At 70.3% G+C, this 57,671-nt stretch carries 43 protein-coding genes (2 of these 43 only partly in view); 18 read left to right on the forward strand and 25 right to left on the reverse strand.

The genetic code is table 11. The annotated features are described in order from the left end of the window. A protein-coding gene (locus ACX114_RS23655; protein WP_459288047.1) for a hypothetical protein crosses the window boundary here: on the forward strand, window positions 1–236 show its 3' portion. It extends 262 nt beyond the left edge of the window; only the last 236 of its 498 coding nucleotides appear in the window; the start codon falls outside the window, past its left edge; its stop codon occupies window positions 234–236. A 3-nt stretch (window positions 237–239) separates the two neighbouring features. Here ACX114_RS23655 and ACX114_RS23660 read toward each other — a convergent pair whose 3' ends face one another. Next, entirely contained in the window at window positions 240–1,391 is a 1,152-nt protein-coding gene (locus tag ACX114_RS23660) for a fatty acid desaturase family protein (RefSeq protein WP_459288049.1), read from the reverse strand. Between the two features lie 94 nt (window positions 1,392–1,485). Next, window positions 1,486–1,962 carry a MaoC family dehydratase gene (locus ACX114_RS23665; protein WP_459288051.1) on the reverse strand — a complete coding sequence of 159 codons (477 nt, stop codon included), beginning with the start codon at window positions 1,960–1,962 and terminating at the stop codon, window positions 1,486–1,488. A 231-nt stretch (window positions 1,963–2,193) separates the two neighbouring features. Here ACX114_RS23665 and ACX114_RS23670 point away from each other — a divergent pair, with 231 nt between their 5' ends. Next, entirely contained in the window at window positions 2,194–3,501 is a 1,308-nt protein-coding gene (locus ACX114_RS23670; RefSeq protein WP_459300256.1) for a BamA/TamA family outer membrane protein, read from the forward strand. A 12-nt stretch (window positions 3,502–3,513) separates the two neighbouring features. On the opposite strand, the gene ACX114_RS23675 is transcribed toward ACX114_RS23670, so the two are convergent. From ACX114_RS23675 to menA, 6 genes are all read right to left on the reverse strand, one after another. Beyond that, window positions 3,514–4,359, reverse strand: coding sequence for a DUF5995 family protein (locus tag ACX114_RS23675; protein WP_459288052.1), 846 nt, complete (start codon window positions 4,357–4,359; stop codon window positions 3,514–3,516). A 271-nt stretch (window positions 4,360–4,630) separates the two neighbouring features. Beyond that, on the reverse strand, window positions 4,631–5,884 hold the full coding sequence (locus ACX114_RS23680) for a c-type cytochrome (protein ID WP_459288054.1): 1,254 nt from the start codon (window positions 5,882–5,884) through the stop codon (window positions 4,631–4,633). A gap of 102 nt (window positions 5,885–5,986) precedes the next feature. After that, entirely contained in the window at window positions 5,987–7,114 is a 1,128-nt protein-coding gene (locus tag ACX114_RS23685) for a hypothetical protein (protein ID WP_459288056.1), read from the reverse strand. Between the two features lie 15 nt (window positions 7,115–7,129). Beyond that, a complete protein-coding gene (locus ACX114_RS23690; RefSeq protein ID WP_459288058.1) occupies window positions 7,130–9,061 on the reverse strand; it encodes a hypothetical protein in 1,932 nt (643 codons plus the stop codon). Window positions 9,062–9,297: 236 nt separating this feature from the next. After that, window positions 9,298–9,753 (reverse strand): hypothetical protein, encoded by a 456-nt coding sequence (locus ACX114_RS23695; protein ID WP_459288060.1) that lies wholly within the window; start codon window positions 9,751–9,753, stop codon window positions 9,298–9,300. Window positions 9,754–9,823: 70 nt separating this feature from the next. Then, entirely contained in the window at window positions 9,824–10,753 is a 930-nt protein-coding gene (menA, locus tag ACX114_RS23700) for a 1,4-dihydroxy-2-naphthoate octaprenyltransferase (RefSeq protein WP_459288062.1), read from the reverse strand. Between the two features lie 218 nt (window positions 10,754–10,971). On the opposite strand from menA, the gene ACX114_RS23705 reads away from it, so the two are divergent. Both ACX114_RS23705 and ACX114_RS23710 read left to right on the forward strand, forming a co-directional pair. Further along, window positions 10,972–11,661 carry a DNA-binding protein gene (locus ACX114_RS23705; protein WP_459288064.1) on the forward strand — a complete coding sequence of 230 codons (690 nt, stop codon included), beginning with the start codon at window positions 10,972–10,974 and terminating at the stop codon, window positions 11,659–11,661. Between the two features lie 209 nt (window positions 11,662–11,870). After that, on the forward strand, window positions 11,871–14,321 hold the full coding sequence (locus ACX114_RS23710) for a lytic transglycosylase domain-containing protein (RefSeq protein ID WP_459288066.1): 2,451 nt from the start codon (window positions 11,871–11,873) through the stop codon (window positions 14,319–14,321). A gap of 49 nt (window positions 14,322–14,370) precedes the next feature. Here the strand turns inward: ACX114_RS23710 and ACX114_RS23715 are convergent, their stop codons facing one another. Then, window positions 14,371–15,186: a hypothetical protein gene (locus ACX114_RS23715; protein ID WP_459288068.1), complete on the reverse strand. Its 816-nt coding sequence runs from the start codon at window positions 15,184–15,186 to the stop codon at window positions 14,371–14,373. A gap of 282 nt (window positions 15,187–15,468) precedes the next feature. Here ACX114_RS23715 and ACX114_RS23720 point away from each other — a divergent pair, with 282 nt between their 5' ends. Then, window positions 15,469–16,899 (forward strand): M28 family metallopeptidase, encoded by a 1,431-nt coding sequence (locus ACX114_RS23720; protein ID WP_459288070.1) that lies wholly within the window; start codon window positions 15,469–15,471, stop codon window positions 16,897–16,899. 55 nt (window positions 16,900–16,954) lie between these two features. Here ACX114_RS23720 and ACX114_RS23725 read toward each other — a convergent pair whose 3' ends face one another. Next, window positions 16,955–17,839, reverse strand: a complete 885-nt coding sequence (locus ACX114_RS23725; protein ID WP_459288071.1) for a fatty acid desaturase family protein — start codon at window positions 17,837–17,839, stop codon at window positions 16,955–16,957. A gap of 219 nt (window positions 17,840–18,058) precedes the next feature. Here ACX114_RS23725 and ACX114_RS23730 point away from each other — a divergent pair, with 219 nt between their 5' ends. From ACX114_RS23730 to ACX114_RS23740, 3 genes are all read left to right on the forward strand, one after another. Further along, the gene (locus ACX114_RS23730) at window positions 18,059–18,721 is read left to right on the forward strand and encodes a TenA family transcriptional regulator (RefSeq protein ID WP_459288073.1); all 663 of its coding nucleotides are present in this window, start codon (window positions 18,059–18,061) and stop codon (window positions 18,719–18,721) included. A gap of 176 nt (window positions 18,722–18,897) precedes the next feature. Beyond that, complete coding sequence (locus ACX114_RS23735) at window positions 18,898–19,524, forward strand: DUF47 domain-containing protein (RefSeq protein ID WP_459288075.1); 627 nt, start codon at window positions 18,898–18,900, stop codon at window positions 19,522–19,524. A 1-nt stretch (window position 19,525) separates the two neighbouring features. After that, window positions 19,526–20,551 (forward strand): inorganic phosphate transporter, encoded by a 1,026-nt coding sequence (locus ACX114_RS23740; RefSeq protein WP_459288077.1) that lies wholly within the window; start codon window positions 19,526–19,528, stop codon window positions 20,549–20,551. A gap of 47 nt (window positions 20,552–20,598) precedes the next feature. On the opposite strand, the gene ACX114_RS23745 is transcribed toward ACX114_RS23740, so the two are convergent. Continuing rightward, window positions 20,599–22,296: a hypothetical protein gene (locus ACX114_RS23745; RefSeq protein ID WP_459288079.1), complete on the reverse strand. Its 1,698-nt coding sequence runs from the start codon at window positions 22,294–22,296 to the stop codon at window positions 20,599–20,601. Between the two features lie 314 nt (window positions 22,297–22,610). Between ACX114_RS23745 and ACX114_RS23750 the strand changes: the two genes are divergently transcribed. Continuing rightward, window positions 22,611–24,026: a B12-binding domain-containing radical SAM protein gene (locus ACX114_RS23750; protein WP_459288081.1), complete on the forward strand. Its 1,416-nt coding sequence runs from the start codon at window positions 22,611–22,613 to the stop codon at window positions 24,024–24,026. On the opposite strand, the gene ACX114_RS23755 is transcribed toward ACX114_RS23750, so the two are convergent. The 4 genes from ACX114_RS23755 to ACX114_RS23770 form a co-directional block, all read right to left on the reverse strand. Next, a complete protein-coding gene (locus ACX114_RS23755; RefSeq protein WP_459288082.1) occupies window positions 24,004–24,834 on the reverse strand; it encodes an acyl-CoA desaturase in 831 nt (276 codons plus the stop codon). The two genes, ACX114_RS23750 and ACX114_RS23755, sit on opposite strands and share 23 nt — an antisense overlap. A gap of 71 nt (window positions 24,835–24,905) precedes the next feature. Continuing rightward, window positions 24,906–29,207 (reverse strand): AAA family ATPase, encoded by a 4,302-nt coding sequence (locus ACX114_RS23760; RefSeq protein ID WP_459288084.1) that lies wholly within the window; start codon window positions 29,205–29,207, stop codon window positions 24,906–24,908. Between the two features lie 18 nt (window positions 29,208–29,225). Then, window positions 29,226–29,627, reverse strand: a complete 402-nt coding sequence (locus ACX114_RS23765) for a hypothetical protein (RefSeq protein ID WP_459288086.1) — start codon at window positions 29,625–29,627, stop codon at window positions 29,226–29,228. Between the two features lie 134 nt (window positions 29,628–29,761). Beyond that, entirely contained in the window at window positions 29,762–30,292 is a 531-nt protein-coding gene (locus ACX114_RS23770; RefSeq protein ID WP_459288088.1) for an SLOG cluster 4 domain-containing protein, read from the reverse strand. Window positions 30,293–30,534: 242 nt separating this feature from the next. Between ACX114_RS23770 and ACX114_RS23775 the strand changes: the two genes are divergently transcribed. Both ACX114_RS23775 and ACX114_RS23780 read left to right on the forward strand, forming a co-directional pair. Then, on the forward strand, window positions 30,535–30,840 hold the full coding sequence (locus tag ACX114_RS23775) for a hypothetical protein (RefSeq protein ID WP_120620516.1): 306 nt from the start codon (window positions 30,535–30,537) through the stop codon (window positions 30,838–30,840). Between the two features lie 86 nt (window positions 30,841–30,926). Next, window positions 30,927–31,319 (forward strand): hypothetical protein, encoded by a 393-nt coding sequence (locus tag ACX114_RS23780; RefSeq protein WP_459288090.1) that lies wholly within the window; start codon window positions 30,927–30,929, stop codon window positions 31,317–31,319. Between the two features lie 73 nt (window positions 31,320–31,392). On the opposite strand, the gene ACX114_RS23785 is transcribed toward ACX114_RS23780, so the two are convergent. The 6 genes from ACX114_RS23785 to ACX114_RS23810 all read right to left on the reverse strand — a co-directional run bounded on the left by ACX114_RS23785 (window position 31,393) and on the right by ACX114_RS23810 (window position 43,671). Beyond that, on the reverse strand, window positions 31,393–34,743 hold the full coding sequence (locus ACX114_RS23785; protein WP_459288092.1) for a serine/threonine-protein kinase: 3,351 nt from the start codon (window positions 34,741–34,743) through the stop codon (window positions 31,393–31,395). A gap of 4 nt (window positions 34,744–34,747) precedes the next feature. Beyond that, window positions 34,748–35,572, reverse strand: coding sequence for a hypothetical protein (locus ACX114_RS23790; RefSeq protein ID WP_459288094.1), 825 nt, complete (start codon window positions 35,570–35,572; stop codon window positions 34,748–34,750). Between the two features lie 26 nt (window positions 35,573–35,598). Then, entirely contained in the window at window positions 35,599–38,190 is a 2,592-nt protein-coding gene (locus tag ACX114_RS23795) for a TonB-dependent receptor plug domain-containing protein (RefSeq protein WP_459288096.1), read from the reverse strand. 236 nt (window positions 38,191–38,426) lie between these two features. After that, a complete protein-coding gene (locus ACX114_RS23800; RefSeq protein ID WP_459288098.1) occupies window positions 38,427–39,353 on the reverse strand; it encodes a PhnD/SsuA/transferrin family substrate-binding protein in 927 nt (308 codons plus the stop codon). Then, on the reverse strand, window positions 39,350–41,863 hold the full coding sequence (locus ACX114_RS23805; protein WP_459288099.1) for a tetratricopeptide repeat protein: 2,514 nt from the start codon (window positions 41,861–41,863) through the stop codon (window positions 39,350–39,352). The genes ACX114_RS23800 and ACX114_RS23805 overlap by 4 nt, the downstream gene beginning before the upstream one ends. An 8-nt stretch (window positions 41,864–41,871) precedes the next feature. Next, window positions 41,872–43,671, reverse strand: coding sequence for a PP2C family protein-serine/threonine phosphatase (locus ACX114_RS23810; RefSeq protein WP_459288100.1), 1,800 nt, complete (start codon window positions 43,669–43,671; stop codon window positions 41,872–41,874). Window positions 43,672–44,016: 345 nt separating this feature from the next. On the opposite strand from ACX114_RS23810, the gene ACX114_RS23815 reads away from it, so the two are divergent. From ACX114_RS23815 to ACX114_RS23825, 3 genes are all read left to right on the forward strand, one after another. Further along, window positions 44,017–45,024, forward strand: a complete 1,008-nt coding sequence (locus tag ACX114_RS23815; RefSeq protein ID WP_459288101.1) for a thiamine pyrophosphate-dependent dehydrogenase E1 component subunit alpha — start codon at window positions 44,017–44,019, stop codon at window positions 45,022–45,024. Window positions 45,025–45,026: 2 nt separating this feature from the next. After that, entirely contained in the window at window positions 45,027–46,082 is a 1,056-nt protein-coding gene (locus tag ACX114_RS23820) for an alpha-ketoacid dehydrogenase subunit beta (RefSeq protein WP_459288102.1), read from the forward strand. A 94-nt stretch (window positions 46,083–46,176) separates the two neighbouring features. Beyond that, window positions 46,177–46,668: a GNAT family N-acetyltransferase gene (locus ACX114_RS23825; RefSeq protein WP_120620523.1), complete on the forward strand. Its 492-nt coding sequence runs from the start codon at window positions 46,177–46,179 to the stop codon at window positions 46,666–46,668. Between the two features lie 58 nt (window positions 46,669–46,726). On the opposite strand, the gene ACX114_RS23830 is transcribed toward ACX114_RS23825, so the two are convergent. After that, window positions 46,727–47,083, reverse strand: coding sequence for a TIGR02266 family protein (locus ACX114_RS23830; protein ID WP_014397565.1), 357 nt, complete (start codon window positions 47,081–47,083; stop codon window positions 46,727–46,729). Between the two features lie 127 nt (window positions 47,084–47,210). Here ACX114_RS23830 and ACX114_RS23835 point away from each other — a divergent pair, with 127 nt between their 5' ends. The 3 genes from ACX114_RS23835 to ACX114_RS23845 all read left to right on the forward strand — a co-directional run bounded on the left by ACX114_RS23835 (window position 47,211) and on the right by ACX114_RS23845 (window position 50,038). Continuing rightward, entirely contained in the window at window positions 47,211–48,098 is an 888-nt protein-coding gene (locus tag ACX114_RS23835; protein WP_459288103.1) for a hypothetical protein, read from the forward strand. A gap of 216 nt (window positions 48,099–48,314) precedes the next feature. Beyond that, window positions 48,315–49,592 carry an SGNH/GDSL hydrolase family protein gene (locus tag ACX114_RS23840; RefSeq protein WP_459288104.1) on the forward strand — a complete coding sequence of 426 codons (1,278 nt, stop codon included), beginning with the start codon at window positions 48,315–48,317 and terminating at the stop codon, window positions 49,590–49,592. 101 nt (window positions 49,593–49,693) lie between these two features. Further along, a complete protein-coding gene (locus tag ACX114_RS23845) occupies window positions 49,694–50,038 on the forward strand; it encodes a DUF2845 domain-containing protein (protein WP_459288105.1) in 345 nt (114 codons plus the stop codon). Here the strand turns inward: ACX114_RS23845 and ACX114_RS23850 are convergent. From ACX114_RS23850 to ACX114_RS23860, 3 genes are all read right to left on the reverse strand, one after another. Continuing rightward, the gene (locus ACX114_RS23850; RefSeq protein WP_459288106.1) at window positions 50,032–51,942 is read right to left on the reverse strand and encodes a CotH kinase family protein; all 1,911 of its coding nucleotides are present in this window, start codon (window positions 51,940–51,942) and stop codon (window positions 50,032–50,034) included. The two genes, ACX114_RS23845 and ACX114_RS23850, sit on opposite strands and share 7 nt — an antisense overlap. A 78-nt stretch (window positions 51,943–52,020) precedes the next feature. Continuing rightward, a complete protein-coding gene (locus ACX114_RS23855; protein WP_459288107.1) occupies window positions 52,021–52,743 on the reverse strand; it encodes a hypothetical protein in 723 nt (240 codons plus the stop codon). Window positions 52,744–52,753: 10 nt separating this feature from the next. Continuing rightward, window positions 52,754–55,423: a phosphoenolpyruvate carboxylase gene (locus ACX114_RS23860; RefSeq protein ID WP_459288109.1), complete on the reverse strand. Its 2,670-nt coding sequence runs from the start codon at window positions 55,421–55,423 to the stop codon at window positions 52,754–52,756. 202 nt (window positions 55,424–55,625) lie between these two features. Between ACX114_RS23860 and ACX114_RS23865 the strand changes: the two genes are divergently transcribed. Further along, window positions 55,626–57,671, forward strand: the 5' portion of a protein-coding gene (locus tag ACX114_RS23865; RefSeq protein WP_459288110.1) for an immune inhibitor A domain-containing protein. 309 nt of this gene lie beyond the right edge of the window; 2,046 of the gene's 2,355 nt are visible here — the first part of the coding sequence; it begins with the start codon at window positions 55,626–55,628; its stop codon lies off the right edge, out of view.

A 57,671-nucleotide genomic window follows, 5' to 3' on the forward strand; every position in this document is an offset into this window, starting at 1 on the left:
GGTACTTCACCTATACCGAGGACATGCCCGGCACCGCGCACCAGACCTTCAGCGCGCTGCACCGCCGCCTGGAGGAGAGCTACCGCCTCTTCGTGGAGACCCTGGGGCTGCCCGTCCAACCCGACGGCGTGCGCGTGGTGAACGCGGAGGCCGTGCGCCAGGAGGACGCGGCAACGGAGGCCACGCCCGTGGCGCTCGCCCCGCTGCCCCGCCGCCGCCGCGCGCCGCCCGCCTGACGCTCAGGCCGCGGAGGCTTCCGCGCGGGCGTCCGCGGCGGACATCCCGGGCGCCGCGGGCTTCACCAGCCGCTTCATGGACGCCTTGCCCACGACGATGTCCACCATCTTCCGCGCGCGCGTCCAGACGCTCTCCTGCACGTAGGGGATGCCGTACTTCTCGCAAAGCGCTTTCACGTGCGGCTGCGCCTCGCGGTACTTGAGCATCGGCAGGTCCGGCCAGAGGTGGTGCTCAATCTGGTAGTTCAGCCACAGGTGGGCGTAGTCGTTGACGTCGCCGCCCGTGCGGTAGTTCGCGCTGCCCACCACCTGCTGCACCATGCGCTCCGCCTTGTTCGCGGGCGCGGAGTCGAAGCGGTACAGGTCCTCGCCGGTGTGGTTGGGGCCCACCACGAAGAACGTGTGCAGGTTGGTGACGACGTCCGCCATCACGGAGTTGCAGAACACGCTGAACGCCGCCCACGGTGACACCAGCAGGAACGCCGCCGGGTACAGCCCGAAGAAGACGGTCGCGTACGGCAGATAGCAGCGCGTGAAGAGCTCCCACAGCTCCGCGCGCGTCAGCGCCCCACCCTCGCGCCGGCCCTTGCGGCGAAGCGAGCCCAGCGTCTCAGGCGCGTAGTAGCTGGCGCGCCAGGTGACGGCCAGCAGCGCCAGTTGCACGTAGCGCAGGCCCAGCGACCGGCCGGTGTCGCGCAGCGAGCCCTCCGCGTTGCGCTCCAAGAGGTCCGGATCCGCCTCCTCGCCGGTGTGCGAGTGGTGCAGCACGTTGTGCTCGAAGACCCACGCCTCCGGCAGCATCCAGTCCAGCCAGTCCACGAACCGGCGGTGGCCCTTCGCGAAGCCCTTGCTGGTGCGCGACGCGGGCATGCCCGGCACGCGGTCATAGCCCCGGTGCCCCACGTGGTGCATGAGCAGCCAGCGCGTGGAGCGGCCCAGGCCCAGCGCCACCGCGGAGAGCGGGTTGGGGGCGATCCACGCCGTGGCCACGCCCAGCACCGACGCGACCTTCCCCCAGCGCTCCATCTTCCGCAGGTGCGCGGCGTCCGCTTCCCCCAGGTTCGCGTCCAGCCGGGCGCGCAGCTCCTTCAGCTCCCGGTAGAAGCCCTCCACGTCCACGGAGGCCAGGTCGAAGTCGGGGGCAGCGCGGGACATGCGAAGGAACTCCTCGGGAGCGGGACGGGGACCACGGCCGATGCGGGCCGCACGGTAGCCTCCACCCGCCCTGACGCAAAGCGTGCCGTCCCGCTCACCCGCCCGCCGGGCGACGGGGCAACACCAGCTTCGCGACCAGCACCTGCAGCACGTCGCCCTTCTGGTTGCGCGTCTCGCTGCGCACGGTGGCGATGCCCCGGTCCGGCCGCGTGCGGGAAGGCGTCACCTCCAGGACCTCGCTCTCCACCTGGAGGATGTCCCCCGGGCGCGTGGGCCTGGGCCAGCGGATGTCCCCGCCCGCCCCCACGATGCCGCCCTTGAAGGGCAGACCGCTCTGGACGTTGAGCTTCATGGTGAGGGCCGCTGTGTGCCAGCCGCTCGCCGCCAGCCCCTCGAACAGCGTGTCCTTCGCCGTGGCGTCGTCCAGATGGAAGCCCTGCGGGTCGAACTCCCGCGCGAAGGCGATGATCTGCGCCGCGTCCAGCGTGTGCGTGTCACTGAAGAACTTCTGCCCCACGGACAGGTCGTCCAGGAACAGCTCCCGGCGCCCACCCTCTCCCGTCGATGCCATGCCCGCGTCCCTCCAGTCAGTTTGGATTACGACCATAATACGTCCAGGCACGGGCCGCTCGTCCAGAGACCATTGTTCTCCAGGGCGCACGGGAGGCCTCGAAACAACCAGCGCCCACGGCTCGTGGAGTATGAGCAGTGCGTGCTTCTCTCCTGCTTGCGCCGTCACCTGTCCGTCCTCGCCGTGGCCCTGACAGGCCTGGGCGCCCCCCGGGTCCACGCCGACGAGGACATGCCCGTGTCCACCGCCCAACGCTCCGAGGTCGGAGACGTGACGGTGGAGGGCGCGAACAAGACGCAGTCCTCGACGGTGCGCTCCTTCGGCCAGGTGGACGTGGGCGACGAGGTGGACAGCGACGAACTGGAGAAGGTGGAGCGGCGCCTCCTGGCCACCGGCCTCTTCCAGGATGTCCGCGTCAGCACCGAGCCGATGGCCGACGGGCGCGTGCGGCTGGTGCTGCGCGTGAAGGACAAGGCCTCATGGGTGGTGGCGCCCACGGTGGCCCTGTCCTCCGCGAACACCGGCGGCGGGTTGCTCTACGCGGAGAACAACCTGGGGGGCCGCGCGAAGAAGTTCGCCGTCGCGGCGCAGGTGAGCACCGGCGAGAGCGGCCTGTACGTGGGCTTCCTGGATCCGGTCCTCTTCGGCCTGCCGCAGCTCAAGTTCAGCCTGGAGGGGCAGCTCAAGAGCGACCGCGTGGACGAGTACAGCATGGACGCCAGCGAGGACGACCCGGAGGTCCTGCGGCGCACGCGCTTCAACTCCGCGTCCATCAGCTCCGAGCTGGGCTTCATCCTCTTCGAGCGCGTGCGCGCGGCGGCGAAGTACCGCCTGTCCAGCATCGACGCGAAGACGCCGGACCCGGAGAAGCCGGTGACGGTGCCGCCGTTCTCCACCGGCCCCGCCATGCGGGACACGTCCCTGCGCCTCATGGTGGGCCTGGACTCGCGCCAGACGCTGCACGCGGTGACGGAGGGGCTCAACCTGGAGGCCTCCTACGAGGTGTCCAGCCCGGGCGTGTGGAGCGAGTTCGACTACCGCAAGTTCGGCCTCCTCTACCGCCACGGCATCCGCTTCTTCGAGGAGAACAACCTGGTGCTGCGCGGCGAGCTGGTGCTGGGCAAGGACCTGCCCTTCCACCAGGAGTTCGTGATGGGCGGCAACACGCTGCGCGGCTTCCAGTACCGGCAGTTCCGCGGCGACAGCCGGCTCACCTTCACGGCCGAGTACCACTTCCCCCTCTTCAAGGTGAAGTCGCTGGCCTTCCGGGGCGTGGCCTTCTCCGACACGGGCGCCGTCGCGTGGCAGGACGTGGCCGAGGATGGGCTCCTGCTCGACGCCAACGGACGCGTCATCCGCGACTACCTGCGGGTGACGATCACCGGCCAGAACCCCGTCACCGTGGCCCAGGGCGTGGGCGGGGGCCTGCGGCTGTACCTCAACAACGTCGTGCTGCCTCTCTTGGGCGTGGACGTCGCCTACGCCGTCAACTCCGGCCAGGTGCGCTTCTACCTCGTGGCCGGAGTCACGCCCTCCTGAAGGCGGCTTTTGCTAGCCGGCGCGGGCAGCGCTCGCGCCCACTTCCGGCTCCGCGGGCGGCACCACGCCGGGCCACGCCTCCGGCGGCAGGTCCAGGCTGAACGGCGGAGACTCGCCGCGCACCGTCCACCAGAGCGCCTTGTCCGCGCACAGCGCCTGCGCGATGCGGCCAGACGTCGTGCGCACGCGCTCCACGACGGCCTGGTGCTCCTCTGGCGTCTGCGCCTCCAGCATCGCGACGACGTTGTCCCAGACGCGCTGCCGCCAGACGATGAGCATCCGCATCACCGTGCGCTCCACCACGGGGCGGCTGAAGGGCACGCGCAGGAGCAGCCGCGTGGACGCGCACCGGTAGCGCTCCGCGAGCAGGTCCACGCACTCGGGGATGCACGAGCGGAGGATCTCGTTCACGTGGAAGTAGTCGTGCCGGTAGCGCGCCAGGCGGCGTGCATCCACCGGCGGGGACTGGTGCGCGATGTTGTCGTAGACGACCATTCCCAGGTCGTGGTTGATGTGGGCGCTCACGCCCAGCAGCGCGTCCTGGTACGGCTGCGTGAGGCCCTGCGCCGGGTAATGCGTCGCGAAGCGCCACGCCGCGGTGGGCAGCGGCAGGTTCTTCAGCGAGTCCCGGACCGCGATGAGCGCCTCTTCCGCGAAGCGGCCCGTCAGGTGGGACAGCCACTCGGGTTCGAGGAAGCCGCCCGCGTCCTCGCGGCTCAAGAGGTGGACGACCTTCCGCGTGACGATGGCGTAGATGTCCAGGAAGATGGCGCGTGAGTCATTCCGCGCGTTCAGCCGGGCGAGGATCTTCTCCAGCCCCTCCAGCGCCTCCTCCGCGTTGACCGGATTCCAGAGCACGTCATCCAACCGGATGGGCCCCTGCGCATCCGGGGCTTTCGTCTCATGGAGGTGGAGTGGCTGGGAACGCTGCGACCGGTGAGCCGAGGGGGAGGCCGGTGAAACATTCATGGAATGACGCTCCGCGGGGTGGGGGAACGACTTCACATGAAAGCTTATCTGAACAGGTACTTCCTGTGACGCCCCACCCCCCCCGAAACAAACCGGATGTTTCACCGGACCCCCGCGTGTGGACACTCACGCGGGGGTCAATGTCACACCGCTGTCAAACTCAGGGCGCGGTGCCTTCACTCACGGTGCCGCCCGTCTTGCCCAGCACGTACTTCGCCAGCGCGAGGGCGTTGTTCTCGTCGACGAGGGACTCGTAGGTGGGCATCTGCGTGCCGGGCTTGAAGGACTCCGGGTTGCGGATCCACCTGGCCACTTCCTCCGGAGCCTTGCCCTTGGCGCCCTGGAGCTTGGCCTCGTAGGTCTTGCCGGGGGCGTGGCAGGTCGCGCAGCCCAGGGAGCTGAACATCTTCTCCGGGTCGTTGGAGGGCTCCGCCTTGGGGCGGCCACCGGCGGGCGGCGGCACCACGGTGTCGTTGGGCTTCATGGAGCGCAGGAAGGTGTAGATGGCGGTGAGCTCCACGTCGTCCGCGTAGCGGTACTTGGGCATGGGCGCGCGCAGGATGTGGCCCGCGGGCGTCACGCCCGTGCGCATGGCGTGCTTGAACTCATCCAGCGTCCACTTGCCGATGCCGGCCGTCTCGCTGACGGTGATGTTGGGCGACAGCAGCTTGCCCTCGCCGCCCAGCGGCGTCAGGTCGAACTCGAAGCCGCCGCTCAGCACGGTCTCCGGCTTCAGCATCTTCGCGGCGCTGCCCTCGAAGCCCGGCGAGTGGCAGAAGACGCAGTCATAGACGCTGGCGGACACGTAGCGGCCGTACTCCACGGAGTCCGCCGCCTTCGCGGGCACGGGCACCACTTCCGTGCGGCCCTTGTCGTTGATGCCCATGGCGAAGGAGAACACCATCCGGCCCATGGGGGTCAGCGTGGAGCGCGGCGGCTGGAACTTCTCCGGCGCGAAGTCCGGGTGCCCCGAGCGCATGAACCCGATGACCGCCGCCAGGTCCTTGTCACCCATGTTGGGGAACGCGGGCATGGGGCGCACGTGGTGGCTCTTGTCGATGGAGTTGATCACCATGCGGGCGATCTCCTGGTCCGTCCAGGCGCCCACGCCCTTCTCGGGGTCGGAGGTGATGTTCGCGGAGTAGAACGTGCCCAGCTCCGGCGGGAAGTCGTGCATCTGCACGCCCGTGGGCTTGGTGTTGCCACCGCCCGCGTGACACTCCGCGCACACCGCGCGGAACACCTGCTCACCTCGGGCAATGCCCTCCGGCGAGCTGTCTCGCGTGATGTTGGGCAGAGCGACGTGCTCATACGTCTTGTTGATCTTGTGGGTGGCCACGCCCATGGCGGTGCCCGCGCCAATCAGGACCAGGGCGACCAACGCACCAATGGCGATCAGGATCTTCTTCATCATGGGGAACGCTTCTCCGGATGAACGGGGACGGCACACGGCGCCGCTGTCTGCCCCACGGGGGAGGAGTGGACAGCAGCGCCGGCGTTGGGACGGGTGAGGCGGCTACTGGCCCGGCAGGCAGGTGCTGGGCGGGGGAATCTGGGGCGTCGTCGAGGGCGTCTTGCTGGACATCTGGAGGCCGGCGAACGTCACGCTGCCCGGGGCCACGGGAAGGTCCAGCGGCTGGAGCACCCACGGGCGCCCTTCCGGGTCGCTAATGGTGGTGTCCTTCGCGGTGTAGTGGACCACCGGCGGCGGGCCCATTGGCGGCTGCGGCAGCGGCGGGTGGACGACCGCGACGACGCCCAGGGAGCTGGTGGGCGCGGGCGGCCCCGGCGGGATGAAGAAGCCGCGCGTGGACTGGAACGCCGCCAGCGCGGGCGGCAGCGCGCCCGGGGGCGCCCATTCGATGTTCAGCACGCGGCCCGCGCTGGCCTCCACGGTGGTGTTCGCCGCCGGCACGCGGAAGACGGGGAAGCCCGGCCGGTACAGCCAGAACACCGTCACGCCGCCGAAGCGGCCCGGGTTGAGCAGGTCCGCCACCGTGGTGGGCGTGCCCTCGGTGGTCAGGTACTTCGCGACCGCCTCCAGGATGCCCTTGTCGCTCATCTGCAGGGCCTCCAGGCCCACGCAGGCGCTGTGCGCGGGCACCACCGGCCGCACCGTCAGCGTGGGCACGTAGGTGCCCGCCGGCACGGGCTGCAGCGTCAACATCGGCGGCGGCAGCGGCAGGATTCCGTTGTTGGCCAGCGCGGCCTGCGGTCCCCCCAGCGACAGCACGAAGAACGGCGCGCCCCGGCGCGTGGGCACCTTGTCCAGGGTCCAGACGCCATTGGCGTCCGACGGCGCGACCACGCCGCCTTCCGCGAGCACCTGGCCCGTGGCGCTGTCCAGCAGGGAGATGGGCGCGTTCTGCACCGCCGCGCGCTGCAACAGCGGGCTGAACTCCGCGTACAGCGGCGGCAGCTGGCACTGCTCGGGCGTTGGCGCGCAGCCGGCCAGGTTGAAGAAGTAGGCCTCCGGGTCCACGGTGAAGCCGTTCAGCCGGGAGGTCAGGCCCTCCGGCTCGCGGGTCTCATACGTGGGGCGCGGCGTGAAGGTCGACACCGCGGGGTTGTTGGAGGATTCCTGGCAGCCGGCGTTCAGCAGGGCCGCGCCGAGGAGCGTTCCGACGAAGAGAGCTCTTTGCATGGCGGGTGGCTTCCCCTACTTCGCGGGGAGGATGTGGCTGGCGGGAAGCTGATCGCCGCCGTGGCAGGTCTGCGCGCAGTTGCCGAACCGGCTGGGCGTGCCGCGCTGGTTGAAGGCGATCTGGAAGAACTCATCCCCGTGCTGGGAGATGTGGCACGAGCCGCACAGCGACAGGCTGGGCCGCTCCGTGCTCTTGCGCGTCAGGTGGCACACGGTGCAGTCCGCGCGGTTCGCCGGGTAGCTGGGCGAGTTCATGTGGATGCGGTGCACCATCTCCTGCGTGCGGCCCACCGTGTCCGTGTCGTAGTGGTGGCAGACCTTGCAGCTCTCGATGTGGTCCACCGACAGGCCGTGGCGCAGGTTGTCCAGGGACAGCACGCCGCGGTGGCAGATCTGGCAGTTGCCCACGTTGCCCGGGTACGTCGTCGGCTCGTCCTGGCCCACCTGGAAGAAGAAGGGGTTCAGCTTGGCGACGCGCTCGCCCATGGACGCGCGGTTGAACTTCACCAGCGCCACGTAGGTGCCCGGCTTCGCGTCCGGGGGCAGCGTGAACGTCTGGCGCGTGGGCCACTTGTAGTCGATGAGGCCCGGCGTCAGCCCGGTGAGCGTGGCGTCATCCAGCATCGCGAACGGGAACGGCCGCGCGAGGAACTGGGGCTTGTCGCTGGGATTGCCCAGGACCTGGAAGTCCTGGATGGGGCCGGCGATGGCCACGTTGGAGATGGAGTCGTTCTCCGTGACGGTCGCGATGACGTTGGGGACGAACGTCTGGATGCCGTTGGACTGGCCGCCGATGATCTCCCGCGCGCTGGGCAAGAGGTCGCGCGAGTGCAGGTGCGCGCCCGCGCTGTCGCGCAGGTCCACGTAGACGCTCACGTCCTCGCCGGGCTTGTAGAAGCTGCCCTCCTTCGGGGGCGAGAACACCAGCCGCGAGTCCAGGCCCGGGCTGCACTGCACCGGGTTGCCGGCGTCGTCCGTGCAGGTGGACGGGCGGTCATCCGGGATGACGTACGTGACGGGGAAGAAGAACGGCTTGTTCGGCAGCTGGCTCCAGGTGGCCTTGAGCGCGCCGGGACCCGACAGGCGCGGCACGCGCAGCACCTTGAAGGGGTTGGTGCTGCCCACCCAGTCCACGCGCGCGATGGTGCGCGTGATGGCGCTCTGGTCCAGGCCGCCGGTGAAACCCGTCACCGTGCCGGGATCCTTGTCACCGGGGAAGCGCGGCGGCTTCAGGTTCTCCGACCGCCAGGAGAAGCGGCTGTGGCCGGCGTAGGGCGAGGAGGCCAGCAGCTCCGAGCGCAGGTACGTCTGGCTCGCGCGCGAGGTGCCCGTCTCGTCCAGCACCTCCACGGTGATGGTGTCGTCCTTCACCTTCTGCCAGTTCGCGTTGCCGAACTGCACCTCGCGGGTCCAGCAGTCCTCCACCGCGCCCGCGAGGCTGTAGAAGCTCCACTCGTCCGGGCCCTGGTTGACGTTGGTCCAGTCCAGCCCTGAGAAGACGGACTGGTTCTTGATCCACGCCAGCGCGGCCGTCTGGTCGTTGGGGTTGTTGTGCTGGTTGACCACGGTCTCCGACACGGAGAACTGGTTCAGGAAGTACTGGGTGTCCGACAGGATCTGCAGCGTCCCCGTGGGAGGCGACAGCGTCAGCGGGTTCTGCGCCAGCGGCGTGATGCACGTGTCCGGGTAGCTCACCGGGGCGTCGTTGTGCATCAACGGCACGCCGTTCTTCGCCACCATCTGCCCATTGGGCAGGAAGGCGCAGCCGTTGATGTACTGGAGGCTCAGGCGGATCGCGCCGGAGTTGAGGCCCTGGTACGGGTCGAACCGCTTGGCACCGCGGCCCGTGGTGGACCCCTCGTCATCAGTGACCTTGAGGAGGTTGCAGGACAGCAGGGGCACCAGCAGGGCGCACCACGCGCTCTTCAGCAGGATTGAGCGGTTCATGGAAGACGAGGCCGGAGGGATTCGGGGGGAGGAAAGGGAGCAGGTATCCTCACGCGCGGGCCCACGCGACCCACCATTCCCGACGCCGCCATCGCTCCGACCTGCGGAGACGGTGAGGCCCGGGAAGGGTTGGGAGGAGAACACCTCATCGGTTCAAACTGACCACATTATGAGAGTCCGCGCAATTCGTGGACTTCAGATCGCGCGAGGGGCTTGAGCCCCGGTGGGCGGGTGACTCAGGGCGTCGGATGGGCCAGGGCGGGCTGGGCGCCGCGAGCGGCCTCGGCGGCGTCGCGCTTGAGGCCCACGAAGGTCCACATGCCGCCCCCGAAGTCGATGCAGGCGAAGAAGGCCATGATGGGCGGGCACTGCCCCAGCGCCGTGCAGATGAGCACCACGCCGGTGATGAACGTGCGGCCAATGACGGCCCAGTGGAAGAAGGGGCGGATCTCCCGCACCGCGGCCTGGTGGGACATGAAGGACAGCGACGTGAGCAGCGACCCGAACATGCGCACGGCGAAGTGGTGCGGATCCGCCGGGTCCGGCTGCATGCCCGCCACGGTGAGGAAGGTGGCGGGGCTGAAGAGCGTCAGGAGCGCCAGCGGCACCGTGTAGAAGGTCCAACCGTAGAGGGACCGGGCGGCATGGCTGAGCGAACCCCAGGCGGGGAAGACCTTCGGCGCGAAGAACACGGGAGACTCCGGAGCGGGCGAAAACGGGGGATGGAACGGGAACGGGCGGGGGCTTGCGAGTCTAGACCCATCAGAGGCTGAGGCCGGCGGACAGGAGCACGGCGAACACCAGCCCCAGCCCCGCGGTGCGCCCCAGGTGCGGGTTGAGCGCGCCGCCGTCCTCGCGCCAGATGGCGCGGATCTGCACCGCCGCGAGCGGCAGGCCCGCCAGCGTGAAGAGCCACGCGCGCGGATGCGCGGGCGACAGCGCCCAGGCCATCACCGGCAGCGCGAACGCCCCGGCCACCGCGAGCGTGTACTCCCACTGGCCGAAGCGGCGGCCGAAGCGCACCACCAGCGTGCGCTTGCCGGCGAGCACGTCCGTCTCGCGGTCGCGCAGGTTGTTCACCGCGAGGATGCCCGCGGCGATGAGCCCCATGGACAGGCCCGCGAGCATCACGTCGCCGGAGAGGTGGTGGGTGAGCACCCCGTAGCTGCCGGTGACGCCCAGCAGGCCGGAGATGAGCAGCACCAGCAGGTCCCCCAGGCCCATGTAGCCCAGCGGCACGGGGCCCGCCGAATAGAGGACGGCGCCCGCCAGACAGACGGCGCCCCCCACGAGCACGGGCCAGCCCCCCGCCTGCGTCAGCAGCAGCACCGCGAGCGCGGCGCCGGTGAAGGCCAGGGCCGCGGCGGCCGCCACTTCACGTGAGGTGAGCCACCCCTTCTGCGTGACGCGCGCGGGCCCCAGCCGGGCCGCGGTGTCCGCGCCGCGCTCGAAGTCCGAGTAGTCGTTCACCAGGTTGCTGACGATCTGCGCCAGCATGAAGCCCACCAGGAAGGTCAGCGCCGGCACCGGCTGCCAGCCCCCCTCCACGTTGGCGAAGGCCCACCCCACCAGCGTGGGCGCGATGGAGGCGGTGAGCGTCTTGGGACGCAGCGCGACCCACCAGATGCGGGCGAGCGAGGGCTTGGCTTCTTCGACCGCGACACTCGACGACGGGAGACTCGGCGTGGCCATGGATGTCCGGGGGAGGGCTGCAGGCGCACGGTAAAGCTACAGACCCGAGGACCGCAAGAGCATCCAATGATTCACATCGGTTTCCCTCATGTATCACCTGTCGACAGCCCACCCGCCCTCGGCTCGACACAAAGGCAGACGCCAGTCTCATCTCGGGTGAATTCCAGAACAATCAGAAATACGAGCCATCCCTGGCTGCCGGATGATAGAAGGCGGCCATGAACCCGACCTCCCTACCTTCCTCCCCTTCCCTTTCGCGCCGCGGTGCCCTGACGCTGGTGGGCGCGTTCGTGCTCGCGCTCGCCGGCTGTCATCCGGTGCTCTCCATCGAGGATGCGCGCTCGCGCTCCAACGGCTCGGAGGTGACGGTGGAGGGCTCGGTCACCGTGGCTCCCGGCACGTTCTCCTCCGCCATGGGCGATGAGGGCTTCGCCATCCAGGACGACACCGGCGGCATCTACGTGAAGCTGGAGGAGAAGCTGTCCTTCGGGCTGGGCGCCCGTGTGCGCGTCACCGGCACGCTGGACGAGCAGAACATGCTGCGCATCCTCAAGAGCGTGCCCGAGGACGTGGACCTGAAGTCGGGCACGGAGCAGGTGTCGCCCCAAGAGGTCACCACCGGCGGCGTGAACGAGTCCGTGGAGGGCGAGCTCATCCGCGTGAGCGGCGCCATCACCCAGGCGTTCCAGGACGACTCGCCCTACGGCTACAAGCTCTACATCGACGACGGCAGCGGCGAGGTGCAGGTGTTCGTGCACGTCTCCGCCGGCTTCGACAAGGCCGCGCTCCAGGCCCTCACCGTGGGACAGCACATCACCGTGGTGGGCTTTGGCGCGCAGTATGAGACGACCTACGAGGTGGCCCCCCGCATGCCGGGCGACCTCTCGGTCCACAATGCCGCGCCCTGACAGCAGGCAGGCGCCCCTGGGTATGTAGCACCCCAGACGCCAGACGCAGGGTCCGCGGGCCGTTGGCTTTCGTGCAGCGCTCCGGATGTGTGCCCGGGCGCGGATGCACGAAAGCCAACGCGAGCCTGGCAAGCGGACAGGCGGGCAGGTTCCAAGCTCACGGGCAGTGCCAATCCATCCGGGTCCCTGGCGGACGAACGAGGGCTGGCATGGACGGACTTCGAGGAACAGCAGCGGTCTTGCTCGCGTGCGCGGGCCTGTGGGCCCCGGGCACCGTGTGGGCACAGGCACCGGACGAGGACGACTCCGGCGACGTGATGTCGGAGGAGAAGCTGGAGGCCCTGCTCGACACGCCCACGGCGCAGCCCTCCCAGGACGAGGTGACGGCGGAGGCCTTCGGGCCGGAGCGGCTTGCGTCCTACTTCGCGGAAGGCCTGCTGGCGAAGGCGAAGGCGGAGTTCGACCGAGGCCGGTACAAGTCCGCGCGGGCGCTGCTCGCGACGGAGTCTCCCCCTTCCCTCCCCGGCCGCTTCCTCCAGGCGCAGAGCGCGTTCCTCGCGCGCGACTTCACGACCGCCGCCGCGGAGTTCACCGCGCTCGCGGAGGACTACCTCCCCTTGCGCGACCACTGCCTGATGAAGGCCGCGCAGTCGCATGAACGGCTGCGCAAGCCGCTGCGCGCGGCGGAGCAGTACGGCCAGGTCAGCCCCAGCTCCCCGCTCTACCCGGAGGCCCGCTTCACCATGGCGCGCGTGCTCAAGCGCCAGTTGAAGATCCCCGAGGCGCTCGCGGCGCTCCAGGAGTTCATCGACAACCGGCAGGCCCGCGGACCGGACGCGCTGCGGATGAAGGCGCTGCTCGCGTACTGCGACCTGGCGCGCGCGGCGGGGCAGTACAACGCCGAGCACCGTGCGCTGCTGGAGGTCTGGGCCACCGCGCCCCTGTCGCCGGAGGCCGACCGCGCGAAGGCCCTCCTGCGCGACCTGCCCCTGCCCATGAAGTGGCGCGTGCGCCGCGCGGAGGCGCTGGTGGAGCTGCACCAGAACGTCCCGGCCATGAACATGCTGGCCCGCTCGGGGCCCCGCACGGAGCTCCCGGACGAGCTGGCCTGCCGCGCCCAGCTCACCCTGGGCCGCGCGCTGCGCAAGGAGCGTCAGCACCGCCGCGCCATCCAGGTGCTGGAGCCGGTGGCGCGCGAGTGCCAGTCGCCCGAGCAGCGGCCGCAGGCGCTCTACCTGCTGGCCTATTCACAGTCCGTGGTGCAGCCGGAAGCGGCGGTGGAGACGTACGCCACGCTGGCGAAGGACTACCCGGAGCACGGCTACGCGGACGACGCGCTGTTCTTCGAGGCCTGGACGCAGCAGCGCCTGGGCCGCGCGGACGAAGCGCTGGAGAACTACGAGGCGCTGGCGAAGCGCTACCCCGCCGGCAACTTCGCCGCCGAGGCCCTCTTCCGCGCCTACTGGCTGCACCTGCGCAAGGGCGAGACGCAGCAGGGCCTGGCGTCGCTCATGTCGGTGGAGCAGCTGCCGGAGGCCGCGCGCACCGATGACGCCCTCTGGCGTGCGCGCTACTGGCAGGCCCGGACCCAGGAGAACGCGGGCGCGGTGGACGTGGCGCTCGCGCGCTACGAGCTCATCGCCACCGAGCGGCCCACGGCCTGGTACGGGCTGCTGTCCCGCACGCGGCTGGCGCAGCACGCGCCGGAGCGGCTGGCGCGCCTGACGGAGAGCGCCGCGCAGCCGGCCGTGGCGAAGAGCGTGAACACCGCCGCGCCGGCCAACGACGAGGTCTGGCCCCTGCCCCCGGGCCCGCTCCAGAAGGATGCGCGCTTCGCGGCGGGCGTGGAGCTCTTGCGCCTGGGACAGCCGGGCGTGGTGGAGGAGCTGCTCGCGGTGGACACGCGCGGCCTGGCGGAAGCGCCCGCGCGGCTGCTGTACCAGACCATGCGCCGCACCGGCCGGGGCCGGGCCACGCGGCAGGTGGCTCGCGTGACGCTGCGCCAGGAGGCCGCGGGCCCCTTGAGCCCCGCGTCCCGTCCGGTGTGGGAGGCGACGTGGCCGCTCGCGTTCCGGCCGCTCATCCAGAGCTACTCGAAGGCCGCGCGCGTGGACCCGGACCTGCTGCAGGGCCTCATCCGCGAGGAGAGCCGGTTCAACCCGCGCGCCCGTTCGTCCACCGGCGCGCTGGGGCTCGCGCAGCTCATGCCCACCACGGCGCAGGCGGTGGCGGACTCGCTCAAGCTGGCGTCCTTCGAGATGTCGTCGCTGCTCCAGCCCGCGCCGAACATCCGGCTGGGGGCGGCGTACCTGGGCTCGCTGCTCAAGCACTTCAACGGCAACCCCGCCTACGCGGTGGCCGCCTACAACGCGGGCCCCAACGCGGTGGAGCGCTGGCGCAAGGCCCTGCCCGACGCGGAGCTGGACGAGTGGGTGGAGCACATCGCCTTCGATGAGACCCGCGACTACGTGAAGCGCGTGCTCAGCAGCTACAGCGCCTACAAGCTGCTCTACGCCAACGAGGTCCCCGCCTCCTTCGCGCCGGCCCGCAAGGCCCCGCTGGAGGCCGTGCGCACGCCCACGATGAGCCCCGCCGCGGGCATGGGCGGCAGCGGCAAGAACGTGGCGACGCCCACGTCCTCCGTCTCCGGAAGACGCTGACAGCGCACGCCAGACGGGAGGTGCGCCCTCCCGTCCGGCGCGGTCCTGACTACTTCACGCCCGTGGGCTGGGTGATGGACTCGGAGCGGATGGTGTACTCGCCAGCGATGGCGTTCGTGTCGATGCCCGTGAAGTGACGGTACGGGTACGCGCCATCCGCGACGGTCTCGATGAACTCCACCGAGTCACCGGTGATGGCCTTGCCGTCGATGTTCACGGTGAAGGTGTTCTTCTCCGAATCCAGGCGCCACACGCACGCGCCCACGTTCGTCTCCGCGGAGCCGGTGGACAGCCCGTCGATGTCGAAGTCGTTCAGGAAGTGGTGGTGCATCTCCGCCCAGCGGAGGAAGTCCCGCCAGTTGGTGAAGGTGATCATCAGCCCGGCCGGCTGGGGGCTGGAGCCCTGGAGCACGCCGCCCCGGTAGATGTTCATCCGGTACGCGGAGCCGCCCGGCGAGCCCGTGAACGTGGGCAGCATGTTGACCGTGTTCGCCTCGCGGCCCGGCGTCACCCTCAGCGTGCTGACGACCTGGTCGCCATCACGCGCGGCCAGCTGGTAGCCGCCCTGCGCGCCCAGGCTCACCGCCACGCGCTGCTCCCACTTCACCGCCTGCGTGAAGCTGCTGGAGACGCCGTCCTTCTGGGTCGTGAGGTTGGACACCGCCAGCCCGTCCGCGACGGCATCCACCTTCGCGCGGCCCAGCGCGCAGCTCGTGATGCCCTCGAACTTCTTCACGCACTGGGACGCCGCGGCCTCCTGCGCACCCAGGGACCCGGAGGCCTGGCCGTCGTCGGCACCGCCCGCGCAACCCGTGATGCTCAGCAGCATGGAAGCCAGCAGGGAACCCGTGATCTTCAGATGCATCCGCTACCTCATCGTGTGGGGTGGACTGCAACTGCACACGGCCCCACTGCACCCCTCGCGCCAACACCTGGAGTCCGTCTGTTTCACTCGTGCCATTCATTGATTGAGAAAACGGAGTAGCGCTGGGAGTCACATGAAACACGCGATTTGTAGCAAGTCCGGTCTCACGTGGAGCGTCAGGCCCCCCGCACTCCCGGGCGGAACTTTGCCGTGACGCACAACTCCTCAGGGGGTTCGACGGATAATCTGGGGAGCGCGGTTCCTCCCCCCGGACACCCCACCATGGCCTCGAAGATCAACGACAGCTCGCGTCCCCTCACCTCCGTCTCGCGGCTGTCCTCGCAGGACGCCCGGACGACGGAGACGAAGTCCCGGAACCGCCCCCTCGCCTTCAAGGACGGCTTCGAGTCCTCCAGCACGAAGCCCGCGCCCGGCCAGCTGCCGCGGCTGCCCGCGCCGCCGCCGATCCTGGGGCTGCCCGCGCCCACCACCCCGACTCCGGCGCCCACGACGCCCGTACCGCCGGAGGCGCCCACCGAGCCGCCCGCGTTGGCCGACTCGGATCCGATGACGCACATCGAGTACCTGGCCTCGGACGCGCTGCAGGGGCGTGACAGCCCCTCCGCGGGCCTGGACGCCGCCTCCGTCTACGTGCAGGCCCACGCGGAGAAGTACGGGCTGGTGGGGCCCAACATCAACAACCCGGAAAACCCCTTCCAGCAGAAGTTCAACGTCTACTCGTGGCTGGGCGCGGACAAGGCGGGCGAGACGGCCGGCGCGGCCCATGCCGGGCACGCCGAGCACAAGCAGTTCGGCCACACGATGTTCCAGGAGGGCTTCTACCTGGACGAGAAGATGCCCAAGGACACGCTGAAGAAGCTCAACCAGCAGTACGAAGAGACGATGAAGGCGGCGGGCCAGTCGGTGGTGCCGGCGCGTTCGGGCAAGCAGCGCAGCGTGGAGGAGCTCAAGCAGGTGGCCACGGCCACGGGCCAGGCGGTGAACACCATGGCCATGCTGCCCGGCACCGGGCCTCACAAGGACGAGGTCATCGTGGTGATGGCCCACCTGGACCACGTGGGCGTGGACCGCAAGGGCAACGCGTACAACGGCGCGGACGACAACGCGTCCGGCAGCGCGGTGCTGATGGCGGCGGTGCCGGAGTTGGCGGAGGCGGCGAAGAACGGCAAGCTGGACCGCTCCGTGCTCTTCATCTGGACGGGCGCGGAGGAGAAGGGCCTGGTGGGCTCGCAGTACTTCGTGGACCACCCCATCCCCGGCCTGGAGCTGAAGAACATCGCCGGCGTCATCAACACGGACATGGTGGGCCGCTGGGATGATCAGCGCCTGTCCGTGGTGGACACCAACACCAAGGGCCAGCCCAACTACTTCCGCGACGTGGTGGACCAGGCGAACCAGCAGCTGGCAGATCCGTTCGACCGCATCAACCGCGACATCAACGTCTACCGCGACCGGCAGGACGGCGCGTCCTTCGGACGCAAGGGCGAGGACGTGCTCTTCCTCTTCGAGGGCCTGTCCAACCCCGAGGGCGGCGGCGATCTCATCCCCGAGTACCACCGGCAGGATGACGACATCGAGAAGATCATCGAGGACAACGGCGGCAACAAGCCCCGCCGCGTGAAGGACCTGCTCCTCAACGTCATCAACCTGGCGGCGAACCGCACGACGGAGACGCCGGAGCCGAAGAAGTAGCGCCGCGTCTCTGTTCCGCCGGAAGGAGCGCTTCCGGCGGAAGAAGGCCTTTGACTCAGGCGGCCAGCTTCTCGCTGCCCGGGGCCACGGTCGCGCCGGAGAGCGCGGCGACCTCGTGCTCGCTCAGCACGAGCTTCTCCTCGGAGCCGCGCCAGACGAACGGGATGCCCGGCTGACGGTACAGGTTCGCGGGGATCTCCTGCGCCAGCTGCGCGTGCAGCTCCGGCAGCTTGGACCAGTGCAGACCGTGCCGCGTGTGATGCGCGGTGTGGTAGCCCAGGTTGCCCGTCATCAGGTTGTAGCCCTTGTGGAGGATGTTGTACGAGGCCTCCGAGTGGTTGGCCGTCTCCAGGCCCACGTGGTGGAAGTACGTGGCCCAGGTCGTCACGTAGAGCGACGCCATCATGGGCAAGAGGAACACGAAGAGCGCGTTGTAGGGGTTCACCCAGAACAGGCCCGCCAGCAGCACCACCTGGAGCGCGGCCATCCAGACGAACGTGCGCAGCGCCTTGGGGTGGTGCTTCCTGCCCACCTGGAACGCGCGCGGGTACGCGGTCAGCGCCGTGCTCAGCGAGTACTCCACCTCGCCCATCGTGGAGCCGTCATCCCGCTTCCAGCGCGACTCGTCCTGCGACTGGTCCAGGTAGTTCTTGTGGTGGCCCAGCACGTGGTGGAGGAACCACGCCTGCGACGTCACGCCCGTCTGGAAGCCGAAGACGATCTCCAACAGGCGGTTGGGCAGCGCGTGCTTGAAGAAGGACAGGTGCTGGTGGTGGTGGTTCCACGAGCAGATCCATCCCTTGGGGATGATGCCCAGCCCGAACCACAGCACCGGCACCCACCAGCTGCGCGCCGTGAGGAACACCGTCATGTCGAGCGCGAAGACGCCAAGGAACATCAGGACCGGGATGCGATCTTCAGGGTGCCGGAACAGGGTCATGCGCCTTCCGTACAAGGGGGCCAGGGGAAAAATGCCTATTTTCCAACTGTAGGCTGTCAGCCCCCACGCCGAACAGCCCACCCTCGCCTGCCTGCACGTTCCACACTGGCGGTAAACCACGTAGTCGCGTTGAACTTGTCTTTCCACATTTCCAAGAATCACAGTCCTGCTTTGTGATAAACGCCGACCCAGCCCTTTTGGACCAACCTGGAGGCGGCAATGCGGAACCAGACCATCGAGGCGGCACTGGCGAAGAATCCCCACCGTGAGCAGCTGATCAAGCACCGGTTCTTCGAGGTGGTGGATGAGAAGGCTTTCAGCCGCGACCAGGCGGAGCTGGTCCTGGGTCAGTGGTGGCACCCCCTGCACTACTTCCCCACGTTCCTGGGCAAGCTCATCGCCGTCTGTCCGCAGATGGAGATGAAGACCGCGGTGACGCACATCCTCAACCAGGAGGTGGGCGAGGGAGACCCGGCGAGAGCGCACGAGCGCTTCTTCATCCAGACGATGACGGACGCGGGCTTCACCAGGGCGGGCGTGTCCGAGGCGGGCATGACGCCCGCGACGCGCCGGCTCATCGACGGGTACCAGCGCTCCACGGACAGCCACCTCACCGGCCTGGGCTTCCTCTACGGCACGGAGGTGGCGGACCTCACCATGGTGGCCAAGCTGGGCAAGCTGGTGCGCCGCACCACGGGCCTCAAGGCCCTGCCCTGGGTGGACATCCACGTGAAGCAGGAGCCGGACCACGTGGAGACGGCCGGGCACACGGTGGGCCTCCAGTACACCGACGAGGAGCTGGCCACCATCACCCGCGGTGCGGAGGAGATGTGGCAGCTGTGGGTGGGATTCTTCGAGGAGCTGCGCAACCGCGTCGTCTGAGCGGCTCCTCGCGTCAAGCGCAACCCCCCGGAATCCGTACGTTTTCGCACGGAACACTGGCGAATCTCTCCAGGTAGGGTAGTCACTCCCGCGTCACGGGAGTGTCACCCCCTAGAGGCGCCACCCCCTCCCGCGGCGGCTAGCTCCTGTCCCTCCAGGCGCCGAGGGAGATCCCCATGCTCGAAAAGCTGATGCCGAAGTCGGACGAGTTCTTCGACGACTTCGACGCGCAATGCGCCAGAACTGTCGAGGGAGCGAAGCTCCTCCACGAACTCCTGAGCGACTTCCGGGACGTGCCCAGGCGCGTCCAGGCCCTCAAGGACGTGGAGCACCAGGGCGACGAGGTCACCCACACGGCCTTCAACCGCCTCCACCAGCAGTTCATCACCCCGTTCGACCGGGGGCAGATCCACACGCTGCTGTCGCGCATCGACGACGTGTTGGATCTGACCAACGCGGCGGCGGCACGGCTGCTCTACTACGAGATTGAATCCACCCGGGCGGACGCCACGGAGCTGGCGCGGCTGCTGGTGCTCTCCACGCAGAAGGTGCAGGAGGTCGTCGCGGCGCTGCGGCTGATCAAGAAGCCGGAGCAGATCCTCGCGGGCTGCAAGGAGATCAAGCACCTGGAGACCCAGGCGGATGAGGTCCTCCGCGCGGGCATGGGCCGGCTGTTCAAGAGCGGCGTGGATACCCTGACCATCATCAAGTGGAAGGAGATCTACGACCTCATCGAGACGGCCACGGACAAGTGCCAGGGCGTGGCCAACGTCATCGAAGGCGTCGTGCTGGAGCACTCCTGAGATGCTGCTCGCAGCGGTCGTCACCATCGTCGCCGTCGCGCTCATCTTCGACTTCATCAACGGCTTCCACGACGCGGCGAACTCCATCGCCACCGTGGTGTCCACGCGCGTGCTGTCGCCGAACCTGGCCGTGGCCTGGGCGGCGTTCTTCAACTTCATCGCGGCCTTCGCGGGCGGCGTGCACGTGGCCAACACCATGGGCAAGGGCATCATCAACTTCGAGATGCTCCGCGCCGCCGGTCCCACCGCGGTGCTGATGGTCATCTTCTCGTCGCTGATGGGCGCCATCGTCTGGAACCTGCTCACCTGGTGGTGGGGGCTGCCCTCGTCGTCGTCGCACGCGCTGGCGGGCGGGATGATTGGCGCCACCCTGCCCGTCCTGGGCTTCGAGGGCCTGGTGGGCAGCGGCATCGCGCGCATCGCGGCCTTCATCGTGCTCTCGCCGCTCATCGGCATGACGCTGGGCATCGGGATGATGCTGGCCAGCACCTGGGCGGTGCACCGTCAGACGCCGCTGCGCGTGGACACCTGGTTCCGCCGGCTGCAGCTGGTGTCGTCCGCCATCTTCTCCTTCAGCCACGGCACCAACGACGCGCAGAAGGTCATGGGCATCATCGCGGTGGTGCTCTTCGGCACCATCTGGCGTGACCGCCCGTTCCACATCGACTGGTGGATGATCATCTCCTGCCACGCCGCCATCGGCCTGGGCACCTTCTTCGGCGGCTGGCGCATCATCCGCACCATGGGCCACAGCCTCACGAAGCTGGCGCCCATTGGCGGCTTCAGCGCGGAGACAGGCGGCGGCGTCACCATCATCGCGCTGGCGGAGCTGGGCATCCCCGTCTCCACCACGCACACCATCACCGGCGCCATCGTCGGCGTGGGGTCCACGCGCGGCTGGCGGGCCGTGAAGTGGGGCACCGCCGGCCGCATCATCTGGGCGTGGGTGTTCACCATCCCCGCCGCTGCGCTGGTGTCCGTGCTCGTCTACGGAATCACGCTGGCGGTGGTGCGGATGGTGGGCTGAAGCCGGGCGGGCCCCGCCTCGAACAGGCGGGCCGCCCCTGCCCCCGGCTACTCCGGGCTGTTGAGCGCGTTGACCACTGACGGCGCCCCGCCCAGCGCCGGAGGCACCCAGGGCACCACCTTGCGGTTGCGCCACTGGACCAGCTTCAGCGACGGGTCATCCAGCGGCACGTCGAAGGTGAAGGAGATGCGCGTGGGGCCCTCCGCGTCCGCCTCCTCGATGCGCGCCTTCATGCCGCCCACGTCGAACTCCTGGCCCTGCTTCACCGGCCAGTTCTTGCCGCGGTAGATGCGCTCCTCGAGGCGGTTGAGGTAGTGCTCCCCCTTGGGCAGGGACAGCTCCAGCGAGTTGGGGCCGGTGCGCGTCACGTGCTGCTCGCCCGCCCTGTATGACAGCACCCACCAGTTCCTCGGCAGCGGCATGCCCGTGGACCACCACTGTACGGAGCCGTAGATGCCCACGGTGCCGTTGGGGGCGTTGAGCACCACCACCCGCTGCCCGGGCAGCTGCTTCAAGTCGAAGGCCTCCGCGTAGCGGTCGTGCACGCGCTTGGACATCGCGTCCACCTCCGAATAGACGGTCGCGGTCTGCCACCAGACGTAGGGCGCGCCCGCGATGTGGATGACGGCCATCACCGCCGCGCCCGCCAGCACCGCGCCCGCGCGCGGCTTGAGCGCGCGGCCCTGCCACGCGGCGCGGAGGATGACCGCCAGCGCCACCGCCATGCCCAGGCTGGGCACGATGAGCGTGCGCGCGCCGGACAGCGTCGAGTTGCCCAGCCACGTGGACGCGAACGAGCCCACCAGCAGCCACTTCAGCGTCTTGCGCTCCGCCGGCTCCACCAGCGGCCACACGCCCCACAGGAGCAGCGCGAAGAACACCAGGCCCACCAGGCCCAGCACCTGGAAGGTGCCCACGTAGGACGGATCCATGATGTAGTCGTTGGGCGCGCTGAGCGTCAGGCCCGCGATGGCCGCCGGCACGCGCTCGAACATCGCCAGGAACCACTGCACCGGCGCGCCGGCCAGGTCCAGGTGCGTGTCCTGCCGGGCCGCGCCGTAGCCCAGGACCTTGTACATCGTCAGGAAGGCGGCCATCAGCGCGCTGAACGGGATGAGCGCCTTGAGCCGCTCGGACGGCTTGCCAGGGCCCGCGAAGGCCTCGTAGGCGAGCACGTAGGGGATCATGATCAGCGTCGTCTCCGCGCTCGCCAGGCCCAGCGCGAAGGCGATGAGCGAACCGGCCAGGGCGCCCTTGCGCTGGCGCTCGCGCCACTCGATGTGGAGCCAGAAGCCCAGCACCGCGAAGAGCATGGACACCAGCAGCACGCGGTAGGACAGCCAGCCCACCGGGGCGCTGTGCGAGCCGTTGACTGCGAAGAGCACCAGCGCCAGCCCCGCGATGCCCGTGGGGAGGATGCGGCGGAACAGCAGGGCCACCAGCGCCACCAGCCCCACGTACCAGAGCAGCGAGTGCACGTGGTAGGCGACGGCGACGCGGTTGTAGAGCAGGTGATCCAGCCCGAAGAGCGCGCTGCCCAGGGGCCGGAAGAAGGCCAGCTTCACGCCCGGCTCCACGAACCACGGGAAGATGCCGGCGCGGGCCATCTGGGACGTGTGCTCCGGGATGCCCGTGGCCGTGCGGTACACGTCGAAGTGGGTGTTCGCCAGCGGCGCCGGCTGCGGCAGGTTGTCCCAGACGCCCAGCCAGACGTAGTCGTCGAACATCCAGCCGGTGTTCAACATCGTCAGGCTCAGGAGCACCGCGGCCGCGACTGAAATCCAGAAATAACGTCTAAACGGCCAACCCGGGGCGGTTGGCGTGGGAGAGGTATCCATGTTTCAAAGATCTATCAGTATGCCCCCCACACGAGATAGGTCCTCCTGGGTCGTCCGCTGCCACCGGAAACACGCGCGGAGTGCGGCGCTTGCGATGGAGATCCTTTGCCAGCGCCCGGACTCCGGGTGATCCTCCGCCGACGAAGGGGGACGCGGTCCGGCAGGTGAAAACACGAACGCGTGCGCCCGTTTCATCCGCGTGCGCCGCCGGGCCCGCTCGCATGCGCATCGCCATCATCGCCACGTACACCCATCCGACCCGGCTGCGAATCAAGGAACCCTCCATCATGCAGTCCTCCGTGCCGGAGCTCATCGCGGGCCTGTGCCCGGAGCACGCCGAGGTGGAGATCTTCAACGAGAAGGAGGCGGATCTGCCGTTGGACCGGCACTGGGATCTCGTCTTCTTCTCGTACCTGCACTCGTACTACGAGCACACCAAGGTCCTCTCCACCCTCTTCCGTCAGCGCGGCATGACGACGGTGGCGGGAGGCCGGCACGCGAGCCACTTCCCCGACGACGCGGCGAAGTACTTCGACGCGGTCATCACCGGGGAGCCGGAGTCCAACGTGCCCGCGCTCATCGCGGACTTCGAGAAGGGCTGCCTCAAGCCCCGCTACAGCCTGCCGTCGCAGGGCGCCGCGGCCATCCGGCCGTACCGCTACGAGCTCATCGACTTCACGCACAACAAGGTGCGCCTGCCGGGCATCGAGGCGTCGCGCGGCTGTCCCTTCACGTGCAACTTCTGCGTGCTGACCGGCCACGAGCGCTACCGCTTCCGGTCCATCCCGGAGGTCATCGACGAAATCCAGACGCGCATGCGCTGGAACCCGAACTTCCTGGGGCTGATGGGGGACGCGTTCGTCTTCCTGGACAACAACCTGGGCGGCTCGCCCAAGTACCTGCGCGCGCTGTGCGAAGCGCTCATCCCCTTGAAGAAGACGTGGGGCTGCGCGCTCACCTTCAACGTGCTCAAGGACGAGTCGCTGGTGAAGCTGATGGCGAAGGCGGGCTGCCGCTACGTCTACACCGGCCTGGAGTCGCTCAACCCGGACTCGCTCAAGGCGATGAACAAGGGCCAGAACAAGCTGTCGGAGGTGGACGCCGTCATCCGCCGCGTCTTCTCCGCCGGCATCCTCCTGTCCTTCGGGCTCATCGTCGGCTCGGACGGCGACACCAACGAGTACCTGCACCGGCTGCCGGACTACCTGGCGGACCTGAAGTACTTCTCCGTCACGTTCCTGGGCATCGTGTGCCCGTATCCGGAGACGCCCTTCTTCCGCGAGCTGAAGGCGGAGGACCGGCTCTTGCCCGGCACCACCAGCCGCGACTACGACGGCTACACGCTGTGCCACCGGCCCAAGCAGATGCACGCGTCGGAGGTGGTGGAGCACTTCCAGCGGCTGTGCCGCACGCTGGGCAGCCTGCCCAACATCGCGCGGCACTACGCGTCCAAGCTGATGATGAGCGACCTGCCCCGCTACAAGCAGACCATCCTCTTCTCCGGGCCGGAGATCGTCAGCATCCGCAACCCGGTGAAGAACCCGGAGCGCCGCTACATCGCGGGGCTGGATGCCATCGAGGCGTGGGACGCGGAGCGGATGCCCGGCTTGGGCCTCACGCCGCAGGTCCTGACCTGAGGCGGGACGGCAGGCGCACGTCCCACGCCAGCCCCAGGACCTGGAGCGCCCGGATGAAGAGCCAACCCGGGTCCCACTGCCACCACACCCAGCCGTGCCGCGCGGACGCGGGGAAGGCGTGGTGGTTGTTGTGCCAGCCCTCGCCCAGCGCGAGCACGCTCACCCACCACACGTTGCGGCTGTGGTCGCGCGTGTCGTGCACGCGATGGCCGAACGCCGCGTGGCACACGGAGTTCACCGCGTAGGTGCTCTGCATCCAGCACACCACGGGCAGGAAGAAGTACGCGGGCACCGTGCGCCAGCCGAACGTCAGCCCCACGAAGAGCACCCCCAGCACCTGCGGCGCGATGCGGTAGCGCAGGAGCCAGTGGTAGTAGCGGTCCTCCGCCATGTCGCGGCACCAGGTGCGCCAGCCGTCCTCCTCGGTGGAGGACTCGTTGAGGATCCACCCCATGTGCGCGTACCAGAAGCCGCGCACCGGCGAGTGCACGTCCCCGTCCGCGTCCGCCTTCGCGTGGTGCAGACGGTGGTTGGCGGCCCACAACAGCGGGCTGCCCTGCGCGGTGAGCATGGCCACCGTCACCAGCGCGTACTCCACCCAGCGGGGGCACGCGAAGGCGCGGTGGCACAGGAGCCGGTGCAGCCCCACCGTGGTGCCCAGGCCAATGGACACGTACACGGCCAGCGCCACCGGCAGCGCGTGCGGAGGCCAGGGCAGGAAGAACGCCAGCGCGGCCAGCCCGTGGACCACGAGCATGTAGATGACGATGACGGGACTGAGCTGGAAGCGGAGCGGCGCGGTGATCATGAGCCCGGTGCGGTGGTCGAAGAAGAAGCACGCAGTCTAGGGGCCCCGCCTGACGGGACAAGGAATGCGCGTCACATCACGCGGGCGTCAGGAGCCCGGGCGGCCTGGGGCGGGACGAGCAGCTCGGCCGGCGGGGCCTGGAGCGTGGCCTGGAAGCGGTCCACGCGGCGCAGCTCCGCGCGGGCCTCCACCTCCGTGAAGATGGCGCGCGCCTTCGCGAGGAAGTCCTCGCGCCGGTTCGGCAGCGCCACCGCCGCGTCGAAGTAGGCCACGCCCGTCTCCCAGCGGTTGGGGCTCTTCTCCAGGACGGAGATGGCCTCCAGGAACACCGGCTCCGCGGCCTTCGGGCCCTTGCGCAGGGCCAGCGAGCGCGCCGTCACGCGCAGCGCCGGGCCCTTCAGGTACGGATAGAGCCGGGCGATGACGCGCGCCTTGATGCAGGACAGGCGGACGATCTTGAGCAGCTCCTTGCGCGGCACCACCGTGGCGCCCTCCTCCAGCGCGAAGAGGGCCGCCTCCGCCGCGTCCACGAGCCCCACCTGGAGGAAGGGCACCAGCACCTGGTAGCTCCAGATGCTCTTGAAGCAGCGCACGGCGACGAGCGCCGCCTCCTCCACCTGGTGCTCGCGCACCGTGACGTTGGCCAGGTGGTTCAGGCTGGCGCACTGGTTGGCCAGGTCCGCGACCTCTTCGCTGATGCGCAGCCCCTGCTCCAATTCCGCGCACAATTCGCCCACGTCACCTTCGCCCATGAGGTAGCGGCACATGGGCGCCCACGAGTGCGCCCAGCCCTGGTGCATCAGCGCGTTGAGCTCCACGCCAATGGTCCCCATCTGCTCGTAGAGCGCCACCGCGGGGCGGAAGCGCGAGTGGAGGAACTCGCCCGTGGCCTGCATCATCAGGGACGTCTGGCGCTCCCAGCGCTCGCCCACCTGGCGCAGCGTGGAGACAGCCTCCTCCTGGAAGGCGCGCGCGCGCTCCAGCTCGTTGGCGAAGAAGGCCTGGATGCCCAGGCGGCTGAGCGCGAGCCCCTCTGCCACGGGGTCCTTGGAGCGGCGCGCGTACTCCAGCGCCTTCTCGCAGTGGTAGCGCGCGCGGCCGAGCAGGCCCGCGCCGAACAGGAGCGTGCCGTAGTAGCCGCGCGCCAGGCTCATGGCGTAGTCGCTGCGCGAGCGCTCCGCCATGTTGGTGGACACCAGCGTCGCCCAGGTGAGCTTGGTGATGTCCGCGAAGTAGTAGATGCGGATGAGCGAGTTGAGCGTGGACAGCTGTTGCAGGTAGTTGCCCAGCTTCGCCGCCGGCAGCGGGCGCAGGATGAAGGGCAACAGCGACGCGAGCCCCCGAAGCAGCAGGTTCGCCAGCGTGCGCAGGCCCAGCGTGGCCAGGTTCCCCGGGAGGCTGCGGCCCCTCAGCACCAGCGACTTCTCCAGGTGCTGCGTGGCGAGCGCGGACTCGCCCTTCTCCTGGTGCGCGCGGCCCAGGCCCAGGTGCAGCTCCGCCTGGCGGGGAATCTCCTCCTCGTCCACCAGGCACTGCTCGAACATCAGGATGGCGTTGGTGTAGTGGCCCGCCTGGAGCAGCGTCTCCGCCAGCTCCTGCATCACCCGGCGCGTCTGGAGCAGCGTCGCCTCCGGGTCCACCGGCACGACGGTGCCGAGCAGCTCCAGGCCCCGGTTGTAGTGGTAGAGCGCGTCGTCGTTCGCGTACTGCGCCCGCGCGCTGCGGGCCGCCATCAGCGTGTACTCCAGGCCCTTGTCCTCCACGTTGCCCGCGAGGAAGTGGAACGCGAGCAGACCCGCGGAGGCCGCGAGGTTGTCGTTGGCTCGCTGCTCCAGGTAGCGCGCGAGCCGGCGGTGCAGGTCCTCACGCGCCGACACCAGCAGCGTGTTGTAGGCCACGTCGCGGATGACGATGTGCTTGAAGAGGCAGGTGTACGGCTCCTCCGTCTCCAGCAGGATGAGGCCCAGGCGCTGGAGCGTGTCCATGGCCTCGCGCAGCACGAAGTGGCCCAGCGTGGGCACCAGCGCCGCCACCGCGTCCAGCGTGAAGATGCGCCCGATGACGGACGCCACCTTCACCACCAGCTTCTCCGTCTCGCTGAGCAGGTCGATGCGCGACAGCACCACGTCCTGGATGGAGTCCGGCAGCAGCAGGTCCTGCAGGCCGCGCTTCAACTCCATGCGCTGCGAGCCGGGCTCCACCGGCCCCAGGTAGCCCTGCTCCGCCAGCCCCTCCACGATGGATTCGATGAAGAACGGGTTGCCCTGCACCTTCGCGAGCAGCCGGTCCTCCAGCGCGACGTCCGGCGGCGTCAGGCGCAGGTGCACGCGCAAGAGCGCCCGCGTGTCCTCGTCGTCCAGGCTGGTCAGGTCCACCGGGATGAACTCCGGCAGGTCGCGCAGCCCTCGGAGCTGGTCGCCCGGGCGCATCGTCGCCAGCACCATGATGCGGTGCGAGCCCACGCGCACCGCGAGGTACTGGAGCAGGTCCAGCGAGATGTAGTCCGCCCAGTGCAGGTCCTCGAAGAAGAGCAAGAGCGGCTGCGCGCGGCTGAGCTTCTCCAGGAGCTGGAAGATGATCTGGAACACCTTCTGCTGCTTGCGCCGCGCGTCCATTCCCGACGTGGCGGACGTCTCCTCCAGCGCGATGCCGAGGATGCCCGCGACCACGGGGATCCACTCCGGCCCCACGTCCTCCAGGCCGTCCAGTCCCTGCCGCAGGCGCCCAAGCTGCGCCTCGGTGTCGTCCGAGTCGTGCAGTCCGAACGCCTGGAGCAGCACCTCCTTCCAGGGGAAGAAGGGGGTGAAGGCCTCGTAGGAGTAGCAGACGCCGTACAGCGACCGGGCGCCGCCCTCCTCCGCGTCCTCCAGCACGCGCGCGCCCAGGCGCGACTTGCCGATGCCCGCCTCGCCGGACACCACGCTCACGCGGCCCTGGCCGGCGAAGGAGGCGTTGAGCGCCTCGTGCAGCACGTTGAGCTCACGGCTGCGGCCGATGATGTCTCCCCGGCCCTTGATGAAGAGGCCGCGGCGCGTCTCGCCCAGCAGCCGGTACACCGGCACCGAGCGCGAGACGCCCTTGAGCTTCGCGTCCTCCACGAACTCCGTGGCGAAGCCGCCCTGCTGCGAGCGGGCCTGGGTGTTGGCGCACAGGTGCACGCCGTCCTGGCGTCCGCCGTGCGTCATCAGGCGCGCGGCCATGTTCACGACCTCGCCCAGCGCCGAGTAGCCCTTGCGCGTGGGCGAGCCCATGTCGCCGCAGTAGGCGTGGCCGGTGGCGATGCCGATCTGCAGCTCATCCAGGAAGGGGAACTGCTCCCGGGCCTTGAGCAGCTTGCAGGCCAGCCGGCACGCCAGCACCTCCTTGTTCTGCTGGGCGGTGGGCGCGCCGAACAGGACGTAGAGCACGTTGCCCTTGTCCGTGAAGTCCGTCATCAGCAGCACGCCGCCGTGGTGGGCGGACTCGCGCTGGACGTATTCGTAGTAGGCGTTGAGGTCGTGGGTGAACGCGTCCGGATCCGTGTCCGCCCGCGCGTGGGTGAAGCGCACGAAGAAGCAGGTGACGTCGCGGAAGTCGCCCGCGAACTCCTGGTGCGCGGTGGTGATCTTCGTGAAGAGCACCGGGTGCAGCAGCAGCGCGCACCGGCCCACCAGCTCCGCTCCGCCCGTGGGCGCGGGCAGCGGGCGCTTCACCGACTCCACCGGCGCGTCGAGCGCCAGCCGGTGGTTGCCGCCCTCGCGCGGCTCGCCCTTGCGCGCGGACTCCGGCAGGGCCGCCCAGGCGCGCGGGCTCAGGACGACCTCCGACACCGTGGCCTGCTTCTCCGCGCCCACCGCCTGCGCCAGCGGCTCGCCCACGAGCGCCGGGTGCATCCACAGGCCGGTGGCGCCCATCACGATGCGGGTGGCCTCACCGAAGCCGATGCCGATGCGCGACGACACGCCGAAGCGCTGGCCCAACAGCTCCAGCCGGGCGAAGCGCGCGAGCCTGCGCTGCACGCCCAGCGCGCACACCGCCGCGCGCTGCACGACGTCCGCGTCCGCCTCCCCGGGCGCGACCTCGAAGCACGCGAGGATGGAGTCGCCGGCGAACTGGTAGATGTCCCCGCCGTGGTCGCGGACCACGTCGATCATCTCCGTGTAGTAGTTCGTCAAGAGGCGCTGGAGCGCGTCGATGCCGCGCGGGCCCGCGCCGCTCAGCCCCACCACGATGGGCGTGAAGCCCGCGATGTCCAGCAGCAGGATGGCGCCGCGCACCCCTTCCGCCCGGGGCAGCGCGTCCGCCTCCTGGCTCCCAAGCCGCGCGAGGATGGCCGCCGGCATGTACGGGGCCAGCATCGCGACAGCGGGATCGATGGGCTGCGTGGAGGGCATCCTTGGGGGGCTTTCCGCTCAGGACAGGTTGGCGTAGCGCAGGTACAGGGCGCCCAGGCACATGGCGCCGTAGAGGGGAATCTCCGCCGTCTCCGGCCAGGGCTGCTGCTTTCTCACCGCGCCCCAGATGTGCACCGCCGTCATCAGGCCGCCAATGAGGCCGATGAGCTCGAAGATGACCAGGTGGCTCTTGGGGTCCGGGATGAACTGCACCACCGCGATGATGACGGACAGCGCCAGGCCGCCCAGGCAGCGCGCGAAGTAGACCGTCAAATCGTTGTTGCCCGTGGGCAGCTCCCACCCGAACCAACGCGCCCAGCGCAGCGGAATGAAGAGCAACGGCAGTGCGTAGACGACCAGGAAGACCGAGGTGGAGACCGCGAGGAACCAGCTGGCCAGCGGATAGTCGGGGTTGATCATGATGGCGGACGTGATGGGTGACGGACGTGCACCCGCGGCGCACACCCCTCCCCACGGCGTCCATCCTAGAATCTTTTGCCACCCCGTGGGGCGGCTTCCCCCCCACCAAGGCCCTGCTTGAGCCCGCCTGCCGCCTAGCGGGTGGCGGCCAGGAGGAACTCGGCCACCCGCTCCAGGGAGGTGGTGCGCTCGGCCTCCGCCGGGAAGCGCCGGAAGACCTCCGGTGGCCCGTGCAGGATGAGCGGCTTGCCATAGCGCAAGGCCAGGACGGCCTCCGCCGCGGTGCCGGCGCCCCCGGGCAGCGCCACCAGCGCGTGCGGCGTCAGCACGTTGATGTGGTTGCGGCTCATGGGGTCCGTGCCCTGCTCCCCGCTGAGCGGCAGGTGCGTGTAGATGGGGATTTCGATGTCCGTGTTGGGGTAGCCGGGCCGGGGCTGGTAACGGCCATCCGCGCCCACGGTGCCGGGGATGATGCCGATGGCCGCCCCCCGCCGCCCCTCCACCTGGACGAAGGCGCCCGCCGCCGCGCTCATGACGCCGCCGCCCGCGCCGGTGAGCAGGTCGAAGCCGGCCTCGGCGATCCACCGCGCCAGGGGGACGACCCACTCTTCGTGGGAGTTCGCCCCGGAGCCGAACACTCCGATGATGCGGCGGTGTCTGCGCATGACTGCGTCCTCCCCGAAAAACTGGAACTACGTGAGCCCCTGTTCCATGCGAATCCCCGGCCAACGCCGCAAGGGCTCACGGACCGGCGTGCGTCCTGATTCCCGTCCACCCGTGGAAGGTGCGAGGCGCGAGCGTCGGCCAGCCGTCGCTTCCCTCCTCCCGGAGCGCCAGACGTTCCCGCACGACCCGTGATGTCGGACCCCTCCTCTACCTTCCTCGCAGGTGAGCAAGGAGGCTGCCCATGTTCGACGCCTGTGGAGGTTGTGAGCGCCGTGGCACCGCCGGAGAGGTGTTCGACTGGTGCGCGCACTGTGAATTGTCCCTGTGCCCCGGCTGCCTCCAGCGCGGCTGCTGCGGCAGCGTGCCCGCAGACTCCGGCCGGGGCGCCCCCAGGGAGCTGCCCGACCCGCCACCTCCCGAGCGGGAGGCCCTTCCGGAGGACTTCGGAGGCCGCTGCTGCACGCACGCCCGCGCGGTGGCGTGCTCCTGCGCCTTCCACTGGGTCTGCACGCGCCACGGCGACCTGCACGTGGGCACCCACGACTGAGGGCGTTGACACACGGGCGGCCTGTCCACGAGGTTTCCGCCTGCTTTCAGGCATTCCCGCCGGACACAGCACGGAGCATGAACACCATGGGTCTCGCCGAACGGTCGGAGCTGGCCGCGTTCAAGAAGGACGCCCTCGACGCGAAGGTGGCGGAGCTGAGGGAGGCCGCGGCGGGCGCGGACATCCGGGTGACGCTGGACGAGGCGAGCTTCACCAACACCGCCGCCATCCAGATGCTCTCCAACGGCGTCTTCGACCGGCTCATCGACGACATGAAGTCCGTCTGTCGCGACGACATCGGGAAGCAGGCTGTCCGGGAAGGCATCCAGACGTTGCACATCGTCCACAAGGACGCGCCGGGCTTCACGCTGGAGCTGACGGGCGGCACGCTCACCCTGCGAGCGAAGCTGGACGGCTCGCTCGGCGAGGACCTGCCGGGCTACGGCCAGTACAAGGCCTTCCTGCTGAAGAAGCTGTAGGGCCTTCGCGGCGTCACGGACCGGAGGGACGCTTTGTCAGCGGTGTCCTCCGGCCCCTGTCATTCCGTCCGGCTCAGGGCACGTCCAGCGCGACGCCCTGGCCCGGGACGGCCATCACCCAGCGGACGACGTCCGGCTTGCCGCCGCAGGTGACGCGCACCTCGAACTCGCGCCCCGCGGGCATCTGGCTGGACAGGGGCGTCTGGCCCTCCAGCACCTGAGAGCCCAGCGCCACGCGGCAGCCCTGGGCACCGGTGACGCTGAGCGTGCCCCGGGCGTCCGCCTGGGGCGGTGCGTCCGCGAGTGTGCGCAGGTCGATGTGCTCCGACTTCGGCACCTTGCCGAAGCGGTGCAGCTTGCCGTCCACGGCCGTGGAGATGAGCCAGCCGGAGGTGCCCTCGGGCAGGCCCTGGCTCGCTTCCAGCCGGACGCCGGACACGTAGACGCGCTCGCCCTCCTGGGCGTTGCGCACCTCCACGCCGCCCTTGGGCAGCAGGAACACCAGCGCGAGCCCCGCGAGCACCAGGGCCCCGCCGCCCACGATGAGCCCCTTGCGCTGACCGGGCGTCAGCCCCTTCCCCGACGCTTCGGCGGGGGGCGCGGAAGCCGCGGAGGAGACCGCGTGGACGGGGGCCGGCGGCGCGGCCACGGGAGGCGCCGGAGGCCGCGGAGGCGTGGCCACGTGGGCCGTGACAGGAGGCGGAGGCGGCGGCGGCGGCGCGGCCACGGGCGAGGGAGGATTCCCTCCATAGGCGGCGTGGGTGCCCGTCGACGGAGACGCATGGGCGCCCAGGGGCGGCTGCTGCGGGGGCGCGTGGACGACCCCGTATTGCGCGTGGGTGCCCCCATGCTGCGGAGGAGGGGGCGGCACGGCGGACACAGGGGGCGGCTGCGGAGCCGCGGTCATCGGGGCCACGGAGGGCACCGACACCGACGGACGCGCGGGCGCCTGCGGCGGAGGGCCCACGCGCGTGGGCACGTTGGCGGACGCGGCGGGGCGCACCGCGGTGGGCGGCGGCAGCGGCGACGCGGGCGGAGCGGCGGCCGGGCGCGACGGACGGGGCGCGGCCACGGGCGGTGCCACCGGAGGCGCGGCGGCCACGGGCGGCGCGACCGGGGGCGCGTTGACGGAGACGACCTCGGTGCCGCGCTCGGCGGGCTCCGGCGGAGCGGCCACCGGGGGCGGCTCCATCCGGGGCATGCTGCCGGAACCCCCGCGCACGGGCGGCCGGGACAGGTCCGACGGGGCCCGCATGTCGCTGCCGGAGCCCGTGCCCACGTTGCGCGAGTGCGAGCCCGTGCCCGGCATCAGCGCCCGGGGGTTGGAGCCCGTGCCCGAGCCGGCGATGGACGACGGCGCGTACTCGGAGAGCCGGTCGCCCAGCGCCTCCTTGAAGAACTGCGCCACGGACGCGGGCGACGAGGACAGCCGGTGGTGCGCGATGACGGCTTCGATCTCCTCGCGCATCGCCGCCGCGGAGGGCGTGCGCCGCGCCGGGTCCTTCACCAGCGCGCGGAGGATGAGGTCCGACACGTCCTGCGGGATGTGGGGCCGCAGCTGGGACGGCACCGGCGCGGGCTCGCGCACGATGGCCGCGAGCGTGGCCGCGTCATGATCCCGGCGGAACGGCAGCTGCCCGGTGAGCAGCTCGAAGAGCACCACGCCCAGCGCGAACACGTCGTTGCGCCAGTCCAGCGGGCGGCCGCTGGCGGCCTCCGGGGAGAGGTACGAAATCTTCCCCTTGATGACGCCCGCCTGCGTGTGCTCCTCGCCCTGCACCTTGGCGATGCCGAAGTCCGACAGCTTGATGGCGCCGTCCAGCGACACCAGCACGTTGTGGGGGCTGACGTCGCGGTGCACCACCGGGTGCGCCGTGCCGGAGGGGTCCACGTAGCTGTGCGCGTAGTGCAGGCCCGCGGCCACCTCCGCCACGATGCGCAGCGCGTGCTCCAGCGGCAGCGCCATGCCCTTGCGGCGCAGCTCCGTGAGCAGGCGCTTCAGGTCCGGGCCGCGCACGTACTCCATCAGGATGTACGCCACGCCGTCCGTCACGCCCACGTCGAAGGTCTGCACGACGTTGGGGTGCGTGAGGCGCGCGTTGGCGCGGGCCTCCGCGAAGAGCATGTCGACGAACTCAGGATTCTCAGCGAACTGCGCGAGAATCTTCTTCATCACCACGAACTTCTCGAAGCCCTTCACGCCCTGCTGCTTGGCGAGGAACACCTCCGCCATGCCGCCCTGCCCCAGCCGGCGGATGATCTGCAGCCGCGCGCCGCTGTTGTGCGTGTCCGTGGCGGACGTGTTCTTGGCGCCGGGGTCCTGGTTGGTGGAGCCGAAGAGGTACTGGCTGAGGGCGCGCTGCTCCAGCGCCTCGATGTCGTCCAGCGGCTTGTCGGTGAGCGGCGTGCGCGCGAGCAGCCCCTGGAACTGCGCGAGCGCCGGAGCCCGGGCGCTGCCGCCGCACACGGGGCACACGCGCTCCATGGTGCCCTTGGCGCGCAGCACCTCCAGGTACTCGGAGGTCTGGATGCGCTGGTGGGTGACCTGGCCGCAGTTGCGGCAGTCGCACGGCAGCCACAGCGTGGCCAGCTTCGCGGGCAGCGCCTTGGTGGACTTCGCCAGCACGGCCAACAGCGGCGGAGGTACGCGGCAGAGCACCACCTGGGCGCCCTGCGCCGCCACCTCCAGCACCTGTTCGATGCGCGGCAGCGCCTCCGGCTCCACCACGCTCACGTGGCAGCAGTCGAATGCGACGCGCCCCTCCAGGCCGGACGCCAGCCGGCGCACGTTGAGGTCGCCCTTGAGCGTGCTGGCCAGGGTGATGAAGGTGATGTCGTCCTGGACGATCTTCAGGTGCGACGCGAGCTCGGACGGCTCCGACGGGATGCCGGAGCGCAGGTAGCGCAGCACCGCCGGATCCACCGCGGAGAACTGCTGGCGGCGCGCGAAGTCGAAGAACTCCGTGGGCTCGTCCGCGAACTCCAGCGGCTGGGAGCACACCGGGCACTGGTGCGGCGGGGCCCCGCCCTGCTCCAGCACCTTCGCCTCCTCCACCAGGCGCACCAGCCGCAGCCGGTCCTCCTTGCAGAAGCGGCACGTGTACGGCGCCAGCAGCGAGAGCACGCGCGCGACACCCGCGAAGCCCTCCACCATGTTGAGCTGATCCACCACCACCGGCGGCGCGTTGACGACGTACAGCCCCGACACGCCCTGCGGCGGGTGGCCGGCGAACTCAATCCACCGGCGCACGCCGAAGGAGCTGATGCGCTCCACCAGGCCCAGGTCCACCACCACCAGGCCCTGGAGGCCCTTGGAGGATGGCGAGAGCGGGAAGGTTTCGTCGATCACCCCGGCCACGCGCACGTGGGTCAGACTGCCCACGCGCAGGGAGGTGATGCTGGCATTGGAAGTTTGGCTCTCCACCCGCCTACCCTCGTTCCAGACTGAACAGCAGCGACTTGGGCTGCGCGGCCCGGCGGCGAGCGTCGCCCAGGTCCACGCCGCAGGCGAACTGCGTGCGCTTCCCCGGAGTCACCCGAACCGCCACTGCGTCGCTGTGCTCCAGGATGCGCCGCAGACCCAGGCCCGCGCCACCACCCGAAGCATCCACCTGCGCCTTCTCACCCCAAGCCTTCACGACCCGCACCAACGGTGACACCGACAGGCGGCCGAAGCGGTCCGTCGCCTCCAGCCACGCCCGGCCATCCGCCACCGCCCAGGACAAGAGGCAGCGATCCTCCTCCGCCACCGACTGCACCTGGCCGCGCCGATGGGCGTACTTCGGCTCGCCGCTTCCGTCCACTGGCGCGTCGAGCAGTGCGTTCACACCAATCTCATGGACGACATCCGCCACCCGGCTGGCCGCGCCCTTGGAGCCGCCGGCCTGGAGGACGGCCTCGGCCGCGCGCTCGCCCACGGCCGTCACCTCCGCCACGCTGCCCAGCCACTCCACGGACGTGGCGGCCTCCTGGGGGATCATGGGCTCGCCGCGGAGCAGCGCGCTGAGCAGCCGCGCCTCCCAGGCGGACGGCTGGCCGCCCTCGCGGGTGGCCAACAGCAGCGCCGGGGGACGGCGCTCCAGGAGCGCGGCGTGGGCGGGGGTGAACCGCCCGTCGAACAGCACCAGCCGCGGCGCCGCGTCGTCACCGCGCCCCAACAACAGGCCGTCCCGGGCCAGCACTCCGGAGGCCTTCTCCAGCGCCTCCGGCGTGAGCGTCGTGTCCGGCGTCAACTTCAGGGGAGCATCCTTCACGGCGGCGACGGTATCCAAACAGCGCTCTAGTAATGGAGTCGAACTTCGGTGAAGACGCCCAGCGGCGGTGCGGGGAAGCCGTGGGACTCCTCGTACTTCGCGTTGAAGAGGTTGGTTCCCAGCAGGGACACCGCCACGCGCTCGTGGACGTTGAAGCCCACACGCGCGGTCGCGGTGATGTAGCTGGGCAGCTTCACGCGGGTGGTGGTGCCGGCGTTCTCGTCCACCACGAAGCCCGGATCATACCGGGCGCCCACGAACAGGCCGTAGAGCTCCACGAAGGCGAACTTGCCGATGTTGGTGCGGCCGCGCAGGTAGACGCGGTGGCTGGGCGCGTAGTCCAGCGGGTAGCCGGACCCGCCGCCCACCGGCAGCGCCTGGGCGTCCAGGAACTGGTAGGCCACGTCGAAGGACGAGTTGATGGACGGCACCTGCGCCGCGGCTTCCGCCTCGAAGCCCGCCACGCGCGCGTCACCCAGGTTCTTGAACTGGGACGTGGAGCCGAAGAGGAGCTCCTGATTGATGAAGTTGCGGGCGCGGTTGTAGAAGCCCGTGCCCGTCAGGCGCACCCGGCGGTCCAGCGGCCAGAAGTCCACCGCCGCCTCCACCGTGTCCAGCGTCTCCGCGCGCAGGGCCGGGTTGCCCAGCAGCGTCGCGGCGTACATCTGCTGGTTGATGGCCAATTCCGCCAGCGTGGGCGCGCGGAAGGCGCGGCCGTAGTTGGTGCGCAGCGTGAGCAGCTCCGGGATGGCGTGGAACACGACGCTGGCGCGCGGGGACACCTGGTCCGTCTTCGCCTCCCAGACCTTGGAGGGGATCTGGTAGCTGTCGTAGCGGGCGCCCGCGCCCACCACCAGCCGCTCCGTGATGCGGTACTCGGCGTCCACGAAGCCGCCCAGGATGGTCTGCTTCGTGTCGTCCAGGGTCAGGCCGGGCAGGATGTTCTGGTTGTTCACCTGGTCGGCCTTCACGTCACCGCCGACGGTGACGGAGAGCTTGTCCAGGGAGAACAGCGCGCGCGCCTCACCGCCGATGCGGCTGCGCTTGCCCAGCGTGTCCTCCAGCGCGCCGGTGATTTCATTCTCCAGCGTCACGTTGCGGCGCTTGAAGAACGTGTAGGCCTGGGCGAACACGCGCACGTTGTCCGTCACCTGCTGATCCAGCTGCAGGGCGGCGTTGAGGTTCTGGACGTGCTCGTTGTCCTGCGCGGTGTAGTGGCAGCGGCCGCAGTTGCCCACGGTGGAGATGTTCTGACCGCCGGGCCGGCCGATGTTGCCGTCCGTGAAGTCCGCGTCCAGCGCGAGGGGGCCCACGCGAACCTTGCCGTTCACCTGGTGGACCAGCGAGTCCTCGTTGGTGTCCGTCTGGTTCAGCTGCGGGTTGTTGAAGAGCTGCGGGCCGTCCGAGCCGAAGCCGTAGTAGCCGAGCAGCGCCTCCACCGGGCCGCCGCGGCCGGCGACGTTGGTCTGCAGGCGCCAGGTCTTGTCCTGGCCCGCGAGGATGCGCGCGTCGGCGCCCACGTTCTGGCCCTTGGCGATGAGGTCCGAGGGCTGGCGCTCGATGATGTTGATGACGCCGCTGAAGGCGTTGGAGCCGTAGAGCGAGGAGCCCGGGCCGCGGATGACTTCCACCTGCTTCAGGTTGGTGAGCGGCGTCGTCTCATCCGCGTAGAACTGGCCCGTCCAGGGGTCCGTCAGCGGACGGCCGTCCTTGAGGAGTAGGAGGCGGTTGGACAGGTAGTTGGAGCCCAGGCCGCGCGCGCTCACCGCCGCCTTGCGCATGGAGCCCCGGCGGCACTCCATGCCGGGGAAGTACTGGATGGCCTCGCAGAGCGAGAACTGGCCGGTGCCCTCCAGCTCCTCCGCCGGAATCCAGGACACCGTGAGGGGCACGTCGGAGATGCGCTGGCTGCGCTTGGACGCCGTGGTGACGACGGCCTCGCTCAGCGCCCTGTTGATGTTCTGCTCCAGGTCGTCGCCACCGCCCAGGTCCGGGCCGTCCAGGCCGGAGAGGCTGGAGGGCGGCGGCAGCGCGCGGTCCGGGGTGGGCTCCGTGAAGGGCGCGCGGTCCGGGACGTTGTCCGCCGTGCGCGGCTGCGACGACGGCAGCACCGCGCCGGTGCCCAGCGCGGGCGCGGGCGGCGGGTTGGACGGGATGTCCGACGTCAGCGGCCCGTCATACGGCGACGGAGAGGACGAGGCGGGCGCGGCCACGGGCAGCGGATCCGCGACGGACGGACCCGGGCCGGCCATGGGGGCGGCAGGCGCCGCGGGAGGCGGCTCGGTGGCGAGCGCCGGCTCCTGCGGGGCGGGCTCCTCCCCCGGAACGGGCTCCACGTCCACGGGAGGCGGCGGCGGCGTCTTCGCGCCCCGGCGGGTCTTCGCCGTGCGCGGAGGCTTCGTCGTCGCCTTGGCGCCCGGCGTGGTGGCCGCGCGCTTGCGAGTGGCCTTGGTCCGCGTCTTGGGGGCGGGCTCCTGGGCCTCCTGGGCCTGGGCCGTCTCCACCGCGAAGAGGGACAGTGCGTAGACCACCAGGGTGAGGCACGCGCGCGCGCCCAGCCGACCGGCAAACCCCTTCACCGCGTTGGTGCGCGATCCACCGTACTCAGTCGAGTCCATCGTTCTCAATTCCACGAGGGGGAAGCAGGGATGTCCGCGGTCGTTGCGCCAGGAACCAGAGCCGATGTGACTGGCAATCGTTCTCAGGGACGAGTTTCCACCCCTGAACGATGGCGTTCCGCTCGACTTCTCAAATTACCGCAATAACTCGCCTTAGGCCAAGTCATGGCTGTCGATCCCGGTGAAACACGCGCACGGTGGCGGGGGCGCCGTGCGCGGATCAACTCACGCCGCAATCAGTCATCCGGCTGTTCGGCGGAGACGGCCAGGTCGTCCGTGAACGGCGGCAGGGCAGGACCCAGCGACTCGGATTGGACAAGCACGGGCGTCTCCACCCGCAGGTCGGGGGTGTCCGCGAGGACGGGCTGGCGGCGCGGGGGGCCCTGGGTGACGAGCTTGCGGAAGTCCTCGAACTCGCGGCCCTGGATGCGGGCGAAGGCGTCGAACGGGGCGACCGCACCCACGGAGGACAGGGACTGGGACAACGCGTCCCCCCCGCCCTTCAGGTCCACCAGCACGGCGCCCGGCACCCGGCTGCTCTTGAAGAGCACCCGCATGTCCCTGGGCACGTGCGCCACCGGCACGAGCGCGGCCTCCGCGCCCTTGGCCTCCAGCATCTTCACCGCCGACTCCACGTTGGGCACCGGCACCAGCTTGAAGTGCTTCTGGGCATCCAGGTCACCGCCCAGCACGACGTGGGAGACGAACTTGGGGTCCGAGGAGCCCGCGCCCTTGACCAGCGCCATGCGCTTGCCGGCGAGGTCCTTCACGGTGCCCTTCTGCAGGGAGATGATGGCCCAGCGCTGCTGCGTCTCACCGGAGCGCGGCGCGTACGCCACGGGCTGCGCCTTGGCTCCCAGCTGCACCGCGGCCCAGCCGTCCACCACGGCGAAGTCGATCTGCCCCTCCCCCACCGCCTTGGAGAAGTCCTCGTAGCGGCCGAAGCTCTTGGCGCCGACGGGGCGGCCCAGGCTGGCCTCCAGCTTCTGGGCGAGCGCCTCCGCGTACTGGAAGCGCTCCTGGCCGTCCGACAGCGTGGTGGCGAGGAACACGCCCAGCGTGGCCTTCTTCGGCGCGGCGGAAGCGGGGCTGGCGACGGAAACAGCGAACAGCACGGCGGCGAGCAGGAGGCTCCCCCGCGCGACAAGGGATGGCGTCTTCACGGCGTCTCCTCCGCGACCCCGGTGGCCGGCGAGACGCCCTGCGCGTCACCCAGTCCATAGAGGCCCTGCAGGCGGTCCTTCCATTCCCGCACCTGGGCGGCGCGGGTGCCCGCGCCGGAGGCCAGGTAGCGGCGCCAGGCGTCCACGGCCTCGGCGGGTTCATGCCGGCGCTCCTGCGCGTCGATGCCCAGGTTGAGCGACGCGATGGGCACGGCGGTCTCCAGGCGCTTCCACGTCGCGAGCGCCGAGGCGCTGTCGCCCTGGCGCCAGTCCACGCACGCCAGGTTGTGCTGCACCAGCGCGTCGTCCGGCGTCGCGGCGAGCGCCGCCTTCAGCGCCTTTTCCGACGCCTTCATGTTGCCGGAGGCGTACGCGAGCGCCGCCTCACGCCGCAGCAGCGCGCCGGTGAGGTTGCCCATCCACTTCGGCTGCCCGGGCATGGGCTTCTTCTGGGCGGTGGTGAGCAGCTTGCGCGAGGGCGCGACCTTGCCCTGGCGGTAGAGCACCCACGCGTCCGCGAGCGTGCGAGTGTTGGGCCATGCCCATTCCGGCGCGGGCGTGAGGGAGCGCTTGATGCCGGCGGTGGCCTCCGCGAACCTCCCCTCCTCCGCGCGCGTGAGCGCCCGGGCGAAGGCGGCCAGCTTCGCCAGGTCCGCGCGCTTGCCGGTGCCCAGGCGGTCCACCGCGTCCAGGTCCCGGTTCGCCGCGGCGGCGTCGCCCGTCTCCAGCTTCGCCAGGGCCCGGCGCACCAGCACGCGAGGCAGGTTCGCCTCCGCCACCTTCGCGGCCGTCTTGGAGGGCCCCGCGTCCGTCAGCCGCTGCACGGCGGCGTCCACCTGGCCCAGTTCCACCTCCGCGAGCGCGGCGCCCGCGGAAGCCTCCGCGCGCTGATCCGGCTCCTGCGTGGCCTCGCCGGACTGGGTGAACGCGGCGAGCGCTCCTTGCGCGTCGCCCCCGCCCAGCCGGGCGTAGCCCAGGAGCAGGTGCTCGCGCCAGGTCACGCCCGGCAGCGTCGCCGCGCCCTCCAGCACCTTGCGGGCCTCCGCGTACTGGCGGCTGTCCAGCAGCGCCGCGCCCAGCCGGCGGGCCATGGGCACGGAGCGGTCCAGGTCATACGCGCGGCGCAGGTCGCGCACGGCGTCCTCCAGGCGCTGGGTGCCGGCGCGATCCCGCGCGCGGTGGGCCAGGGCCCGGGCCAGCCACTGCTTCGCGCCGGGGTGGCCGGGCTCGGCCTGGAGCGCACTGCCGTAGTCCTCGATGGCCTGATCCCACTGGCCGGTGGCGAAGTGATCCGCGCCCAGCAGCATGTGGCCCAGCGCCTGGCGCGGCGCCATCTCCACCACGCGCCGGTGCACCTCCACCGCGCGCTGGTAGCGGCCGGCGCGGCGGTTGACGGAGCCCAGCGTCGCCCACAGCTCCAGGCTGCCGCCGCCCGACTTCACGGCGGACTCCAGGAACTGGATGGCCTCTTCGTGGCGCGCCTGCGCCTGGAGCGCCTTGCCCACGGCGATCTGTCCCATCAGCAGGCCGGGCTGAAGCTCCAGCACCTTGCGGAACTCGGCTTCCGCCTGCGCGGGCTGCTTCTGCGCGAGCCGCACGTCACCCAAGAGCAGGTGCGCGGCGGGCGTGGAGCCCAGCTTCATCAGCCCGGTGGCCTGGATGTCCGCGCGCGGCACGTCGCCCGCGGCGAGGTACAGGCGCGCGAGCCGCTCCTTCGGCTCCGCCACCTGCGGGTACTTCGTCACCAGCCGCTCCAGGAGCGCGCGGGACTCCGGCACCTTGCCTTCCATCTCCAGCACGGCCGCGAGGCCGATCTGCGCGGTCGCGGACTCCGCGCGGCCGGCCTGCGCCTTCTCGAACGAGGCGCGCGCGGCGACGGTGTCCCGGCGGATGAGGTGCGCCTTGCCGAGCAGCTCGTGGATCTGGAAGTCGTTGCCCGCGAGCTTCTCCGGGCGCAGCACCAGGTAGCGCTGCAGCCGCGTCACGGCGCGGTTCCCGTCCTGGACGTAGAGGTAGTAGCTGGCCAGGTAGTAATGGACGATGAGGTGGTCCGGCTGATCCGCCGCGGCCACCTGCTCCAGCACCGGCACGGCCTCCTGGAAGCGGCGCAGCTTGAAGTACGCGGTGCCCAGCGGGTACGCGAGCGACAGGTCCTGCGGGTTCTGCGCGAACACCGGGGCCAGGCGCGTGGCCGTGCGCTGGAAGTCCTGGAGCGCGTTGGCGGCGCTGCCCAGGTCCGCGGCGGCGTACACGGACTGCGGCTCCTGCGTGAGCGCCTGCTCGAAGAGCTGGAGCGCCTTGGTGAACTTCTCCTGGGCCTCCTTCTTGTCGCCCTTGGCGAGGGCGGCGTTGGCGGACACCAGGACCTGCTCGCCCTGCTCCGTCATGCGCTGCGCCTCGGTGGCGGGCGGCGGGCGGAACTGGGCGAGCGCCGCCGGTGGGCCAGCCAGGGTGGCCATCAGGGCGAGCGCGGTGGAGACGCGGCGCGGGGAGCGGATGAATGGGCGCATGCGGTTCGTCACGGCGAGGGGGCGGGGCTGAATTCGGCGACGATGACGGTGATGTCATCGCGCTGGGGCTGACCGGCGCTGTACGCGCGCACGTCCGCGAGGAGCGCGTCGCGAAGGGCGTCGGCGGGGAGGTGGGCGTGGGCCTGGAGCGCGGCGGCCAGCCGCTGCGTGCCATAGAGCCGGTTGGCACCGTCGCGAGCCTCGGTGAGGCCGTCCGTGTACCAGACGATGATGTCGCCGGGGCTCAGCTGCGCCTGGCGCGACGTGAACTGCGAGGCCACGTTCGCGCCCAGCAGCGGACCGCGCGCCGGCAGCGACGCCATCTGCCGCGTGTTCCGGTTGTAGATGGCCGCCGCCGGGTGGGCGCCCGCCGCGTAGTCGATGCTGCCGCTGTACACGTCGATGACCGCGAGCGCGCTGGACATCTGGTGCTCGCCGCGGCCCACGTTGGCCAGCGTCACGTTGAGCGCGGTGATCAGCATCTGCGCGTGCACCTGCGACGGCTCGCGCAGCGTCATCGCGGAGGCGAAGCCGCTGGTGGCGCTGGTGGCGACCAGCGACGTGGACAGACCGTGGCCCGTCACGTCTCCGATGCCGATGACGACGCGCCGGTCGTCCAGCGCGGCGCGGAACCACCAGTCACCGCCACACGCGTCCGCGGGCACCACCAGCCCGGCGAGCCGCAGCGGCCCCACCGTCACGGCCTCGCGGCCCGGCAAGAGCGTCTCCTGCACCGTGCGCGCGAGTGACACCTCGCGCTCCAGCTGCGCCTTGGCGCGCACGTCCTCCAGCAGCACCTTGATGCGCTCCGCCATGTGGTTGAACACCACGCCCAGCGTCGTCACCTCGCGGCCCGCGCCCGGCGCCGTGCCCGCGCGAGCGCCCAGGTCACCGGCGGCCAGCTGCATCACGCGGTGGGTGAGCACGCCCAGCGGCTTGGTGATGCGGCGGCTCTGGAAGGCGGCCAGCACACCGGCCAATACGACGAAGCCCAGGCCCAGCCCGACGATGCGCAGCGTGTTGGCGCGCACGGAGGCGCGGTTGTTCTCCTCCAGTTCGTGCAGCTGCTTCTGCAGGTCCTCCAGCGAGTAGCTGATGACCACCACGCCCTTGCCGGACTGCGAGCCGTAGTCGAGCGGCTCCTGGAACTCGAAGACGGGCTGGCCGTTGAAGAAGGCGCTGGCCCAGCGGCGCTCCGCGGTGCGGCCTCCGGAGGACTCGCCCAGCTTCGCGGCCGGGTCGCTGTCCGCGACGAGCTGCCCGTCCGCGTCGAACATCTGCACGCGCAGGATGTTGTGGTTGTCCGCGATGATGGAGCGCGCGACTTCCGTGAGGAACGCGTAGTTGTTGTCACGCAGGCTGGTGGCGGAAGTGAGCGCCAGCGTGTGGCTCACCGTCTGGCCCAGCTCGCGCGCCTGTGACTGGAGCCGCTGCGTGAAGCGGTCCGACGTCGCGGTGAGCTGCGCCTCCGTCGTCTTCGCGGACAGCGCGGCCAGCAGGCCCACAATCACGATGACCAGCGCGCCCGTGGTGAGCAGCAGCAGCTGATCCAACCGCAGCCCGCGGATGGCCGCCACGTTGGGCAGCTCTCCGGCTTCCATGGGCGCGATGACCGTGCTCGTGGGCTCCGCGGCCGGCAGCCCCAGCGCGCCGGTCAGCCGGGTCGCCGTGTTCTCCCCGCGCAGGGCGGTGAGCTCCCGGGAGTGCGTTCCGGTGTACTCCGGAGGAGGAGGCGGGGTGCCGGGCGCCGCATCGGACGCATCAGGTGATTCGGGTACGGGGTCAAGGCGCGTGTTCGTACGGGACAAAGGCACACCTGGGGGAGCCCGCGTCGGAGTACGCGGTCGGGGCGGGGCGGACTCTATCGCACTTCCTGATTGACGCGAGGAGTCCACCTGTCGGGCTATTCCCCCCGGCCGCCCCCTCACCCGCTCCCCCAACGGCCGTGCGATCCGCCCGGACCCGGAGCGTCCGAACACCCTCGGGAAGCAGCACGTCACGGGGGCATGGATGAGTTCCGCTCATTGCCGCGTCGCGCCACCCGGGGGCCGAAAGGCGATGGCGAACACCCGTGACATCAGGGTCCTTGAGTCGGGAGCCCGCGTTCGGAGTATAGGGGCGTCCCTTTCTTTTCCCTTCGAGGTCCTCCGCCCGTGTCACGGCCCCGGTTGATCAAAGAAAACTCCGCGCCGCTCTCCCTGCCCCGAGAGCAGCTCATCCGCATCCATGACCTGATGGTGAAGGCGCGCGTCCTGGAGGAGCGCCTGATCCAGATGTACAAACAGGGTCACGGCTACTTCTGGATCGGCGGTCCCGGTGAGGAGGCGTTCAACGTCCCCCTGGGTCTGCTGATGAAGGTCGGCGAGGGCCCGGCCTACGACTACCTGCACGCGCACTACCGCCAGTCCGCGACGCTGCTCGCCATGGGCGAGGAGCCCATCGGGGCGCTGCGGCAGATGAAGAACACGGCCACGGACCCCTACTCCGGCGGCCGCAACTTCGCGGGCCACTTCAGCCGGCGCTCGAAGAACATCGCGCCCGTCACCTCCCCCATCGAGGTGCAGTACGCCATCGCGCCGGGCACGGCCATGGCCCAGAAGCGCCACGGCGGCGACGGCATCACCATCGTCACCGGCGGCGACGCGGGCACGGCCGAGGGCGATTTCGCCAGCTGCCTCATCTGGAGCAGCCGCCCGGCGAACCCGCTGCCCATCCTGATCATCGTCACCAACAACAAGTGGGGCATCAGCACCACTTCGGACGGCCAGCACGGCGAGACGAACATCAGCGACCGCGCGCGCGCCTTCAACATCCAGGCGAAGACCATCAACGGCAATGATCCGGTGGAGTCCTACACGGAGCTCCAGGCCGCGATGGAGTACGTGCGCAAGGAGCGCAAGCCCTTCTTCATCGAGGCGCGCGTGTCGCGCCTGTACGGGCACTCGTCCGCGTCCGGCGCCAACTTCGTGAACGAGGAGCAGGACTGCCTGCGCCTGTTCGAGGCGCGGCTGGAGCAGGAGGGCGTCCTCAGCCGCGAGCAGATGGACGAGGCGCGCAACCGTTACTCGGAGGAGCTGGCCGCCGCGGCGCGCACCGTGCGTGACGAGCCGCAGCCCTCTGGCGACTCCATCTGGGAACACATCTACGCGGAGAAGAAATAACCATGGCGAACATGGCACAGGCCATCCGCATGGCCCTGCACTACGCGGAAGAGAACCTGGGCGTCACCGACATCTTCGGCGAGGACGTGGGCGCCCCGCTGGGCGGCGTCTTCACCTGCACGCAGGGCCTGAAGACGACGTGGAACAGCCCCCTGGACGAGCGCGGCATCATCGGCGCGGCCATGGGCCTGGCGATGGCGGGCCACCGCCCGGTCGCGGAGATCCAGTTCTGCGACTACATCTACAACACCATCGACCTGCTCAAGCTGGCGGGCAACACGCACTGGTCCACGAATGGTGACTGGGCGGTGCCCATGGTGGTGCGCACGCCCGTGGGCAGCGGCATCCGCGGGTCGCTGTACCACTCGCATTCCTTCGACGCGACGATGACGCACATCCCCGGCTGGAAGGTCGTCATGCCCTCCACGCCGCTGGACGCGTACGGCCTGCTCATCTCCGCGTGCCAGGACCCCAACCCCGTCATGTTCCTGGAGCCCAAGGCGCTGTTGCGCGTGAAGGGCGAGGAGCGCATCCCGGGCGAGCCCGAGGACGACCGCGCGCTGTCGAAGATGATCGACGCGCCCCTGGGTGACCGCTCGCAGTGGAAGCCCCAGTGGCCGCTGGTGGAGGCGTTCGCCATCCCCATCGGCAAGGGCAAGCTCGTGCGCGAGGGCACGCAGGCCACGGTCATCAGCTACGGCCGCACCATGCCCCTGTGCATCAAGGCCGCCGCGCAGCTGGCGGAGGAAGGCCTGAGCGTGGAGGTCATCGACCTGCGCTCGCTCTGGCCGTACGACTGGGAGATGATCAAGGCCTCCGTCCAGAAGACGGGCCGCGTGCTCTTCGTCAACGAGGACACCGAGGTCACGAACTTCGGCGAGCACCTGGTCCGGCGCACCGTGGAGGAGCTGTTCTACTCGCTGCTCGCGCCGCCCCGGCTGGTCGCCGGCAAGTTCGTCCCGGGCATCGGCCTGGCGGACGCGCTGGAGATGGCGTCCGTGCCGCAGCAGAACGACATCACCACCGCCCTGCGCAACCTCTGCCGCGAGCAGCCGTAAGCAGGCCCGGGTTTCCGCCCACACCGCAGAAAGACATCCGGGCCGCCGTTCCTCTTTGGAGGCCGGCGGCCCTGTCGTTAGAATCCCAACTTCCGTGTCCCAGCCCATCGTCCGCACCATGACCCCCGCCCCAGACGCCAACGCCTTCCGCATCCGCCGCGCGCGCCGTGGTGACGCCGAGGTCATGGCCCAGCTGCTGCGCGAGCTGGGTTACCCCCAGGGCACCGATCAGCAGACGGTGCACTGGGTCATCAGCCATCCGGAGATTGAGATCTTCGTCGCGGGAGACCCGCAGGACCGCGCGGTGGGCATGGTGTCCTTCTCCCACCGGCCGCAGCTGCGGCTGCGCGGGCGCGTGGCCACCGTGGACGAGCTGGTGGTGTCCGAGGGCTGGCGCCGCCGGGGCGTGGGCCGGGCGCTGCTCGCGCAGGTGGCGCAGCGGGGCAAGGTGCTGAGCGTGAAGCAGTTGCAGCTCATCGCCCCCATCAACGTCACCGACGAGACGCGCGCCTTCTACCGGGCGTGCGGCTACGTGGAAGGTGACTCCGGGGTGTTCCGCCACTCGGAGTACGAGCCCCAGAAGTAGCGGGAGGTGCCGCGAGGACCCGGCATCCTGGCCGGGCGCCTTCGCGGGGTGATGCGTTTCAGCGCTTGAAGCTCGCGATGACGCGGCGCAGGCGCTCGTGGTCCTCTTCGCTCACGTCGATGAAGCGCACGCCGATGGCCTCCGCCTCGTCGCGCACCCAGGCGACGACGCCGGTGAGGTGGAACTCCTCGCCGTCGATGACCATGGCCAGCCGCACCTGCGCGCCCACGTCGTAGGACTTGCGCGTGCGCAGGCACAGGCCACCCGCGGACACATTCAGGGAGTAGGCGCGCAGCGCCCTGGCCGCGTCCTCCATCTGCTCGAAGCGCACTTCGAACCGCGCCGCCACGCGCTCCTCGGCGCGGCGATTCATGTACGGGTCTGGTTCCACCGGACCATCCAACTTCGTGTTCATGCGCACCCTGACCCCCTCGGTTCTCGGACCGGAAGTGTCGGCTGGTTTCCAGGCCCGGTTCAAGGGCCCCCGGACAACGGAATGGCTCGTGTAAGTCCCTGGCTACTTCGACGCCAGGAGTTTCCGGATGAGTGCACGTCTCGTGTTGTTGGGTGGAGCCTTGATGCTGGGGCTGTGGGTGGCGGGCTGCGATGACGGCGAGACTGTCCGCCCGCCAACGGATGGGGGGACGACCCTGGATTCCGGGACCGACGCCGGTGATTCCGGGACTGTCGATGCTGGCGATGGCGGCGGCGGGAGCTCCGGCTTCGCGTGCAACGTGGCGAAGCAGGAGGGCTGCGCCGCGGGCCAGAGCTGTCTGTACACGGACCTGGCGGATGGCGGCACGGGCAGCCAGTGCTTCGCGGCCGCGTGCGACGTGGTCCGTCAGGACTGTCCGTCCGGACAGCGGTGCACGTACGTGGGCTCCGACGCCGGCACCACCGAGCGCCAGTGCGTCGCGCAAGGCACCGCCACGGAGGGCGCGCCGTGCACGCTGGCCGAGTCGCCTCCGGGCCAGACGTATGACACGTGCGCGGCGGGCCTGTACTGCAAGGACGAGTCGCAGGGCGACGGCGGCGTCGGCTTCTTCTGCCGCAAGCTGTGCCACGCGCCCTCCGACTGCGGCACCGGCGAGTGCAACACCGTGCTGCGGCTGTCCGGCACGCGCGAGCTGCCGCTGGTGTGCGGCCCCGCGTCCGCGAGCTGCGATGCGTTCGCGCAGGACTGCGAGAGCCCGCTGGGCTGCTACCCGGCCGCCAACGGTCCGGTGTGCGCGGGCCAGGGGTCGCTCGGGGAAGGCGCCGCGTGCGAGTTCAGCAACCAGTGTTCACGGGGCAGCACCTGCGTGATGGCCGAGGGCAGCGGCACGTGCCGGACGCTCTGCCGCACGCCCGCGGGCTCACCGGGGTGCGCGAACGGCGCGACCTGCCGGCCCATCAACAACAACGGCGACGTGGGGGCCTGCGTCCCGTAGGCAACGGATTGCCCACGGACGGAAGCTTCCACGCCCGGGGTGGCGAGCGCGCGGGTCCTCCAGGGGCCCGGCCCGCCACCGCGTGGGGGAAGTCCTGCGCCGTCCGTGCCCGGTGTGGGGATGTTCACGGCCCGCCGCGATTGGCGCGCGCCATGAATCCCCGGGTCGCCGCGCGGGCACATCGTGCACATTGTCTTGCGCCGGGAGGTCGTGGGCATGGGTCTGAGGAAGGCGCTGCGCTGGGGATGTTTCGGGGCCCTGTGCGTGCTGGTGGGGTGTGGAGGCATGGATGACGGCCGCGCTCCGGAGGAGGACTCCGGGCCGGGCCGCACGGACGCGGAGGTCAACGCGCCCGCCGCCACGGAGTCCGTGGAGGCCGCCCCCACGCTGACGCTGCATGACGGGCACCAGGTGCAGGCCACTCCGCCCGTGGCGCCCCTGCCCGCGAAGTTCCAGCCCGCCTTCCATCAGTCGCTGCGCGAGTCCGTCTCCGTGGGGAGCTTCACCACGTACCGGCTCAAGGTGCCCCTGGGGCGCGCGGGCAGCCGCGTGCGCGTCACCTTCCGCTCCGGCGACGGCAGCCTGACGCTTCAGCGGGCCACGGTGGCGAAGGCGGGGCCCAACGGCTCGCTGGACTCCGCGCCGGTGGCGCTCACCTTCGGCGGTCAGCCGGGCTTCACCACGGGCACGCGCACGCTGGTGACGTCGGATCCGGTCGCGTTCCCGGTGGGCTTCCGCGACGAGGTGGCCATCTCCTTCGAGGTGAAGGGCGCGCTGGGCAAGAGCCGCATCCAGGCGTTCCCGGACAGTTGGATGAAGGCCGGCGCCTACGCGACGACGCAGGGCGCGCTGGGCGGCCAGGCCTGGGAGTACGCCACGGGCGTGGCGACGGTGGACGTGGAGGGCGCGCCGGGCCGGGCCTTCGTCGCGATTGGTGACAGCATCACCGAGGGCTACACGGGCACGTGGAACGACACGCGCAACGCGTGGCCGTCCCGGGTGGAGAAGCAGCTCGGGGTGCCGGTGGTGAACTCGGGCGCGTCCGGGCAGGGCTTCTGGGACGCGAACCTCCAGTTGCCGCAGGAGGTGCTCTCCCTGCAGGGCGTCACCGACTGCGTCGTCCTGCTGGGCGTCAACGACCTGGCCGCGGAGGGCATGACGGTGCCGAAGCTGCAGCAGCGCATGACGCAGTTGCTGGATCAGCTCCAGCCCATGTGCAAGCTGTGGGTGAGCACGCTCCTGCCCAAGGAGAAGATGGGCGCGGACGGAGGGGACTTCGAGCTGATGAAGGCCCAGCGCCACGAGTTCAACGCGTGGCTGCGCTCCCTGACGCGCGCGCAGCTCATCGACCTGGAGGCCGTGACGCGGCAGCCGGGCAACGTGGACCTCTTCATCGACGGGCTGGAGGTGGACGGCATCCACCCGTCCGTGGAGGGTCACCGGGTGATGGCGGACGAGGTCGCGCGGACCCTCAAGGCGAAGGGCGGCCTGTAGCGCCTGCCCGGCTGGAAAGCGCACGGGGGGTTTGAATAGTTTCGGGGCGGCCGCGTCCAGGCCGTGTTCCCTGACCTTCCCTCCTCCCCGGAGCGTTCCCCATGCGCGCCCTTCTCGTCGTCGCCGCCCTCGCCCTGCCCTCCCTCGTCCACGCGTCCGCGCTGCGCTGTGACAACAAGCTCGTGTCGGAAGGGGCTTCGATGACGGACGCGCTGGCCAAGTGCGGCGAGCCCGTGACGAAGCAGAGCAAGACGGAGTACGTGACCCAGAAGGTCAAGGAAGGGTCGCGGGGCGAGACGCGCTACGGGGAGGCCTCCACGGAGGTCACCACCTCCACGACCGTGGAGGAGTGGACCTACAACTTCGGGCCCCACCGCCTCATGCAGGTGGCCATCTTCCGCGACGGCCGGCTGGTGGACGTTCGCAGCGGCTCCTACGGCTACTGAGGCCCCAGGTACCGCGTCAGCAACTGGCGCATGAACGCCGGCCGCTGACGCAGGGTCTCCCGCAGGTTCAGCAGGTGCACGCGCCAGTCCTCCACGGAGGCTGGCTGGCTCCAGCGAGCCACGTGGCCGGGCATCTCCAGCTCGAGCGCCTCCGCCGCCGCGTCCAGGGCCGCCGTCACCCGCTCCGCGGCGAAGGTGTGCTCGGTGTGCCAGAGGAAGCGCTCGACGAAGCGGGCCTTGAACTCCGGTGACTGGAGCAGTCCCCGCAGGAGCAGCGTGGACCAGGCCTCCACCTCCGACGCGTCATCCAGCACGCGCCCCAGGCTGTCCTGGTCCGGGCCGTACACCAGGGCGAGGTCCAGGTCGTACACGAGCCAGCGCCAACGCCCGTCGTGTCCCAGCGGCGCGTCCGGCTCGGGCTTCTTGGTGCGCAGCCGCCAGAACTTCACGTTGTTCCGCGGCCAGTCCATGTTGCCCAGGTAGAGCTGCGCGGCCTGGTAGTCGATGAAGTCCTCCACATCCATCCGCGCGCTCACCCAGGCGAGGTGCTCCGGCACCGCCAGGTCGTGCGTCGCCACGTAGTCGATGAGCTCCTGATAGGGCTGCTCGTCTCCCTCCTCCCCCACGTCCAGGATCCCGGAGCCCTCCAGGATGACGGCCTTCTTGCGGTCCACGCCGTAGTGCGACGCCAGGTAGTACTCGTCCAGGCGCTCGCGCAGCTCGTGCAGGCCCCAGTACTCGCCATTGAGGAACACGAGCGTGGGACGGCAGGCCTGGAGCGCGAGCCGCGTCTCGGCCAGCAGGCCCTGCAGCACGCAGTCGCGCAGCTTGGTGATGCCCTGGTCCTGTCCGGACGTGCGCACCAGCAGCCGCGTGAACTCCGTCACCGGAGAGCCGGGGAACACCGTCCCCGCGAACGTCTTCGGGCCGTAGTCCTCCTTCGCGTACAGCCGCAGGCTCTTCTGAGGCAGCACCGCGCTGCCCGTGCCGTGGATGCGCACGCCCGCGTCCTGGGCGAACACGCGCTGGCCGGAGGTCTCGAACCACTCCACGTGGACGGGGCGCTCCCACTCCTTGCCGTTCTGCATGTAGTTGGCCGCGAACGGATCATCCGGCCGGGCCTCGGCGGCGAGACCGGGGACGTAGATGCCCGTCACCGGGTCGAAGAAGTTCGCCGCGTCCGTGACGAGCGACAGCACCGGCAGCGAGTACGGCTCCCGGCCGATGATGAACGAGCGCGTGCGGACCGGGCCCACCGGCTCCGTGCCCTTGTACTGCCGGTAGCGCACCACCGAGACCTGGGGCGGCTCCTCCAGCGGCGAAACCCACCGCGAGCCTTCCGCCGCGTCGGGCACCGTCGTGGGGACGAAGGACCACCGCACCGGAGGCGTGGAGCGCGCGAGCAGCGCGATGGGGGCGAAGTAGCGCGGCGACTCGGGCGTGGGCATGGAGCCGTCCCGCGTGAAGTACGTCCGCAAGCCCCTGGCCGTGGGCAACGCCAGCAGCGTCTCCGGCTGATAGAGCCCGGGCCGCGCGTCGAACGTCAGGTGCTGGAAGTCGACGCGAGCGCGCGCCTCGGAGCCCAGCCTGTCGCGCGCCACCACCTCCAACGCCAGCGCGCGCTGACCCGGCCACCAGGGCAGGTTCCAGCGGCCACTGTCGAGGGTGGCATGGCCCAGGAAGCGCCCGTCCTCGTACACCTCCACCCGGGATGCGCCCGCGTCGCTCGCCACCGTGCCGAACAGCCGGTGCGTGTCCGGCTCGTGCCCGTCGATGGTGACGTGAAGCCCGGAGGGCGGTGGAAGCTCGGCCTCGTTCAGCCGCCGCTCGGGGGCGGGCTCACAGCCGGCCCCGGCGAGGACGAGGAGACCCAGGAACAAGGACGCGAGGTGACGGAGACGCATGGGGGTCTCCGTCCTGTACCAGACAATGCTTTGACCTCACACCACCTTATGACACAGCGCGGCGGGAGGCCCCATCCCTCAGGCGGGGGGCGCGGTGGCTTCGAGCAGGCCGTGCTTCTGGAGGAGCGCGGCCAGGGCGGGCGGCGCGAGCATCCAGTCCTCGCGCGTGGGCACCCAGCGCACGGGGGCTCCGGCGGCGGCGAGCCTCGCGTTCACCTCCGCGATCATCGGGGCGAAGGTGGGCTGCGGCACGTCCCAGCTGCCCACGCCCGCCTGGACCTCCACGGCCCCGGGCTCCACGCGCACCGCGGGCTGGCCCTGCACCGGTTGGATGGCGAACCCCGGCAGGTACGGCTGCATGGCGGCGGACAGGCGCTCCAGCAGCGTCGGGTCCTCGAAGGGGTGGGCGCCCTCCAGGTCGAAGAAGGTAGGCAGCTGCGCCTGGAGCTCGTCGCGCAGCGGGTCGTCCTTGCTGTCGCGCCAGGCGTGCTCGGCCAGGACGCGGGCCTCGTGGGGGATGCGGATCTCCCAGCGCTCCAGGAGCGCGAGCAGCTCCGCCACGCGCTCCACCTCCTCCCAGGGCGGCTCCACGCGCGTGAGCCAGGACACCTCCGACACCGTCTGTCCCCGGCGGAGGCCGGACACCCGGTCGCCCTTGCGCAGCTGGAAGGGCGGCGCCTGGGTGAACTCCGGATCCGGATAGAGGGCGGTGTGCAGCAACCCCGTGCCCTCTTCCGGGCGCACGCGCGCGAAGCCGTGCTTGGGGTTGATCTCCTCCACGACGAACGTCTCCTGGGCCATGGTCTCTTCTCTAACCGGTGTTCCGCATGCCCGCAGCGATGCCGTTGAGCGCCAGCAGGAGCGGCCGGTCGCACTCCGCGTCCCCGTCCCGCTTGCGCTTGAGCAGCTCCACCTGGAGGAAGGACATGGGGTCCACGTAGGGGTTGCGCAGCGCGATGCTCCGCTGAAGTTGCGGGTTGTTGTCCAAGAGCTTCGCCTCGCCCGTGAGCGACTTCACCGCGCGGCGCGTGCGGGAGTGCTCCTGCTGGATGCGCAGCCACAGGGGCCGCGTGGACGCGGGCGCCAGCTTCGCGTACCGCGCCGCGATGGCCATGTCCGTCTTGGCCAGCACCATGGTCACGTTGTCGATGACCGCGCGGAAGAAGGGCCAGTCCTTGTACATGCGCTGCAGGAGCGCCGCGCCCTCCGGCGTGGCCGCGTACGCCTCCAGCGCGCTGCCCACGCCGTACCAGGCCGGGAGGATGGCGCGCGTCTGCGTCCAGGCGAAGCTCCACGGAATGGCGCGCAGCGTGTCCAGCCCGCCCGCCTTGCGCTTGCTGGGGCGCGAGCCGATGGGCAGCGCCGAAATTTCCTCCACCGGCGTGCCCTTCATGAAGAACTCCACGAAGCCCGGGTCCTCCCAGACGAGCGCGCGGTACGCCTTGCGGCCGGACTCGGCCAGCGTGTCGAACGCGGCGCGGAAGGCGGACTCGTCCTCCGGGGACGGGCGCGGCTGCGCGTCCAGCGTGTGCAAGAGCACGCCGCCCACCACCAGCTCCAGCGTGCGCTGGGTGAGCTCCGGGCGCGCGTACTTGTGGTCCATCGCCTCGCCCTGTTCGGTGGCCTTGTAGGCGCCGGCCACCGTGCCCGGCGGCAGCGCGAGGATGGCCGTCTGGGCGGGGCCGCCGCCGCGGGCCACCGTCTCGCCTCGGCCGTGGAACAGGCGCAGGGGTACGTCGTTCTCGTCCGCCACCTGCGTGAGCGCCACCTGCGCGCGGTACAGCGCGGCGCTCGCGGCGAGCAGGCCCACCTCCTTGCCGGAGTCGCTGTAGCCGACCATCACCTCCTGCACCCCACGGCCCTTCAGGTGCTGGCGGTACTCCGGATGCGTGAAGAGCTGGCGCAGCACGTCCGGCCCGCCGTCCAGCGCGCCCAGCTGCTCGAAGAGCGGCGCCACGTCCACGGTGGCGCACTGGAGCTTCGCGTCCCAGAGCCCCGCGTGCTTCAGGCACTGGAAGGCCGCCAGGACGTCCTCCGCGGTGGAGGCCATGGAGAGGATGAGCGTGCGGCAGACGGACTCGCCGCCCTCGTCCTGGCCCTCGCGCAGCTTCGCCAGCACCTCCAACAGCCGCTTGCCGCCCTCGGTGGGGGCCGGTCCGCCGTTGAAGGACGCCGCCGCGCTCACCGCGTCCTCGGCGGGGGCCCGGATCTCCAGCTCGCCCAGGCCCAGGCCCAGCGCGCGCACGCGCTCGGACATGCGGCGCACCTCGCGCAGGCCCGCGTGCTCCGCGCGTGCCGCGAAGAGCGACCGCTCCAGCACCGCCAGGTCATCTCCCAGCGCCTCCGGTGAACGGTAGGCCCCGGCCGGCAGCGTGGACTCCCTCCCCTGCCGCCGCGCGAGCACGTGCTCCAGCGCCAGCGTCAGCCGCTCCTCCATGAAGCGCAGCTTGCGGCGCCACGGCTCGCCCAGCGTGCGAGGCCCCTGCTGCTTCGCCACGTCCGGCAGCGCCTTCGCGTCCTCCTCCAGCGAGCGCTCCAGCTCCTGCGTGGGGCGCGCGTGCCGCTCCGACTGCGACAGCATGCCGCCCAGCCGCTCCACGTCGCGCAGGAGCAGCCGCAGGCCCCGGGCGCGGTGCGCGCGCAGCGTGTCCGCGAACACCTCCGGCGTCACCAGCGGGTTGCCGTCCATGTCGCCGCCCACCCACGAGTGCACGCGCACGGGCGTGTCCAGCGCGCCCAGGGGCTCGCCATAGGCGCGCTCGAAGGCCCAGTCCAGCGCCTCCGGCAGCCGCGCCACCGGCTCCGACAGCATCTCCTCCACGTACCAGTGGACGTTCTTCACCTCGTCGCCCACGGTGGGGCGCTCGCGGCGCAATTCGTCCGTCTGCCACAGCGCGGTGATCTCCTCGCGCATGGCCGTGAGGTTCGCGGCGGACTCGCGCGGGGTGAGCGAGCACCGGTCGCGCTCCTCCAGCAGCATGGCCAGCCGATAGAGCTTCTCCAGCAGCGTGCGGCGCACCGCCTGGGTCGGGTGCGCGGTGAAGGTCAGCGTCACCTTCAGCGTCCCCAGCGTCTCCCGCACCTTGTCGGCGCTGACGCCCGCGGCCTTCAGCGCCAGCAGCGTCGACTCCAGCGACCCCTTCTGGGGCCGGGTGGCGGTGGGGCTCGCGTGGGCCCGCGCGCGGCGGATGCGGTGGTGCTGCTCCGCCAGGTTCACCAGCTGGAAGTAGACGGAGAAGGCGCGCAGCACCGGCTCCACCTGTTCCGACGGCAGCCGCCGCAACACCGCCGCCAGCTCCGCCGCCGCGGCGCGTCGTCCGGCCACGGGGCCGCGCCGACGCTGGATGGCCAGGTGGCGGACCTCCTCCTCCTTCTCGAACAGGGCCTGCCCCTCCTGTTCGACCAACACCTCACCCAACAGCCGGCCCAAGAGCCGGACATCCCGCCGCAGCGGGGGATCCACGGGACGTGAACGCGCCATAACGGACCGGAACCGTAGTCCTTTGGCCCCCCACCGCCCCTACCCATTCTCGAATTTTCGACCTCCAGCCGACGAATGACCCACTCCGTCCTTGCAGGAAAAATTCAACCACCCGGTCTTCCCAAAAGGACGTGCCTTCCACTAGAAAGTGGGCACTCCCGGACCCCGCCGGGATGTCTGACCTGACCCTGAAGGAGTGGCAATGCGGAAAAACCCGTCTTGGCTGGCCCTGGGCCTGCTCACGCTCGCGGCGCCGTCGGCGTACGCGGAGCGTGCGTGGTACGAGAAGCCGCAACCCGACGTCGCCGCGCCGTCCGCCTCACTGCGCAAGGCGGCTGTTGTGCAGGACATCACGGACGACCTGCCCCACCGTCTGGGTGAGCAGCAGAAGGAGCTGAAGGCCCAGGCGCTGAAGCAGCGCCTGGAGGGTCGCGGTCAGGCCGGCCGCGTGCAGAAGCTGGCCAACGGCAAGTTCGTGGAGCTGGAGCTGCAGCGCACGGACCGCATCTTCGTCATCCTGGTGGAGTACGGGACGCAGATCCACCCGGTGTTCGGCAACCCCACCACCAACCCGGGCGGCAACATCCCGGGCCCGCTGCACAACGAGATTCCGGCCCCGGACCGCTCGGTGGACAACACCACCATCTGGCAGCCGGACTACAACCGCGAGCACTTCGAGAAGCTCTACTTCGACACCACTCCGGGCGCGGACTCGGTGGCGAACTTCTACAAGGCCGCGTCCTCCGGCCGCTACACCGTGTCCGGCACGGTGTCCGAGTGGGTGAAGGTGCCGTACAACGCCGCCCGCTACGGCAACAACCTGTGCGGCAGCTCCAGCTGCTCCAACTCCGTGTGGCCGCTGATCAGCGACGCCATCAAGGCGTGGACCGCCTCCCAGCAGGCCGCCGGCAAGACGCCCGCGGAGATCAAGGCGTACCTGGACACGTTCGACACGTGGGACCGGTACGACTACGACGGCGACGGCAACTTCGACGAGCCGGACGGCTACATCGACCACTTCCAGATCGTCCACGCCGGCATGGGTGAGGAAGTCGGCGGCGGCGCGCAGGGCCCCAACGCCGTGTGGAGCCACCGCTGGTTCGCGTACAGCACGGGCCTGGGCCCGGATGGCGCCGGCCCCGCGTACAACCAGAACGGCGGCGCGCGCTTCGGCACCGGCATCGACAAGTGGGTGGGCGACTACACCATCCAGCCGGAGAACGGCGGCCTGGGTGTGTTCGCGCACGAGTACGGCCACGACCTGGGCCTGCCGGACCACTACGACACGACGAACGCGGCGGACAACGGGACGGGCTTCTGGACCATCATGTCGTCCGGCTCGTACCTGAACGACGGCACCACGGACATCGGCAGCCGGCCGGGTGACTTCTTCGCCTGGGACAAGCTGCAGCTGGGCTGGCTGGACTACGCCACCACGAACGCGGGCCTGTACTCGTACCACAACCTGGGCCCCGCGGAGTTCACGTCCGCGAACGCGAAGCAGGCGCTCGTGGTGAAGCTGCCCGGCAAGCCGGTGCTGCAGCCCACCACCACCCCCTACGAGGGCCAGGGCATGTGGCAGGGCGGCCAGGGCAACAACCTGGACCGCGTGCTGGAGAAGACGGTGAAGCTGCCGAACAAGAAGCCCATCACCTTCTCCTTCCAGACCTGGTTCGACATCGAGGAGGACTGGGACTACGCCTACGTCGCCGTCTCCGTGGACGGTGGCCCGTTCGTGAACCTGCCCAGCCCCGTGAGCCGCACCACGAACCCGTGGGGCAACAACCTGGGCAACGGCATCACCGGCGCGTCCGGCGGCTGGATTCCCCTGGAGTTCGACCTGTCCGCCTACGCGGGCAAGACCGTCACCGTGAAGCTCCGCTACAAGACGGACGGCGCGGAGTTCGGCAAGGGCTTCCTGGTGGACTTCGTGCAGCTGTGGGCGAAGAACACGTACCTCTTTGGTGACGACGGCGAGTGGGGCCACAAGTGGTGGGACAAGTCGACGTTCTTCGTGACGGACGGCACCAACACCCTCTACGACAACTACTACCTGGCCGAGTGGCGCCAGTTCCGCGGCTACGACGAGGGTCTGGCCACGGGTCCCTACAACTACGGCTTCAGCGCGGACGGGCTGTTCGACTGGGCGGAGCGCTACTCCTACAACCCCGGCCTGCTCGTCACCTACTGGGACACCTCCCAGCCGAACAACAACGTGTCGCAGCACCCGGGCTCGGGCCGCATCCTG

The organism is Corallococcus sp. M7, assembly GCF_054512695.1.

Excerpts from the sequence above, each read along its gene's own strand:
- ACX114_RS23860 (WP_459288109.1), bottom strand. The coding sequence starts at position 55,423 with ATGGCGCGTTCACGTCCCGTGGATCCCCCGCTGCGGCGGGATGTCCGG.
- ACX114_RS23765 (WP_459288086.1), bottom strand. The coding sequence starts at position 29,627 with ATGATCAACCCCGACTATCCGCTGGCCAGCTGGTTCCTCGCGGTCTCC.
- ACX114_RS23845 (WP_459288105.1), top strand. The coding sequence starts at position 49,694 with ATGCGCGCCCTTCTCGTCGTCGCCGCCCTCGCCCTGCCCTCCCTCGTC.
- ACX114_RS23690 (WP_459288058.1), bottom strand. The coding sequence starts at position 9,061 with ATGAACCGCTCAATCCTGCTGAAGAGCGCGTGGTGCGCCCTGCTGGTG.
- ACX114_RS23775 (WP_120620516.1), top strand. The coding sequence starts at position 30,535 with ATGTTCGACGCCTGTGGAGGTTGTGAGCGCCGTGGCACCGCCGGAGAG.
- ACX114_RS23805 (WP_459288099.1), bottom strand. The coding sequence starts at position 41,863 with ATGCGCCCATTCATCCGCTCCCCGCGCCGCGTCTCCACCGCGCTCGCC.
- ACX114_RS23735 (WP_459288075.1), top strand. The coding sequence starts at position 18,898 with ATGCTCGAAAAGCTGATGCCGAAGTCGGACGAGTTCTTCGACGACTTC.
- ACX114_RS23755 (WP_459288082.1), bottom strand. The coding sequence starts at position 24,834 with ATGATCACCGCGCCGCTCCGCTTCCAGCTCAGTCCCGTCATCGTCATC.
- ACX114_RS23835 (WP_459288103.1), top strand. The coding sequence starts at position 47,211 with ATGAGTGCACGTCTCGTGTTGTTGGGTGGAGCCTTGATGCTGGGGCTG.
- ACX114_RS23680 (WP_459288054.1), bottom strand. The coding sequence starts at position 5,884 with ATGATGAAGAAGATCCTGATCGCCATTGGTGCGTTGGTCGCCCTGGTC.
- ACX114_RS23745 (WP_459288079.1), bottom strand. The coding sequence starts at position 22,296 with ATGTTGAACACCGGCTGGATGTTCGACGACTACGTCTGGCTGGGCGTC.
- ACX114_RS23720 (WP_459288070.1), top strand. The coding sequence starts at position 15,469 with ATGGCCTCGAAGATCAACGACAGCTCGCGTCCCCTCACCTCCGTCTCG.
- ACX114_RS23730 (WP_459288073.1), top strand. The coding sequence starts at position 18,059 with ATGCGGAACCAGACCATCGAGGCGGCACTGGCGAAGAATCCCCACCGT.
- ACX114_RS23780 (WP_459288090.1), top strand. The coding sequence starts at position 30,927 with ATGGGTCTCGCCGAACGGTCGGAGCTGGCCGCGTTCAAGAAGGACGCC.
- ACX114_RS23820 (WP_459288102.1), top strand. The coding sequence starts at position 45,027 with ATGGCGAACATGGCACAGGCCATCCGCATGGCCCTGCACTACGCGGAA.
- ACX114_RS23850 (WP_459288106.1), bottom strand. The coding sequence starts at position 51,942 with ATGCGTCTCCGTCACCTCGCGTCCTTGTTCCTGGGTCTCCTCGTCCTC.
- ACX114_RS23840 (WP_459288104.1), top strand. The coding sequence starts at position 48,315 with ATGGGTCTGAGGAAGGCGCTGCGCTGGGGATGTTTCGGGGCCCTGTGC.
- ACX114_RS23715 (WP_459288068.1), bottom strand. The coding sequence starts at position 15,186 with ATGCATCTGAAGATCACGGGTTCCCTGCTGGCTTCCATGCTGCTGAGC.
- ACX114_RS23725 (WP_459288071.1), bottom strand. The coding sequence starts at position 17,839 with ATGACCCTGTTCCGGCACCCTGAAGATCGCATCCCGGTCCTGATGTTC.
- ACX114_RS23710 (WP_459288066.1), top strand. The coding sequence starts at position 11,871 with ATGGACGGACTTCGAGGAACAGCAGCGGTCTTGCTCGCGTGCGCGGGC.
- ACX114_RS23855 (WP_459288107.1), bottom strand. The coding sequence starts at position 52,743 with ATGGCCCAGGAGACGTTCGTCGTGGAGGAGATCAACCCCAAGCACGGC.
- ACX114_RS23665 (WP_459288051.1), bottom strand. The coding sequence starts at position 1,962 with ATGGCATCGACGGGAGAGGGTGGGCGCCGGGAGCTGTTCCTGGACGAC.
- ACX114_RS23750 (WP_459288081.1), top strand. The coding sequence starts at position 22,611 with ATGCGCATCGCCATCATCGCCACGTACACCCATCCGACCCGGCTGCGA.
- ACX114_RS23740 (WP_459288077.1), top strand. The coding sequence starts at position 19,526 with ATGCTGCTCGCAGCGGTCGTCACCATCGTCGCCGTCGCGCTCATCTTC.
- ACX114_RS23770 (WP_459288088.1), bottom strand. The coding sequence starts at position 30,292 with ATGCGCAGACACCGCCGCATCATCGGAGTGTTCGGCTCCGGGGCGAAC.
- ACX114_RS23705 (WP_459288064.1), top strand. The coding sequence starts at position 10,972 with ATGAACCCGACCTCCCTACCTTCCTCCCCTTCCCTTTCGCGCCGCGGT.
- ACX114_RS23795 (WP_459288096.1), bottom strand. The coding sequence starts at position 38,190 with ATGGACTCGACTGAGTACGGTGGATCGCGCACCAACGCGGTGAAGGGG.
- menA (WP_459288062.1), bottom strand. The coding sequence starts at position 10,753 with ATGGCCACGCCGAGTCTCCCGTCGTCGAGTGTCGCGGTCGAAGAAGCC.
- ACX114_RS23660 (WP_459288049.1), bottom strand. The coding sequence starts at position 1,391 with ATGTCCCGCGCTGCCCCCGACTTCGACCTGGCCTCCGTGGACGTGGAG.
- ACX114_RS23670 (WP_459300256.1), top strand. The coding sequence starts at position 2,194 with ATGCCCGTGTCCACCGCCCAACGCTCCGAGGTCGGAGACGTGACGGTG.
- ACX114_RS23760 (WP_459288084.1), bottom strand. The coding sequence starts at position 29,207 with ATGCCCTCCACGCAGCCCATCGATCCCGCTGTCGCGATGCTGGCCCCG.
- ACX114_RS23830 (WP_014397565.1), bottom strand. The coding sequence starts at position 47,083 with ATGAACACGAAGTTGGATGGTCCGGTGGAACCAGACCCGTACATGAAT.
- ACX114_RS23685 (WP_459288056.1), bottom strand. The coding sequence starts at position 7,114 with ATGCAAAGAGCTCTCTTCGTCGGAACGCTCCTCGGCGCGGCCCTGCTG.